The following is a 54,427-nucleotide window of genomic DNA, read 5'->3' on the forward strand; positions in this document are numbered from 1 at the left end:
CAGGAGGTCATGGACACGCTGGGCGCGGAACTGACCAGCGTGACACCCGGCATCGTCGAGATCGAGTTGGACTACAAGACGTCGCTTACCCAGCAGCACGGCTATCTTCATGCCGGCGTCATCTCGACGGCGCTCGATTCGGCCTGCGGTTATGCCGCCTATTCGCTGATGCCTGCCGATGCGGCGGTGCTGACCATCGAATTCAAGGTCAATCTTCTGTCGCCGGGCAAGGGCGAGCGTTTCCTGTTTCGCGGGTCCGTGACCAAGCCCGGCCGCACCATCATCGTCGCCGACGGACAGGCTTATGCGCTCGATGGCGACACCAATCCCAAGCTGGTGGCGACGATGACCGCGACGATCATGGTCGTCGCGGGCCGCGAGGGCATTCGCGGATGATTGGCACACCGATCTCGGAAAAACTGGTCGGCGACCACCGGATCCTTTTCCTGATGGCCGCTCCTGCGGAATATGGCGCGCATCTCAAACGTCTCTTCACGCCGCTGATCGTCGGCGTCGGCCCGGTCGAGGCGGCGGTTGGAACTGCATCGGCACTTGCCCGGCTTGCCGCGAACGGCCGCGCGCCGCATATCGTCGTGTCGCTGGGCTCCGCCGGCTCGCGCACGCTCGATCATGCCGCCGTCTATCAGGCAAGCTCGGTGTCCTACCGCGATATGGACGCCTCAGTGCTGGGTTTCGCCAAGGGCATAACACCCTATCTCGACCTCCCGGCCGAAATCGCGTTGCCATTGGCGGTTCCCGGAATTGCATCCGCGCGCCTGTCGACCGGCGCGAAATTCGTCTCGGGCACGGCTTATGACGCGATCGACGCCGACATGGTCGATATGGAAACTTTCGCGATCCTGCGCGCCTGTCAAAGCTTCGATGTGCCGCTCGTTGCCTTGCGCGGCATTTCGGACGGACGAAGCGAACTCACCGGCTTGTCCGACTGGACCGATTACCTCGATATCGTCGACGAGCGGCTTGCCGAGGCCATCGAAAAACTGGAAGCGGCAATCATAGGCGGTCTTCTGACGCCCTAGCCATACTGGCGCGCACCCGCCAGAACAGGAACGGTATCAGGATCATCTCGGCCGCGAAGGGCATGCCGACCAGCGGGTCGGCCAGAACGCTGAGGTCGGGCGCGGACAGCCGCGACAATCCGCCGATCACCATGAACGCAAGCGCCGCCAGAACCGCCTGTCGCAGGCGATCGAGCCAGGCCGTCGATGCGATGAACAGCAGCCCGATCGCGAACCACAGGCCGCCGAGATATCGGACGTGGCTGTCATGCACCGCGAAGCTGGCAGGGTCGGTGATCTGGACGAAATCGCGCGGCCCTTCGAGGCCGAGGGTGGCGATGCCGCCGAAGCCGACATTGGCTCCCGTCGTCAGCGCTACGAGGCCGGTGAGGCCAAGAAGAGCCCTGACGACGGGCTGACGCGACGATCCTTGCATGGCCACCTCCACCTTGCGGGAATAAGGTGCGCGAGAAGCGGTAAAGTGGCAAGACACCCCATTGCGCCGCGTCGGCCTTTTCTTTAAACGCTCGTCATGACAAGCGAAGCCCATCCCGACACCGTCCTCATCATCGATTTCGGCTCCCAAGTCACGCAGCTCATCGCGCGCCGCGTGCGCGAGGCTGGCGTCTATTCCGAGATCGTTCCCTTCCAGCTTGCCGAAGAGGCGTTCGGCCGCATCGCGCCGAAAGCCGTGATCCTGTCCGGCAGCCCGGCCTCCACAACCGAGATGGGCAGCCCGCGCGCGCCGCAGATCGTGTTCGAGGCGGGCATTCCCGTGCTCGGCATCTGCTATGGCGAACAAACCATGTGCGACCAGCTCGGCGGCAAGGTCGAGGCGGGGCATCACCGCGAATTCGGCCGCGCCTTCCTCGATATCGAGGATGATTGCGCGCTGTTCGACGGCGTCTGGGCCAAGGGCACGCGTCATCAGGTCTGGATGAGCCATGGCGACCGCGTCACCGCCATCCCCGAGGGTTTCCGCGTCGTCGGCACCTCGACCGGCGCACCCTTCGCGGCAATCGCCGACGACAAGCGCCGCTTTTATGCCGTGCAGTTCCACCCCGAAGTCGTCCACACGCCGGACGGCGCGAAGCTTCTGACGAACTTCGTCCACAAGATCGCGGGCCTTGCCGGTGACTGGACGATGGCCGCCTATCGCGAGCAGGCCGTGCAGGCGATCCGCGATCAGGTCGGCGACGGCAAGGTCATCTGCGCGCTGTCGGGAGGCGTCGATTCTTCCGTGGCCGCGCTTCTGATCCACGAGGCGGTCGGCGATCAGTTGACCTGCATCCTCGTCGACCACGGCCTGATGCGCAAGAACGAGGCGGCCGACGTCGTCGCCATGTTCCGCGAGCATTACAATTTGCCGCTGATTCTCGTAAACGCGCAGGACCGCTTCATCGGCGCGCTGGAAGGCGAGAGCGATCCCGAAAAGAAGCGCAAGACGATCGGCCGCCTGTTCATCGAGGTCTTCGAGGAAGAGGCCAAGAAACTGGGCGGTGCGGATTTCCTTGCACAAGGCACGCTTTACCCTGACGTGATCGAAAGCGTCTCCTTCACTGGCGGCCCTTCCGTCACCATCAAGTCGCACCACAATGTCGGCGGCCTGCCCGAACGCATGAACATGAAGCTGGTCGAGCCGCTGCGCGAACTGTTCAAGGATGAAGTGCGCGTGCTCGGCAAGGAACTCGGCCTGCCGGAGCATTTCATCGGCCGCCATCCGTTCCCCGGTCCCGGCCTCGCGATCCGCTGCCCCGGCGGCATAACGCGCGAAAAGCTGGAAATCCTGCGCGAGGCCGACGCGATCTATCTGGACGAAATCCGCAAGGCCGGCCTCTACGACGCGATCTGGCAAGCCTTCGCCGTCCTCCTGCCGGTCCAGACTGTCGGCGTCATGGGCGACGGCCGCACCTACGAATTCGTCTGCGCCCTGCGCGCCGTGACCTCCGTCGACGGCATGACGGCTGATTTCTACCACTACGACATGGAATTCCTCGGCCGCGCGGCAACCCGCATCATCAACGAGGTCAAAGGCGTCAACCGCGTCGTCTACGACGTGACGAGCAAACCGCCGGGAACGATCGAGTGGGAATGATTCAGGCCGTTAATTAGGCGCTGTGTTTTTGTGGCCGGTGCCGACGAGACCGGCCTATTTCAGATACTTTTCCCTGGCCGTCTTTGGCAATTTCTCCGTCGCCATCCGAAGGCTGACACGGGGCAGTCGGTCGGCGTGCGCGTCGAGGAACGTGATCAATCCATCCGGGTTCGCTTTGCCTGCCGTGCGAAGCCATGATCCGATGGCCTTTCGCACATAGTTATGAGGCTCATCAACGAGCAGTGTGCAGATGCGGGATGTATCGGCCGTATCTCCCTGTCGAATGAAGTACCAGGTGGAAACGATTGCGGTCCTGCGCTGCCAGGGATCATCCGAGACAGCAAGTTCATAAAGAACGTCCCTTTGCTTGTCGGCCAGCCATCCGTCGACGACATGAGGCGCTGCCCGGTCGACGAGATCCCAGTTGTTGATGCGATCGTGCCTGCGAAGATAGAGGTCGAACAAGGCTTTTCGGGTGGCCTTGTCGGTTTTCCCGGAGCGGGCCTGAAGGTCCATCATGGCGACTGCTCCATGCGCACCTCATAATGGGGATGGTCGAGAAGGCGTTCGATCTCGGGCAAGGGCATGGCGGCGAATGTCTTCGCTACCGGAAATATTTTGCCGATGCCGACACCCATGAAGGCCGAGTTTTCGGGACCATCGGCAAAGAAGCTTGATACATCGGCGATCCGTCCGGGATCGCTGATGTCACGAAGAGCTTCGAGGAAGGCCTCGGCGCAAAGAAGATTGGACACGCTCAACGCTCCATGAGGTCGGTTGCCGGGCCACTATATAGTCGAGCGATCATTGATCGCTCGTCAGACGGACATCGCGCAAAAGACGGATGGCAAAGTCCTTGCGGAAATTGCGGATCGACCCGAACGAGGGTCCGGCAACGTGCAGCGCGAAGACGACAGGAGCGTCGTCTTTGCGGCTCAGATATCCCGCATACCAGCCCGAGAAGGACCCGCCCGTGTTTTCGGGATCATCTGGCCCGGAACCGCTCTTGCCATGAAGGATCGTGTCGTCGACCGCGCCGCTGTCGCTGGCGGCAGCCAGTGCCGCAAGAGATGAGGTTGCAACGTCCAGTCGCCCGGAGATCAGGGAATCGAGGAAATCGACCTGCTCCTTGACCGAAATCTGCAACTCGCCCGTCAGCCAGAAATCGTCCGACCCGTCGGACGCTTCGCCGTTGCCATAACGCCATTCGGCAAGACGCTCGCGATAGACGGGGCCGCCGATTTCCAGGGCCAGATCCTGAAAATACCATACCGACGAGCGGGCAAAGGCGGTGCCCAAATCCTGGCTTTCCCGCCATTCTTCCGGCCAGTAGCTGGCAGCAGGGCGTTGCATGGCATCCCATTCCCGCCAGGCGCCGAGAGAAGACGCGACGCCCGTTTCCAGTGCGAGAACCAGATTTGGGATTTTGAAGGTCGAGAACGGGACGTGTCGGGTCTTAAGATCGCTGCCTTCCAGAACGTATTCGGTGCCGGTCGACAAATCCCGCGCAAGAAATGAAACGGACAAATCGGCAGTTTCCGCCTGATAGCGGTCGATTGCGATGTCCCGTGTTTCAGCGCTCACTGGCAGCGTTGTCGCCGTTAAAGACAAAGCGGCAACCAGCGGCAGAAATGTCAAACCGGAGCATACAGAAAAATTTGACGACATAAGGCACTCTAATCGTTGAAGAAACGCGTGCGTAACGAGGTCTTTAGCGCAATCCGCAACGCTGAATCAAATGATCGCTTTTCAGTCCAGCGTGAATCGTGTTCAGTTTCTCGATGGACATGATGCGCTTCGATCTCAACCTCTTGAAGACACTGGCGATTGTGGGCGAGGAGCGGAGTGTCCAGCGCGCTGCCATGCGTCTGCGGATTACGCCGTCAGCCGTCAGTCATGCTCTGGGGCGGCTTCGACATGCTCTCCAGGATCCCTTGTTCATCCGGACGAAGGGTGAACTCGTTCCCACCCCGCGCTGTCGAGCGACGCTGATCCGGCTGCGCCCGCTTCTTGTCGATATTGATCATGCGCTGGGGGCAGGTCTGGAGGCCGATCGAATCGCGTTCGATCCGGCGTCGACGCGCCGCGACGTGACGCTCGTTCTTCCCGGCGCGCTCGAGCTTTCGCTTCTTCCACCCCTCATGGGCCGTCTCGCCGAGAAGGCACCCCTCTGGACGCTGTCGGTGCGTGGCCTCCAGCGGCGCAGCTACGAGGCCGATCTTCTTTCCGGCGAAGCTGATGTGGTCTTGTCGGTCGGCGGTCACACGCCCTCGAAGGAAGGGCTCCTCATTGCGACGCTCTGGGAGGACGAACTCGTCGTGTTGCAAGGCCCGGACGGGCCTTTGCCGACGAACCGGAGCGTTACGCTGGACGACCTCGTCGATATACAGCAGGTCTATTCGGTTCCCTGGCCACGGACGCAGAACTACCTAGATATCAAACTGTCGCGGGCGGGACGCCAGCGGGCGATCGCAGTCGAATTGCCCGGATACTCCGCTCTGGGCGACATTCTGCAAACGACCGGTTTCGTGGCGGCCATGCCGGATCGAACGGCGCTCGCCCTTCTGAGGCGCTTTGAGAGCCTGAGCCTCATTCGCATTTCACCGACGACAAGGATGCCGCTATCGATTGAAATGTCGACCCGGTTTCACGCTTCTCCCGAAGGACGCTGGCTGCGTCAGCAAATCGATGAGGTTGCGGCGGACGTGCCGAGCCTGTCCGAATCTCCCGACGGCACGGCTTCCACATAAGTCGGCTGGTGGAGCTCAAGCGGCAGATGCCGGCGTACAGGTGCGTTCCGGTTCACCGATCGCGGCGAAGAGTTCTGCATCTTCGCCGATCCCGGCATTGGGCGTGGTGAGCAGCGTATCGCCGTAAAAGACGGAATTGGCTCCGGCTACGAGACACAGGATCTGCGCCTCGCGGTTAAGCGCGGAGCGGCCGGCGGACAGGCGCACCGTCGAAGCCGGCATGACCAGACGTGCCGTCGCCACCATGCGCACCAGGTCCAGCGGATCGATGCGCGGTCGCTTCGCCAGCGGCGTGCCTTCGACGGGAACGAGAGCATTGACCGGCACGCTTTCGGGGTGCGGGTCCATCCCCGCGAGGACGTGCAGCATCGATGCCCGGTCGCGGATCGTCTCGCCCATGCCGATGATGCCGCCGCAGCAAAGGTCAATGCCGAAGGCGCGCACGGTGGCGAGCGTGTCCAGCCGGTCCTCGTAGGTGCGGGTCGTAATGATCCGCCCGTAGAATTCCGGGCTGGTATCGAGGTTGTGATTGTAGGCCGTAAGCCCGGCGGCCGCAAGGCGTTCGGCTTGATGGGCTTTCAGCATGCCGAGCGTGACGCAAGCTTCCATGCCCAGCGAGCGAACGCCCTCGACCATCTCGATCACCGCATCGAACTCGTGGCCGTCGCGGACCTGCCGCCACGCCGCTCCCATGCAGAAGCGTTCCGCGCCTGCCGCTTTGGCGATTGCCGCCATGGCGATCACCTTTGCAGGTTCCATCAGCCGGTCGCGGGTCAGGTCGACCTCGCGGTGATGGGCCGATTGCGGACAGTAGGCGCAGTTCTCCGGGCATCCACCGGTCTTGATGGACAAGAGGCTGGCCTTCTGCACCTTGTTCGGATCGTGATGCTGGCGATGAACCGCATTGGCGCGCCCGACCAGTTCCAGAAAAGGCAGATCGTGGACGGCAACGATCTGGTCGATCGTCCAGTCGTGCCGGATCGTTCCATCCGCCGCAATCATTCGCCCTTACCCCGAAGGCGGGCAAAAGATGCCGGCAGCACCATGCCGACCGCCGCTACCACACCGATCTTGACCAGATCGCCCAGCAGGAAGGGCAGGACGCCGACAGCAAGAAGCTGGCCGGCCGGAACATAGGCCGCCAGCCACGCCATGCCGATCGCATATATCGGCACCATTCCGGCGAGCATCGCGCCGACGCGGCCGAACGTGCCTCTGCCTGCCGCCAGCGTGCCGACCATCCATGAGGCGATGAGATAGCCGAGCAGATAGCCGCCGGTCGGGCCGACCATATAGACCAGGCCGATGCCGCGTTCCGGGGAGCCGGAGAAGACGGGAAGGCCCACGGCACCTGCCGCGAGATAGGCAAGAAAGATCGAGACGGCAATGCGCGGACCGAACGCCACGGCGAAGGTCATGACTGCCATCGTGTGCAGCGTCATCGGAACCGGCCAGAACGGAATCTGGACCTTGGCGGCAAGGGTCATCAGTGCCGTGCCGGCGACGACGATCAGTACCGTCTGCGCCGTGGGCACAAATCGGTTTTCAGCGGGCCTCGTATCGATATGGCTCATGACGTTTTTCCTTCAGCAAAAATTATAGATAATTAAAAGAATCTATCGCTAAATGAGTTCACAAAAATATCATCATGGCAAGCGCCAGGCGGACAAAGCTGCTTCTGGTCGAAGGTTGAGACGAATTCAGTCCGCCTATTTCGGCTTTTTTTTAACCGATGGTCTGGACGTGCCGCGCCAGCACGGAGGCCGCCATTTCAGCCTGTCCAGCCCTCAGGGCGTCGAGGATTGCACGATGATCCCGGTCCGTCGGGGCTTCCCATTCGGCCCGCCAGCCGGAGAACAGGAACCGGGCGCTGGCCGTGTGAAGGTCGTCGATGGCGTTGAGCAGCCGCGGCATCCCACACGGCGTCAGGATGATCCGGTGGAAGGTGCGATTGGCGTCTTCCCACGCCTGAACGTCGCCCGCGCGATCTCCCGCCCGGTTCGCTTCCTCGGCCTGATCGAGAATGGCTTTGGTCAGATGCGGCACGGCATTGCGCAGCGCCAGCGCTTCGAGCGCGGCGCGCATCTCCGCCACTTCCCGAACCTCTTCGAGACTGAAGCCTGCGACACGCACGCCCCGACGCGGCTCGCTGACGACCAACCCCTGAGCCTCCAGCCGGCGAAACGCTTCGCGCACCGGGACATGGCTTGCGCCGAACTCTTCGGCGATGTGGTCCTGCCGCAGCTTCGCGCCCGCCTCGATCTCGCCGGCGATGATGCGGTGGGCGAGTGTCTTGCTGATTTGCGAGGCTATGGTGTCTGATTTGGCTGTCGTCATGATTTATAGATAATTCATGACGCGCATGAACGTCGAGCCTGATCGTCGAGATCGGCATGGAAATCTTGCTTGGCTTGGGCGAGAAAGCATCCTGTTTTGCGCGCTGACGTGAATAAGGTAGAGGCAGGCATGAGCGTTACGATCTATGGCATCCGCAACTGCGACACGATGAAGAAGGCGTTTGCCTGGCTTGACGCCAATGGCGTTGCCTACAGCTTTCATGATTATCGGGTAGGGGGCATCGACGCGGATACGGTGTGGCGGTGGTGCAAGGTGGCGGGCTGGGAAAAAGTGCTCAACAAGTCGAGCCGGACGTTCCGCGCCTTGCCCGATTCCAAGCGGGACGGCCTTGACGAAACCAGCGCCATCGATCTGATGATCGGCGAGCCCACGATGATCAAACGGCCGGTGCTCGATACCGGCTCCGGTTTCGAAATCGGGTTCAAGCCCGAGCGCTATGCGACGCTTTTTGCCCGTTGAGCCGTCCGGACATTTGCTTCTGCAGGCCGCGATGCTCCATGGTGGCCCATTGCGCGAACCGTGCTCGCCGCTAATCTCGCCGCGATGCACGCGATAAATCCGAATCCCCTTCGTTTGGCACTCGCCGGAATGCTTGCCATGGCCACCGCAATGGGGGTCGGGCGCTTCGTCTACACGCCCATCCTGCCCGGGATGATGGCATCGCTCGATCAGTCGACATCGCAGGTGGGCTTCATCGCCGCCGCCAATTATGCGGGCTATCTGATCGGCGCGATCGTGGCCGGCGGCGGCTGGGCGCACGGGTCGGAACGGCGGATCGCGCTCGCCAGCCTGGCTGTCAGCGCGGCACTGTGCCTGGCCATGGCGGCGACGGACGAGCTTGTCGCCTTCCTGGCGATCCGCTTTGCGGCCGGCGTCGCGAGCGCGTTCGTCATGGTGTTCCTGTCCGGCATCGTCTTTGCCGGATTGGCCCGTGCCGGGCGATCGGGCCTGCAATGGCTGCATTTCGGCGGCGTCGGGCTCGGCATCGCGCTGTCGTCGCTCGTCGTTGCGGGGGCCGGATGGAGCGGCTTCGGGTGGCGCGGCGAATGGATCGGCGCCGGATTTTTGTCCTTTGCCGCCATCGCCATCGTCGTCTGGCTTCTCGGCGATGCGGGCAGCCGCGTTGCCGATGCGCAAAAGGAGCCGCCGCTCGTCTTTTCGCCGGCCTTGCGCAGCATCGTGTGGGCGTATGGTGTGTTCGGTTTCGGCTATATCGTCACGGCGACGTTTCTCATCGCCATCGTCCGGTCGAGCGCGCCGGACCCGGCACTCGAAACAGGCGTCTGGCTGGTAACCGGGCTTGCCGGCTTCCCGTCCGTTCTGTTGTGGGGATGGCTGGCGTCGAAATGGGGACTGCGACCGGCCTTTGCGGCAGGCTGCCTCATCGAGGCTCTCGGCGTTGCCGCAAGCGTTGCCCTCGGCGGTGCGGCCGGGCCGTTGCTCGGCGGTCTTCTTCTGGGCGGCACGTTCATCGCGATCACGGCGCTGGGGCTTCAGTCGGGCCGGATGCTGGCCGGGCCGTCTCCGCGCAAGGCGCTTGCGGCGATGACGGCTGCGTTCGGAACGGGGCAGATCGTCGGACCCGTGGTGGCCGGTTTCGTTGCCGACTCGACCGGCGGTTTCTTCTGGCCGTCGATGCTCGCCGCGCTCGCTCTGGCCGTTTCGGCGTGGCTGGCGATGTCGTCGCGAGCGGCCGGATCGAACGCTGGCGCGTGATTTTGCCGCTCGGCACTTCCATGCCGGCAAATTTCGGCTAAAACCCCCTCCAAAGGGCGCGAAATGCGCCCGTCTCAGGATATGGTTGGACTTTCATGTCGGACGAGAGTTTTTTTCGCGAGATCAATCAGGAGCTTCGGCAGGACCGCGCCCGTCATATATGGGATCGGTATGGCCTGACGGCGATCGGCATCGGTCTGGCAATCGTCCTGGCGGCCGGAATCTATGTCGCATGGGACTGGTGGACCACGCGTCAGGCGAATGAATCGGGAGACCGCTTCTCGCAGGCGCTGACGCTGGCCAATGAAGGCAACAGCGAGGAGGCGCTCGCCCGCCTGTCCGAACTCGAAGCTGACGGCCACGGCGCTTATCCGGTGCTGGCACGCCTGCGTGCAGCGACCGTTCAGGCCAATGCCGGCGATTTCGCCGAAGCCGTCGCGTCCTTCGATGCGGTCGCCGCCGATACGTCCATTCCCCAGTCCATCCGCGACGCGGCACGCCTGCGCTCCGGCTACCTTCTGGTCGATCATGGCTCCTATGAGGATGTCGCCGGCCGCGTCGAGGCCCTGACCTCGGACGAAAACGCGCTGCGACATTCGGCGCGCGAGGCGCTGGCGCTCGCCGCGTGGAAAGACGGTCAGTCGACCGAAGCACTGCGACTGTTCGACCTGATGATCGACGACGAGCGCATCTCCGGCAATATGCGCCAGCGCGCGCAGATGATGGCGGAGTTGATCCGGGGCACGCAGGAGCCCTCGTGAGTTTCAAGCTCGCCATCATCGGACGACCGAATGTCGGCAAGTCGACGCTGTTCAACCGGCTAGCCGGCCGCAAGCTCGCGCTCGTGGACGATACGCCCGGCGTCACGCGCGACCGCCGCGTCCATGCAGCCCGGCTCTACGATCTTGAATTTGACGTCATCGACACCGCCGGGCTGGAGACCGCCGAGGCGGCGAGCCTTGCCGGGCGCATGCGCCAGCAGACCGAGATCGCGATCGAGGAAGCCGACGTCGTCTGCTTCGTGGTCGATTCGAAGACCGGCCTGATGCCGGATGACCGCTCCTTCGCCGATATCGTACGCCGGTTCGGCAAGCCGGTAGTGCTGGCGGCCAACAAGTCCGAGGCGCGCGGTGCGCAAAGCGGTTTCCTCGAAGCGTGGGAACTGGGGCTGGGCGAGCCGGTGCCGATTTCGGCCGAGCACGGTCAGGGCATGGTCGATCTGCGCGATGCGATCGTCGCGGCGATCGGCGAGGAACGCGCATTCGCCGACGAGGATGACGACGATGCGCTGATCGCCGACGAACCGCTGGTCGGCGAGGACGTTGCCGATTCCGACGACGAGGCCATCCCGGCCTACGATTCGACCAAGCCGCTGCGCATTGCCGTCGTCGGTCGTCCGAACGCCGGCAAGTCGACGCTCATCAATGCGCTGGTCGGTGAGGAACGTCTGCTGACCGGCCCGGAAGCGGGCATCACGCGCGATTCCATTTCCGTCGACTGGGATTGGAACGGCCGCAAGATCAAGCTGTTCGACACGGCGGGCCTGCGCCGCAAGGCGCGCGTTCAGGAGAAGCTGGAAAAGCTATCCGTCGCCGACGGCCTGCGTGCGATCCGCTTCGCCGAAATCGTTGTGATCGTGTTCGATGCGACCATTCCGTTCGAAAAGCAGGATCTGACGATCGCGGACCTGATCATCCGTGAGGGCAGGGCGCCCGTCCTTGCGTTCAACAAATGGGATCTGATCGAGAACCGTCAGGAACTGCTGACCGAACTGCGCGAAAAGACGACGCGCCTTTTGCCGCAGGTGCGCGGGCTTCAGGCCGTGACGATCTCGGGCGAAACCGGGCGCGGCCTCGACAAGCTGATGGGAGCGGTCGAGCGCACGCACCGCGTCTGGAACACGCGCATTTCGACCGGCCGTCTCAATCGCTGGCTCGAAGGCGTGACGGCGCATCATCCGCCGCCCGCTGTCGCCGGCCGCCGCCTGAAGATCAAATATATCACGCAGATCAAGACGCGCCCGCCCGGCTTCGTGCTCTCCTGCACGCGTCCCGACGCGGTGCCACAAAGCTATATTCGCTATCTCACCAACGAATTGCGTACGGCCTTCGACATGCCGGGCGTGCCGATCCGCATGCTGGTGCGCGCGTCGGACAATCCGTTCGCCGGGCGCGCGAAGAAGCGAAATTGAAGCAGGCAGGGGATCCGTCACCTCTTTCTGGAATTTGAAACCACGCGCTCCGCAAAACCGGCGAGGCATGGATTCCTGTGACGAGCACAGGAATGACGGCTACATAAATGTAGCTGCAAAATCACGAACGTCGAATAAAGAGCGACAACCTTTAATGCCGTCATTCCTGTGCTCGTCACAGGAATCGAGGCCTCTCTTTTTCATGTCGAGCAACGGTTTTGCCTGCCCTCGTGCCTGTCACAGCGTCGCACTTTTCGCTTTCATTCCCATACGACACATTCATGCCGCACTCCTTCGCGAAACGCCGCCCGATGAATTCGCGGCGGGCGCTTCCGCCTGATTGCATCGGACGTGATCTCACCTGCCGCTACGGCATTAACCCCGCATAAAGGTTAATCGATCATTTTTGTCCGGTCTTTGCAGCTAATGTATATGGAGCAGGACCTGTGCGGGTAACGCGTTTGTCACGGCGTTTGAGAACGATTCTGGAAAATAGATCGCTCGTGGCGCCCGCCTTGCTCGGCCTGGGCGTTTGGGTTGCGTTTCCCACGCCTGCCGCATTCCAGGACATGACCAGCTTCGTTTCGGGCCTTGAAACGGGATCGGGCCGTTGGGGTGCCGTCATCGAGCAGGCGCAGGCCGGCTCCGTCCATCAGGCCGAACTGCCCTTCGTCGATGCCACGATCACCGGCTCGATCGCGGGCGCCGGTTTCAAGTCGCCGGGAATCGGAACGGTTGCGCTGCGCTCGCAGGACGGCCAGAAAAACCCGACGTCCGACGAAGACCGGGTCGATCGGTCGGGCAAGCAGGGGCGCGTCATGAACGTCGCTCCCGTCACGCCGCCGAAATTCTTCAATGCCGGCTCGATCCTCGAACGCACGAGCCTTTTGCAGGATGCCGAGCCCGATCAGGCGATGTCGTTCGTCCGCCCCGAGATCGACGGCAAGGAACTCGACATCGCGCTGGCCTTTCACCCGACCCACCGTGCTATTCCCGAAGACCAGATGCCGGCGATGCTGGCGGCGCTGGTGACCAGCGAAAAGGCCGATATCCTTGCGACCGCCTATGCGCCGCCCGAGCCGAATTACGCGACCTCGTCGCCCTTCGCCAGCCTCCTGAAGGAGGAGGACGCCTCGAATGGACGGTTCGTTCCGCCGATCGCGCCGGGCGATCATGCCTGGATGAACAATCCGCTTCCCGCCGGCGTCTTTTCGGCCAGGGAGCAGAAATGCCTTGCCGAAGGCATCTACTTCGAAGCGCGCGGCGAGGAGGTGAAGGGGCAGGCGGCCGTCGCGCAGGTCATTCTCAATCGCGTACGCGCGCCCGCTTATCCCGATACGATCTGCGGCGTCGTCTATCAGAACCGCAGTTGGCGCAATCGCTGCCAGTTTTCCTTTGCCTGCGACGGCACCACGCCGCGCGTGCGCAGCGCCGCTCACTACCGGCTCGCCGAGGACGTGGCGATGGCCGTGACCGCCGGCAAGGTTTTCCTGCCCGAGGTCGCATCGTCGACCCATTATCATGCCACTTACGTCAATCCGCGCTGGGCGCGCGCCATGGACAGGGTCAAGAAGATCGGTCTGCACATTTTCTACCGCACCAAGGGTGGCGGCTGGAGTTGATCGGCCCGTCTTTGCGCTCTTTGCCCGTGTGATTCTGACCGATGCAGCCTGCGCGCATTGTCGCAGCCTGCTAATCCCATGATTTCAATGCTGAAATTGCCCCCATTTCAATCGTCCCGCTCGGCTTGACTGGCGCGGGTGCCCTGAATATGTTGCGCGCGACTTCGAAGCGGTAGCCAATTGGCGTCTGATGGGTCAGGAGGTTGCGATGGCCGAAGACAAAAGGCCTGACGAAACCGGCCGGACCGGTCAGGAGCAAGTTGGCAGTGATGCCGACTTCGAGCGTCGCCGTCGCGAACTCGACGCCCGTTTGTCCGCATTGCGGCCGGCCGGCAAAGTCGAGGCGGATGGTCCGAGATCCGGTGGAATGACCGGAATGGGCAAGGCTCTGCGTCTGTCGAGCGAATTCATCGCCGGCGTCGTGGTCGGCGCCGTAATCGGATGGTTCGTCGATCAGGTAGCGGGAACGAGCCCATGGGGGTTGATCGTGTTCTTGCTCCTCGGTTTTGCTGCCGGAGTGCTGAATGTCATGCGTTCGGCCGGCGTCGTGGCCGAACACCCAGTGCGGACGCCGGACGGCGACCGGGACTGATACGGAACTTGGAATTTGACACGGCGCGCTTGGCGCCGGCTTTGTTATCGAGGGGCGCCTGATGGCCGACGATCCGATCTCCCAATTTCAGATCTCCAGACTGATTCCGATCGAAATCGGGGGACTCGACTTCTCTTTCACCAATTCGTCCCTGTTCATGGTGGCGTCGGTGGCGACGGCGGGTGCCTTTCTTTATCTGACGACGTCGAGCCGCGGCCTCGTGCCGGGCCGCGCGCAGTCGGTATCGGAACTGTCCTACGAATTCATCGCGAACATGTTGCGCGATGCGACCGGCCAGCACGGGATGAAGTTCTTTCCGCTCGTCTTCTCGCTGTTCATGTTCATCCTCACGGCGAACATGTACGGCATGTTCCCTTACTTCTTCACGGTGACGAGCCACATCATCGTCACCTTCGCCCTGGCGATGCTCGTCATGACGACGTTGGTCGTCTACGGCTTTCGAACGCACGGGTTCCGCTTTCTCAAACTGTTCGTTCCGCACGGAATTCCCGGCGTCCTCGTGCCGCTGGTCGTCGCGATCGAGTTGATCTCGTTCCTCTCGCGTCCGATCAGCCTCTCGGTTCGTCTCTTCGCGGCGATGCTCGCCGGCCACATCACGGTCAAGGTGTTCGCCGGCTTCATCGCGACGCTGGGTTCGCTCGGCGCGGTCGGCATCGTGGCGGCCATCCTGCCGCTCTTCCTGACGGTCGCGATCACCGCGCTCGAATTCCTCATCTCGTTCATCCAGGCCTATGTCTTCGCGATCCTGACCTGCATGTATCTGAACGACGCGCTTCATCCGGAGCACTGAGTTCGGTCCAGTTTCACCGGCGATCCCGCCATCCTCGAACACCAACATTCGAACAGTCCCACGAAGGAGTTTTGAAATGGAAGTAGAAGCAGCACGCGCGCTCGGCGCAGGCATCGCCTGCCTCGGCATGGCCGGTACCGCCCTCGGTCTCGGCAACATCTTCGGCAGCTACCTCTCGGGCGCCCTGCGCAACCCGTCGGCAGCCGACGGCCAGTTCGGCCGCCTGATCTTCGGCTTCGCCGTTACGGAAGCTCTGGGCATCTTCTCGCTACTCATCGCTCTGCTCCTCCTCTTCACGTAAGATGAGGCTCGGCCGGCGGGCGCGCTTGCGCCCGTGCGGCCGAATTCTTTTCAGTGCTGAGACCCACCGGTCGCAACGCGCGGCCGGCAACATGAGCAGGGGATGCACATGTTCGTAACGCCTGGATACGCGCAGGACGCCGTTCCCGCCGAAGGCGAATTGCAGACCGAGGTCGTCGAGGTCCACGAGGATAGCGGATTCCCGCCTTTCGAGACGGAATTCTACCCCTCGCAGCTTCTGTGGCTGGCGATTAGCTTTGGCCTTTTCTACCTCTTCCTCCAGAAGGTCGTGCTGCCGAGAATCGGAAACATTCTCGAAGTGCGCCGCGACCGCATCGCCCACGATCTCGATCAGGCGGCGCGCAACAAGGAAGAAGCCGACGCTGCGATCGCGGCCTACGAGCAGGAACTGGCCGATGCACGCGCCAAGGCGCACGCCATCGCGCAGGACGCTCAGGACTCGGCCAAGGCCGATGCCGAAGCCCAGCGCAAGACGGTTGAAGCCGAGCTTGACCGCAAGCTTGTCGATGCCGAGCGTCGCATCGCTGCCGTTCGCGAGACGGCGATGAAGGATGTCGGCACGATCGCCGAGGAAACCGCCGGTGCCATCGTCGAGGCGCTGATCGGTCAGAAGCCGGACGACAAGGCCGTTTCGGCTGCCGTCGGCCAGGTTCGATAGGAGAGACGGATGGATTCGACTTTTTGGGCCACCGTCGGTCTCGTCGTCTTTCTGGCGCTGATCGTCTACGTACGCGTTCCCGGCATGATCGGGCGCAATCTCGATCAGCGTGCCGAGCGCATTCGCAATGAGCTGGAAGAAGCCCGCAAGCTGCGCGAGGAAGCGCAGCAATTGCTGGCCGAGTATCAGCGTAAGCGCAAGGAAGCCGAGCAGGAAGCCGGTGAGATCGTCGAGGCTGCCAAGCGTGAAGCAGGCCACCTCGTCGAGGAAGCCAAGCAGCGGTCGCAGGAATACGTCGCCCGCCGCACGGCGCTCGCCGAGCAGAAGATCGCGCAGGCCGAACGCGACGCCGTCAATGCCGTTCGCTCGAACGCCGTCGACATCGCCGTTGCGGCCGCCACCAAGCTCCTCGAGGAGCGGGCCGATGCCGGCGTGAAGACGCAGCTTTTCAAGTCGTCGCTCGACGATGTAAAGACGCGGATGAACTGATCCGTTCGTCGGTTGAAAGTTGGAAAAACCCCGCTTTGGCGGGGTTTTTTTGTTGGTCAACTGGAGCCTCGCGGTTCGCTTCGCTCACATCTCACGGTAGGGGCGTTGAATGCTCGATCCACGATGCAAAGCCCGGCCACGGTTGCGACTCGGTAAGGTCGAGGCATGGATTCCTGTGACGAGCACAGGAATGACGGCATCCATGATTGTGCATGCTTCCAAACCACCGCGATTGGCAGCAACCTCTTTGCCATCGTCATTCCTGTGCTCGTCACAGGAATCCATGCCTCATCGTCGCCGCTACACGACAATCGCTAAACTTGTGGCGGCACCTACTCCGCCGCGTCCAGCCGGAAGGGTGCGAAGGACAGGCGGTGCAGCCGGGTCAGCGGCCCATGCGCCTCGATCGCCGTGCGATGACGCGCGGTGGCGTAGCCCATATGCAGGTCGAAACCATAGCTGACGTGAATTGACGCAGTACGCGTCATCATTCGGTCGCGCGTCACCTTGGCGATGATCGAGGCAGCCGCGATCGACTGCGAGCGCTGGTCGCCCTTGACCACCGCCTTGCCGTCGCAGGTCAGGCCCGGTGGAATGTCTCGGCCGTCTGCCAGAACCAGCTTCGGCTCGATGCAGAGAAGCTTCACGGCGCGGCACATGGCTTCGAGGCTCGCCTTGCGGATGTCGCTGCGGTCGATCGAATGCGCGCAAGCGGAGGCAATGGAAACCGCCGATGCCTTGTCCAGGATTTCATCGAAGACGGCTTCGCGCTCGGCGTGACTCATACGCTTTGAATCGTCGAGCCCCTTGGGAATTCGCTTGGGGTCCAAAATGACGGCGGCGGCGACGACGGGACCGGCAAGCGGGCCGCGCCCCGCTTCGTCCGTTCCACAGACCGGCCACACACCTTCGCGCATGGCCGCGCGTTCCATCCGGAAATCCGGGCGCACGGGCAGGTCGAAAAGAAGCGGAGAATCGGAGCGTTGGCGAGCCATGTTGCGGCAATGCTCGCATCGCGTCCGATTCTCCGCAAGCCCTTCCCGTCCTTGGGGCGGGATGGAAAGGGCATCCGTCTGGCATGGATTGGGGACAGCCGGACGGGAAAGAAACCTCAAAGCAGGCTGAGCTGCTCGCCCCTGCGGGCCGGTGGCGTGAACAGGTCGGCGCGCAACTTCATACGCTGCGTGTTGAGGCCGAGCCGCTTGGCCGCGAGTTCGAAGCGCCGCCCGATCTGCCACGCATATGGGCCGGAACCTCTCATGCGCTTGCCCCATTCGGCGTCGTAATCCTTGCCGTCGCGCATCGAACGCACGAGCGACATGACGTGCCTGTAGCGATCTGGATAATGCTGCAGGAGCCAGTCCTTGAAGATCGAGCTGACCTCGAGCGGCAGGCGCAGGATGACGTAACCCGCTTCGCTCGCACCGGCAGCCGTCGCCGAATCGAGGATGCGCTCGATCTCCGAATCGTTGATGCCCGGAATGACCGGTCCGATCATCACCGAGGTTGGAATGCCGGCTTCGCTCAGCGCCCGGATCGTCTCCAACCGGCGCGGCGGCGTCGCCGCACGCGGCTCCATGGCCCGCGCGAGCTTGCGGTCGAGCGTGGTGACAGACAGCGCGACCTTCGCCAGTCCCTTTTCGGCCATACGCGACAGGATATCGATATCGCGCATGACGAGCGCGGACTTCGTCACGATGCCGACCGGATGATCGTATGCCTCCAGCACCTCGAGAATCTCGCGCATGATGCGCCATTGCTTCTCGATCGGCTGATAGGGGTCGGTATTGGTTCCGATCGCAATCGTCTTCGGCTGGTAGCCTTCCTTGGCCAGTTCCTTTTCGAGCAGGCGAGGGGCGTCGGGCTTGGCGAACAGCTTCGATTCGAAATCGAGCCCGGCCGACAGGCCCATATAGCTGTGCGTCGGACGCGCGAAGCAATAGACGCAGCCATGCTCGCAACCACGATAAGGGTTGATGGAGCGGTCGAAGGAAATGTCGGGCGATTCGTTGCGCGTAATGATCGTGCGCGGCTTTTCGATCTGCACGTCCGTCTTGAACGGCGGCAGTTCTTCGAAACTACTCCAGCCATCGTCGAAAACATCGCGCTGATGCTTTTCGTAGCGACCGCTTGGATTGACCCCCGCGCCCCGGCCACGCCGCCTGTCCGGCACGACCCGAAGGCCGCTTTCCTCGACCATGGCATTGGCCATATGCGCATCTCCGCTCATGAAAGCGGCAACGTCGGCCTGTCTGATCTGTTCCATCTCGCGCTCCCGCCTTGGCAATTGCCGGTCGGCTTGTCGATTCGTTGATGAAACTATTCCTATCCAATCAAAAAGAACAAAACAAGAACTTTCTGCCGGATTTCCCAAACTGGCGCAGTCCATGAGTTTGCGCTAATTCAAGGGATGATTTCCGTTCTGATCGAAACCAAGGATCACGAGGCCGAACTGGCCCGGACGCTGGCGTCGCTGGTGCAGGGCGCTGTGGAGGGCGTCGTGCGCGAAGTCGTCGTGTGCGATCGCGGCTCGACGGACGGAACGGCGCTGGTGGCCGAGCATGCCGGATGCGTCTTCGTTGCCGGCACCTCGGCGCAGGATCAGGCCGAGACGGCGCGCGGCGATTGGTTGCTTTTTCTTCAGCCCGGCGCGCGCCTCGCATCGGGCTGGGTTGAGTCGGTGCGTGAGCATATCGCGGTGTCTAAAGTGCCGGCCCGCTTTTCCCGCTCGTCCCAGACGGCCTTGCCCGTCTGGTCGCGTCTTTTAACGAGGCGAAACGCATTTGCCGAAGGGCTGCTGATACCGAAACCGGCATTTGGAAGGCCCCGCAAGCCGCTGCGCCTGCGCGCTGAAATCCACGCAGCCGACTGAACTCAGACGACCGTGCCAGCGCCGCGTTTCAAATGTTCGTCCAGTCGCGGCATGATCTCCACGAAATTGCAGGGAGCGTGCCGGTAATCGAACTGGTCTTTCAGGATGCCGTCCCAGGCGTCCCGGCAGGCTCCGGGCGAGCCGGGCAGCACGAAGACGAAGGTCTGGTTCAACAGGCCCGCCGTCGCGCGGCTTTGAATGGTCGAGGTGCCGATCTTGTCGGCCGAAATCTTATGAAACAACGCCGAAAACCCATCCATCCGCTTCTCGAAGATCGGTTCGAGCGCTTCGGGCGTCACGTCGCGGCCGGTGAAACCGGTGCCGCCCGTGGTGATGATGGCATCGATCGCCGCGTCGTTACTCCAGGAGATCACCTTGGCACGGATGGCTGCCACGTCGTCCTTGACGATATCGCGCGCGCCCAGCGTGTGTCCCGCCGCCGCGATCCGCTCGGAGAGTGTCTTGCCTGATGTATCCGTTTCGATGTCGCGCGTGTCGGACACGGTCAGGACGGCGAAGGTTACGGGAATGAAAGGGCGTTCGCTCATCGCTCGATCCGTCTGTTGAATTCGCCTGAGGCGTAACTGCTTGTGGCTTCCACGAACCAGGAAGGCCGCTCGGCGCGCAAATGTTCCGCTGCGCGGCGGGCTGCTGTCATGTCTGGAAACAGCCCGAAGCAGGTCGCGCCCGAGCCTGACATGCGGGCAAGGTTCGCACCCAACGCGTCGAGCGCTGTCAGCACGTCGGCAATCATCGGCGCATAGCCGACGGCCGGAGCTTGCAGATCGTTGCGGCACTGTTCCAGCCACGCCGTCACCTGTGCCATGCTTGCCGCGTCGGTCAAAGGGGGCAGGGGTGCGTTGTCGGGTGAAGACAGCCGGCGGAAGATTTCGGGTGTCGGCACCTCGACGCCCGGATTGGCAATGACGAGGGACAGAGCCGGAAACGGTTCGACAAGAGCGATCTCGTCGCCGATGCCGCGCGCGATCAGCGGCTCGGCGACAAGGCACATCGGAACGTCCGCGCCGAGCGTCGATCCCATGGATGGCAGATGTATCTTTGAACCAAGTAGCTCCGCCATCCCTGCAAGGCAGGCGGCAGCGTCGCTCGAACCGCCGCCGATGCCCGATGCGGGCGGCAGGTTTTTGGTCAGGACGATCGATACAGGTCCGGGATCGCCGAGGCGCGCCCGGAAAAGATCGCGCGCGCGCAACACGAGATTGTCGCCTCCGGTCGGGATTGCATCGGCGAACGGCCCGTCGATCGCGAACGAATCGAATCCGGCCTGTTCGACGGCGAGCCCGTCGCCCAGTTCTGTGAACACGACGAGCGAATGGAGGTCGTGATATCCGCCGGTGCGTCGCCCGGTGACATGCAGCGCCAGATTGATCTTGGCGGGCGCACGCACGCTCACGCGCTGCCGGTCGATCACATCGATTTCAGTCCTTGGCAACCCGGTACTCGCCTGTCGCGGGGTCCTTGACGAGCGTGCCGATCGCGCCTGTTCGCGCTTCCGTTTCCGCGCGGCGGGTGCGCGCGGTCAGCTTCTCGGCCTCGCGGATGAGCGCGCGGTAACCGATGAGGGCCGCAGCGCCGACCGCCGCGAAGAAAATCAGTTGAGGCATTGCGCCTGGTCCCTTGGCTCGATCGTCCATGTTGACATCGAAAAAGACATAGTAGGCTTTTTCGTGATGACGTTCAAAGTCCGTATCGGTTCCAAAGTGCGCGCTCGCTTGCGATGTCGACCAATCCTTCGACTGCCGAATGCGCGATCTGCTGCGAAAGACCTCCAACGCCGAGCTTGCGGCCGAACAATCCGCGCGGCATCGCGATCAGTTGCAACCGCGTCTTGTCGCCGTAGCGCTCCTTCAATATCTGCCGCATGTCGCCGAGCTGGTCGACAAGCCCCAGTTCGAGCCCCTTCTTGCCGCTCCAGAACTGGCCGGTAAAAAGATCGGGATCATCGGACAATTTCGCGCCGCGTCGTTCGCGCACCAGGTCGATGAAGGTCTGGTGAACTTCCAGTTGCAGCGCCTTCAGGCGCTCAACGTCTTCTTTCTTCTCCGGCTGGAAGGGGTCGAGCACCGACTTGTTCTGCCCGGCGGTGTGGACACGCCGTTCGACGCCGATCTTCTTGATCAGGTCCTGAAAACCGAACGAGGCCGAGACGACGCCGATCGAGCCGACGATCGAGGACGGATCGGCGATGATCTCGTCGCCTGCACAGGCGATCATGTAGCCGCCGGAGGCCGCGACGTCCTCGACGAAGACGAGCACGCTCTTGTTCTTCTCATGCGCCAGATCGCGGATGCGCTTGAAGATCAGCCGCGACTGGACAGGCGAGCCGCCCGGCGAATTGATGGAGATCGCGACGGCAGGGGCATCTTGAACGGCGAACGCCTTTTCGATCAGGGCCGCCGTCGTGGCGAGCGACAGATTCTGCCGCATCGGGCTCGAACCGGAGAGGATCGTTCCGTGAAGCCGGATGACCGGAATGGTGACGACTGATGAACGCAGGGATTTGGGAAGAAGCTTGTTGACGAGGCGTCGCACGATGGTCTGAATCTCCTATTTGTTCAAACCATGTAGGAAAGCCGGCCGATTCCGCAATGCGGCCTGCTCAGTCGCCGAACAGCGTGGCACGTCCGTTGATGATCGCGTCGGCCGTCTCGGTGAAGCCGTTTCCGGCCGCGTGGTGAAGATGAAGCGGTGCCAGGATCGAGAGCGCGCCGCGCCGGCCGCGCCATGCGCGAAGCACGATCCGGATCGCCGCCTTGCCGGGGCGCGGATGGATCGCGATCAGTTCCGCCGAACCGAAGCGGCCGTCGATCGCGGCGAGAATTTCGGCGAGCGAGGCGGGCCGCGCGATGATCGCAAGCCCACCGCCGGGACGGACGATGGCTGCGGCAGTGCGCACCCAGTCCGCGAACATCGTGCTGTTCATCACATGCGCGGCCACGCGCAGCGTGTCGGGAGAGGCGCGGTCGCGAGCTTCGTTGAAGGGCGGATTCATGATCGCGAAGCCGCATGAATTGTCGCCGAGCCCCGCCTCGTGCCGCGCGTTGCCGCGCAAGGTCACATCGGCGACCAGCAAATCCGCGCGTGTCGAAAGCATCGCGTTTTCGGGAAGGGCTAGGGTGCGCCGGGCAAAACCTGCCATTTCGGGCTCGCGTTCGACGAGCCGCACTGAGGCCCCGTCGCAGCGTGCGAGAACCGCAAGCCCCGCGCCGCCGGCGCCGGCGCCCAGATCGGCGACGCGTCCTGCAAAGCCGGAGGGGACCGAAGCTGCCAGGATCATTGCGTCGAGGCCGGCGCGGTGTCCCCGGCCGGAAGGCTGGACGAGGTGGAACCGGCCGCGATGAAACGCATCGATCGTGTGGTCTCCAGAATCTTCGAGCCCGCTCATTCCTTGAGTTCGTCGACGATCCCTGCGTCCGTCAAAACACGGCGGGCCTGCGCGTAGTCGTCTTCGGCGGTCATGACCCGCTGTGGCAGGATGCCGAGCGAGCCTTCCAGCACGCTCATGTTCTGGTCCGCGACGAAGAAATCGATGTCGGCGTCGCGCAATAGCGACTGGACGAAGGAGATCAGCACGGCGTCGTTCGTTCGCATCAGTTCACGCATATGGGCCTTTCGATTTTTTACCCTATGTAGCTGTCGCGGGGCACAGCGAAAAGCCTGCTGGAAAGCGCGATCTTGCGCCAATTCGCCTCTTGCCCGGAATCGCCCCCCGCCATAATGTCCGCGCCGATGCGGCAAGGCCGCCATGGAGATCCTTTTGAGCGTCGTAGTTAAAATCGACAGCCCGCGCGAGAATACGGCATCGATCGATGCGCTGCTCGACATCACGCGTGCCGACATGGCCAAGGTCAACGACCTGATCCTGTCGAAGGCGGGCTCCCATGTCGAGATGATTCCCCAGATCGCCAATCACCTGATCTCGTCGGGCGGCAAGCGCCTGCGCCCGATGATGACGCTCGCGGCCGCACAGATGTTCGGCTATTCGGGCGACGGACATGTCAAGCTCGCCATGGCTGTCGAGTTCATGCACACGGCGACGCTGCTTCACGACGATGTGGTCGATGAGAGCGCGCTGCGCCGCGGTAAAAGCACCGCGCGCATGATCTGGGGCAATCAGGCGAGCGTTCTCGTCGGCGATTATTTGCTCGGTCAGGCTTTCCGGGTGATGGTCGATGTCGGCTCGCTGGAAGCTCTCGACGTGCTGTCCTCGGCCGCCTCGGTCATCGCCGAGGGCGAGGTGATGCAGCTTGGCGTCGCCAAGAATCTGGAAACCACCGAAGACGATTATCTCGCGGTCATCAAGGCCAAGACCGCCGCGCTTTTTTCGGCCGCCGCCGAGGTCGGGCCGATCATCGCGGATGTTTCTAAGGCCGATCGCGCCGCCCTGCGGTCCTACGGCACCAATCTCGGCCTCGCCTTCCAGCTCGTCGACGATGCGCTCGATTATGGCGGCAATGCCAAGGATCTCGGCAAGAATGTCGGCGACGATTTCCGCGAAGGCAAGGTGACGCTGCCGGTCATCTTGAGCTTCCGGCGCGGGACGGACGACGAACGCGCATTTTGGAAGCGCGCCATCGAGGAAGCCCAGAGCGACGACACGGCGCTGGAAAAGGCACGCGGACTGATGGTCAAGCATGGTGCGATCGGCGATACGATCGCGCGCGCCCGCCATTTCGGCGATATCGCCCGCGATGCACTCGCGCCCTTGCCCGAAAGCACCCAGAAACGCGCGCTCATCGATGTGATCGATTTTTGCATCAGCCGCGTTTCCTGACCCCGTGTTGAGCGGAACGTGAAGACCGGCCTGCCTGTGCGCGATTGAAGCGCGTCCCCAAAAAGGCCATGCTTGCATGAACGCCTGAGCGCGAGTCCTAAGCTGAATCCACGCCGCCGGAATTGATGGCACTGGATTTTCGCCAAGGTGAACGCTCTGTCAGTATGACGGGCCGGGGCGGCGATTCGAGGAGTCGCGGTCAAGGCCTTGATGCCAATCGATCAGGAAGGGAAGCGATGCCGCGTTCCACCGACAAAATTCTCGCCGCCGTCGCTCTCGCGCTCGGCCTGGCGGTATCCGGTTCGGCTTCGGCGCAGACGGCCGGGCAATCCGGTTCGCAGCCGACGGAACGAATCAGCGTCAATTCCTTTTCCGGCGCGTATCTGGCCGCGCGCGCCGCAGAGGTCGACAACGACGTCGATCGGGCCGTTGCCTATTATCAACGCGCGCTCGCCTTCAATCCGACTGATGAAGCGATTCAGCAGAGCCTGATGGTTCTCCTGATCTCGCGCGGCGATTTCGACGAGGCGCTGCCATTCGCCGACGATCTGCGCGATGTGGCCGATATCGAGCGCTTTTCGAGGCTTGCCCTGGCCGTCGATGCGATCCGTTCCGACAATTCCGACGAGGCGCTCGAACTGCTCACCTTCGATGGGCAGTCCGATCTCGACCGTCTGATCACCTCCATCATCAGCGCCTGGGTGGAGGCGGGGCAGGGCGATGCCGAGGCCGCACTCGCCCGGCTCGACGCCATCGAGGGGCCGCCATGGTACGGACTATTCACGAACTACCATCGCGGTCTGATCGCAGCATCGGCAGGTCTGGACGATCAGGCGGAGCAGTTCTTCTCCAGCGCCACGGCCAATCTGGAAGCGGGCGGCGGTGCGCCGGAAGTGTTCCTGCGCGCCCACGAAGCCTATGCGCGCTTCCGCGCGGTGAACGGCGATACGGATACCGCGCTCGACATTCTGGCCAAGGCCGACGAACTCGCCTCTGACCGGGTCACCGTCACGGCGTTGCGTGAGCAGATCGAGGCGGGTGAGGAAATCGAGCCGCCGGCCGCCGATACGAGTGCCGGCGCGTCGGAAATCCTGCTTAACCTGTCGACCGCGCTCAATCGCGGCGGTGGAGAGGCGTTCGTAAAGCTCTACCTGCATTACGCGCTGGCGCTCGAACCGAATAGCGACGCGGTTTTGCTGCAACTCGGCGGCATCGCCGAAATGCAGCGCAATGCGGAGGAAGCGATCGCCATCTATGGCCGCATCCCCGAGGCTTCGCCGCTTCGCCGCGTTTCCGAACTTCAGGTGGGTCTCAACCTGGCCGATCTCGACCGGCATGACGAGGCCGTCGAGCATCTCGAACCGTTGCTCGAAGCCGCGCCGGACGATCGTCGCGCCTATCTCGCGCTTGGCGGGGTCTATGCCTCGCAGCAGAAATTCGCCGAAGCCGCCGAGGTTTACGAACGCGCGCTCGCCCGGATCGCGACGCCCGAACCTGCCGACTGGAACCTCTTTTACCAGCGCGGCATCGCTTACGAGCGCACGAAGCAGTGGGACAGGGCCGAGCCGGACTTCCACACGGCGTTGGAGCTCTTTCCCGACCATCCGCAGGTTCTGAACTATCTGGGCTATTCCTGGGTCGACATGGGGATCAATCTGGAAGAGGGGCTGGGCCTTATCGAGCGGGCCGTCGAACTGCGGCCGAGCGATGGCTACATCGTGGATTCGCTCGGCTGGGCCTTTTATCGCCTCGAACGATATGACGAAGCCGTCACCGAACTGGAGCGCGCGGTCAATCTGATGCCGGCCGATCCGGTCCTCAACGATCATCTTGGCGACGCCTATTGGCAGGTCGGAAGACGCCTTGAGGCCAGTTTCCAGTGGAGCCACGCCCGCGACCTCGAACCCGAGCCCGAACTGCTCGAAGACATCGAACGCAAATTGCGCGAGGGTCTCGTCGAGGCAAGCGTCGAACCCGAAATCGCCGCGCAGGACGTCGCCAGCCTCAACTCGGCGACGACGGAGCCGGTGCCCTCCGAAACTGAACCCACACAATCCGAGCGGGTCGCCACGGTTTCGACGCCGGAACCGGAGCCGACGGAGGCCACCCATGCGGTCGCGCCCGGCCAGTCGCTATGGGAAATCGCGCGGGATCGCCTCGGCGACGGCAACCGTTTCCGTGAAATCCTCGACCTCAATCCCGATCTGCGCGGCAATCCTAATCTGCTGCGTCCGGGCCAGACGCTGGTCCTGCCACAGAACTAAAGCGCGATCAGCGCCGCCAGGGCAACTCCGCCGGACATTCCACCCAGCGGCCCTGTTCGGTGGTGCTGCATTGCAATTGAAGCTGCGACAGGCGCCGCTCCGACGGGTTGAGCTTCCGGCAGATGCAGCGTGCTTCGCGCGTGTCGAGCCGCACCGTGTCGCACGCCGGTGTGACGCACAAGAGACCCGTCACTTCGTCGTGCGTCTGGCCTTCGCCGGGCCTGAACTGCGCCTGGGCGCTTGCAACCATACCTGCCGTCAAAAGCAGGACGGCCAGCGAGATGCGCGTGACTTTACGTTTCATGCCCGGTCTCCTCACGACGGAAAGCTGCTGATCCTTGAAACGGATGCCGGCGACACCCGTTCCGTTTCCTCGCGCGGTGCTGTAGGACTGCCGGAAACGATACCAGAGACGAGTTCAATGACTGCCGCCCACATGCACCCATCGCGCTCCTTTCAGGGGCTGATTCTCGCGCTTCACAATTACTGGGCCGACTATGGCTGCGTGGTTCTCCAGCCCTACGACATGGAAGTCGGTGCGGGTACGTTTCATCCTGCGACGACCCTGCGCTCGCTGGGGCCGAAGCCCTGGAACGCGGCCTATGTGCAGCCCTCGCGCCGCCCCAAGGATGGCCGTTACGGCGAGAATCCGAACCGGCTCCAGCATTACTACCAGTATCAGGTGATCCTGAAGCCGAACCCGCCCAATCTTCAGGAGCTTTACCTCGGCTCGCTGGCTGCCATCGGCCTCGACATGTCGGTCCACGACGTGCGCTTCGTCGAGGACGATTGGGAAAGCCCGACGCTGGGCGCATGGGGCCTCGGCTGGGAGTGCTGGTGCGACGGTATGGAAGTCTCGCAGTTCACCTATTTCCAGCAGGTCTGCGGCATCGAATGCGCGCCGGTCGCGGGCGAACTGACCTACGGGCTGGAGCGCCTCGCTATGTATGTTCAGGGCGTCGACAACGTCTATGACCTGAATTTCAACGGCCGCGAGGGCGACGAGAAGGTCACCTATGGCGACGTCTTCCTGCAGGCCGAGCAGGAATATTCGCGGTACAATTTCGAATTCGCCAATACGGCGGTGCTGTTCCGCCATTTCGAAGAGGCCGAGGCCGAGTGCAAGGCGCTGCTCGCCGCCGGCGAAGCTGCTCCGGGCGCCAATGCGGCCCTGCATAAATGCGTCTTCCCGGCCTATGATCAGGCGATCAAGGCGAGCCACGTCTTCAACCTTCTCGACGCGCGGGGCGTCATTTCGGTCACCGAGCGCCAGAGCTACATCCTGCGCGTGCGCAATCTCGCCAAGGGGTGCGGAGAAGCGTTCCTGAGGACGGACGCGGGCGGCGCGACGATGAAAGCGGCCTGATCCTGTGCATTTCGCAGCCGGTCGGCACGACTGGCGTCGTAACGTGCGGGGAAACGGGCTTTTCACGAAATATCGGTCGCGTTAGCCTGCAACCATCTTAAGGGGGACCCCACATCATGGATTTCGGCATCGGCACCATCCTTCTCGTCCTCGCGGTGCTTGTCGCGGGCTACGCGATCGTCATCTACAATGCGCTCGTGCGCTTGCGGCAGATGGTGCGCGAGGCGTGGTCGGGCATCGACGTGCAGTTGAAGCGCCGCGCCGACCTGATCCCCAACCTGATCGAGACGGTCAAGGGCTACGCCGCTCATGAACGCGGCACGCTGGACGAGGTGACGGAACTTCGCGCCCGCGCGCAAGGCTTGCCGTCGGGCGATGTCGCGGGCCGCGCGCAGGTGGAGGGCATGCTGTCGCAGGCGCTCGGCCGGCTTTTCGCCGTCGCCGAGGCCTATCCGGATCTGAAGGCGAACCAGAACTTCGCGCAATTGCAGACGACGCTCGAAACGCTGGAAAGCGAAATCCAGATGTCGCGCCGCTATTACAACGGCTCGGCGCGCGACCTGAACATCAAGGTCGAGAGCTTCCCGTCCAATCTGGTCGCCGGTGCATTCGGATTCTCGAAGGCCGATTATTTCGAGATCGACGATCCTGCGGACCGCACTGTCCCGCAAGTCTCCTTCACCTGAGCGGCGCTTCTATCGTGACCTTGCTCGCCCGTTTCGCCATCGTCCTGATTCTCGCAGTCTTTCCGGTCGTTGCCAACGCGGCCGAGGAAATCCCCTCTTTCCGTTCCACGATCGATGTGGGTGCGGACGGAAAACTCCTCGTCAGCGAGGAAATCGCGGTCAATGTCGAGGGGAGGGACATTTCCCGCGGCATCTTCCGCGATATTCCCTTGCGCTATGAGGATTCGTCCGGGCGCCTGCGTGAAGTCGGCCTCGAAATTCTCGCCGTCACGCGCGACGGCAGTCCAGAGCCCTACGTGACCGAACGAGCTTCAGGCATGCTGCGCGTCAGGATCGGCGATGCCGACAGGCTGCTTGCGCACGGTCTCCACACCTATGAGATCGTCTACGAGACGACGCGCCAGATCCGCTTCTTCGACGACCATGACGAGCTTTACTGGAATGTCACCGGCAATGGCTGGGACTTTCCGATCCGCGAGGCGACGGCCGACATTCATCTGCCGCAGAGTGCGCGGGCTCGCGACGTAACCTTCTTCACCGGCCCGTACGGATCGACCGAGCAGGCGGCCAGCGCCGAGCTTCTCGGCGGCGGCAACCGCATCGAGGTGAGGGCGACGCGCTCCCTCGGCCCGCGCGAGGGGCTGACGGCCGTCGTCGCGATTCCCAAGGGCGTCATCGCGCCGCCAGGACCGGAGGAAGAACGGGCGCTCTGGTGGGCGGATTACGGCGCATTGATCATCGGCGGCATCGGACTTGCCGTCGTGTTCGCTTATTATCTGTGGGCATGGAGCCGGGTCGGGCGTGATCCGCCCGCTGGCGTCATGGTGCCGCGCTGGACACCGCCGGACGGCATTTCGCCCGCGCTCGTCAATTACATCGACAAGCGGGGCTTTAGCGGGCAAGGCTGGGATGCGTTCTCGGCGGCCGTGATAGATCTGGCGGTCAAGGGCCATGTCGAGCTCGAAAATCTCAAGGGCGACCTGACGATCCACCGCAAGGGCTCCGGCTTGCCCGCCGGCCTGCCTGTCGGCGAAGCCGCCATCCTGAAGGAATTGCCGGGCGAGGGCGACACGCTGACGGTTGACAAGGCGAATGGCGAACGCGTCCAGAAAACAGGCAAGGCGTTCCGCACCGCGATCGAGAAGGAGCATCGCGACAGTTTCTATCGCCAGAATGGATCATATCTGTTTGCCGGTGTGATCCTGTCCGTTCTGACGATGCTGGCGATGCTCACGCTGTCCGATGTCAGCATGGGAACAGTCATCGTCCTGCTGGCGACGTCGTTTCCCTCGCTGATCATTGCCTTCGTCGCCGTGCATATTGCACGCAGCCTCAGTCGAGCGCGCACGCTGGGGCAGCGCGTCATGGCCGTCGCCGTCGCCGGCTTCATGGCATTCGTCGTGCAATCGATGTTATCGGGCGTTATCGGTGCCCTTCTTCCCCGCTGGGTCGATCTGCCGACCGTGGCGCCCTTTATCGTCTATATCGGTATTTTGACGGTCAACATCACCTTCTTCTTCCTCATGGGCGCTCCGACGCCGCTCGGCCGCAAGAAAATGGATGAGATCGCGGGTCTGCGTCATTATCTGACGGTCGCCGAAAAGGACCGCCTGAATATGCAGGGCGCGCCTAAAATGTCGCCGCAGCATTTCGAGACGCTTTTGCCTTACGCCGTCGCACTCGGCGTGGAAAAGCCCTGGTCGCGTGCCTTCGACGCCTGGCTTGCGGCTGCCACGGCTGCCGGTGTCGCTGCCGGCTATGTCGGCCCGATCTGGTATCGCGGCGGGTCCTTCGACGCCGGTTCCATCGGCACCGATCTCGGCAGCATGGCGACGTCCATGGCGAACAGCTTCACCGCGTCCTTGCCCACGCCGAAATCGTCTTCGTCCGGCTTTTCCGGTGGCGGTGGCTTTTCGGGCGGCGGTGGCGGCGGCGGAGGTGGCGGCGGCTGGTAAAATGACCGCCGACGCATGACAAATTCCCCGCGTCTTGGTAGAGCCGCCCTTTCGACGCCCTCATCAGCAATGTGACATCCCCAATGCCCGACCTTCTTCTTGAACTTCGCTCCGAGGAAATCCCCGCCCGCATGCAGCGCAAGGCGGCCGGCGATTTGAAGAAGATGGTCACGGACGGTCTTGTCGAGGCTGGCCTGACCTATGAGGCGGCGAATGAATATTGGACGCCACGCCGGCTGACGCTCGACATTCGCGGCCTTAACGCACGCTCGAAGGATGTGCGCGAGGAGATCAAGGGTCCGTCCGTGTCCGCGCCCGAACAGGCAATCCAGGGCTTCCTGCGCAAGGCCGGCCTGTCGGATGTATCGCAGGCGCATACACATACCGACCCGAAGAAGGGCGAGTTCTACGTCGCGCATCTCGTCAAGGCCGGACGCGCCACAGAAGAGATCATCGCCGAACTCGTGCCGTCCGTCGTTCGTGCGTTCCCGTGGCCGAAATCGATGCGCTGGGGCAAGGCATCGGCGAAGCCCGGTTCCATGCGCTGGGTGCGCCCGCTCCAGTCCATCCTCTGCACCTTCGGCCCCGAAACGGAGGAGCCGGTCGTGGTCGATTTCGACATCGATGGCATCCGCTCCGGCAACGTCACCTACGGTCATCGTTTCCACGCGCCGGGCGCGATCACCGTACGCCGCTTCGATGATTACGTTGCCAAGCTGGAGGCCGCCAAGGTCGTGCTCGATGCCGAACGGCGAAAGCGCATCATTCTGGATGACGCGAAGAACCTCGCTTTCGCGTCCGGTCTCGATCTGGTTGAGGACGAAGGGCTTCTGGAAGAAGTCTCCGGCCTCGTCGAATGGCCGGTCGTCCTGATGGGCGAGTTCGAGGAAGACTACCTTTCGATCCCGCCCGAAGTGATCCGCCTGACGATCCGCGCCAACCAGAAATGCTTCGTCGCACGCCCGCAGGGCAGGGACGACACGCTCGCCAACCGCTTCCTGCTCACCGCCAATATCGAAGCGACCGATGGCGGCAAGGAAATCGTCCATGGCAATGGCAAGGTCGTGCGTGCCCGCCTGTCGGACGCGGTTCATTTCTGGAAGACCGACCAGTCCGACCTGCCGGACCTGAAGGATTTCGCGTCGTCCGCCGAAAAGTTCGGCCTCGATCTAAAGAAACCGCTCGACCAGCGCATGGCGCGGCTCGATCATCTGAACGTCACCTTCCACGCGAAGCTCGGCTCGCAGGGCGCGCGAGTGGCGCGCATCGTCGCACTGGCGCGCGAACTGGCACCCACCGTCGGTGCCGATCCAGATGCCGCCGCCCGCGCGGCGGTTCTCTGCAAGGCGGATTTGCAAACAGAGATCGTCGGCGAGTTCCCCGAGCTTCAGGGCGCGATGGGCCGCAAATACGCGTTGCTGCAAGGTGAGAACGAAGCCGTCGCCGCCGCCATCGAGGATCATTACAAGCCGCAAGGCCCGTCCGACACCGTGCCGACCGATCCGGTCGCAGTTGCCGTTGCGCTCGCCGACAAGCTCGACACGCTCGTCGGTTTTTGGGCGATCGACGAAAAGCCGACCGGCTCCAAGGACCCCTACGCGCTCCGCCGCGCCGCGCTCGGCGTCATCCGCATCGTGGTGGAAAACGGCGTCCACTTGCCGCTCACCCGCGCTTTCATGGCCGGCGTCGAGATCGATCGTGCCGCTGCGGCAGACCTGCTCTCGTTCTTCCATGATCGGCTGAAGGTCTACATGCGCGACAAGGGCGCGCGGCATGACCTGATCGATGCGGTTATCTCCGACGAAGCCGATGATTTGCTTCTAGTCACCATGCGCGTCGCCGCGCTCGGAATGTTCCTCGATTCCGACGACGGCAAGAACCTGCTCGCCGGCACCAAGCGCGCGGCCAACATCCTCGCCGCCGAGGAAAAGAAGGGCACGGTCATTGCCGCTTCAGTCGATGCCGCGCTCTTCCGCCAGCCGGAGGAAAATGCGCTGTTCGACGCGGTGAATCAGGCTGAGAAGAACGCCGCCCAAGCGATTCAGCAACAAGACTTTTCCGCCGCCATGCTGGCGCTGTCGGTGCTGCGTGCGCCGGTGGATGCGTTCTTCGAGGCGGTGCTGGTCAATGACGAGGATCGGGCCGTGCGCGCCAACCGTCTGGCGCTGCTGGCCCGCATCCGCTTTGCCACCGGGGCGGTCGCCGATTTCTCCAGAATCGCCGGCTGAACGCAACGAAATCAAAAGCTTCGGCCCATAACCGGAATCAGGACGCAAACAGCTTGGCGAAGATCGTACGCGGCAGCGAGGGAGTGGGGCAGGCGATCGAATTGCTGGCGGCCGGCAAACTCGTCGCGATTCCGACCGAAACCGTCTATGGGCTGGCCGCCGATGCCACCAATGGCGAGGCCGTCGCATCGATCTACGAGGCCAAGGGCCGCCCGCGCTTCAACCCGCTCATCGTCCATGTCGCCGATATGAAGATGGCGTCCGACATCGCGATCTTCGACAGCCTGTCGCGCAAGCTCGCCGCCGCCTTCTGGCCCGGCCCGCTCACCATCGTCCTGCCGCTGAGGCTCGGTCATCCGATTCATGCGCTCGTCTCGGCCGGCCTCGACACGGTCGGCCTGCGCATGCCCGACGGGCTCGCCCATGAGGTCATCGCGCGGCTCGACCGGCCCCTGGCGGCACCGAGCGCGAACGCGTCGGGCCGTATTAGCCCGACGACTGCGCAGGCTGTCGAGGCGGATCTCGGCGAGCGCATCCCGCTGGTCCTCGATGGCGGCGCAACGCCCGTCGGCGTCGAATCGACCATCGTTAAGGTGGAGAGCGGAACGGTGCGGCTCCTACGCCCCGGCGGCGTGGCGGCGGAAGACATCGAAGCCGTGATCGACATGCCTCTGGCGCGCGGGGCGACCGGCAAGGTGGAGGCGCCCGGCATGCTCGCATCCCATTACGCGCCGACGGCGAATGTCCGGCTGAACGTTTCGGCCCTGATGCCTGGGGAGGCGTTGCTGGCCTTCGGGTCATTCGCGGTTGCCGGCAGTCCGCTCGCCACGCGCAACCTCTCGTCCTCCGGCGATCTGCGCGAAGCGGCCGCCAATCTCTTTGCGTATCTTGCCGAACTCGACGCCTCGGGCGCCAAGTCGATCGCGGTGATGCCGGTGCCCGATCACGGACTGGGCGAAGCGATCAACGACAGGTTGAGCCGTGCGGCCGCGCCCCGTGACAAGCCAACTGCCCCGGAATAGGTTTTGCGAATGCCCGATACTGCCATTGATCCCGAAATCGCCGCTCGCTTCATCGCCATCGTCGGTGAAGGGCACGCAGTCACCGACCCGCACGACCTCGAACCCTATCTGGTAGAACCGCGCGGCCGCTATGCCGGGGTTTCGCGGCTGGTGCTACGGCCGGCGAATGTGGACGAGGTCTCGCAAATACTGAAACTCGCGAGCGAAACCGGAACGGCCATCGTGCCTCAAGGTGGCAATACCGGCCTCGTCGGCGCGCAGATGCCCGACAATTCGGGAACACAGGTGATCCTGTCGCTCAGCCGCCTTAACCGCATCCGCGAGATCGATTTGTCGTCGAACACCATGACGGTGGAGGCCGGCGTTGTCTTGGAAACCATCCAGACCGCGGCCGACGATAATGATCGCCTGTTTCCGTTGTCGCTCGGCTCGCAAGGCTCATGCCAGATCGGCGGCAATCTCTCGTCCAATGCGGGCGGCACCGGCGTTCTTGCCTATGGCAACGCGCGCGAGCTTTGCCTCGGCGTGGAGGTCGTGCTGCCGACCGGCGAGGTGCTGGACGATCTGCGCAAGCTCAAGAAGGACAACACCGGCTACGATCTGAAAAACCTGTTCGTCGGCGCCGAAGGCACGCTCGGGATCATCACCGCCGCCATTATCAAGCTGGTCCCGAAGCCGAAAGGCCGCGAGGTCGCGTGGATCGGACTGCCCGATCCGAAAGCGGCGCTCGATCTGTTCACGATCGCCTCCAGCGCTGCAGGTGCGAGCCTGACCGCGTTCGAGCTTATGCAGAAGCGATCGCTTGACTTCACTTTGAAACACATCCCCGACACGGTCAGCCCACTTCAAGGCGAGCACGATTGGTACGTCCTGATGGAAATTTCGTCGGGCCGTTCGGCGGAGGATGCTCGCGGCCTGATCGAGGAGATCGTCGGCGCAGGGCTCGAAGAAGAACTGGTCGAGGACGCGGCGCTGGCGATGAACCTCGCGCAGGCGGGCGACTTCTGGCGTCTGCGCGAATCGATGTCGGAATCGCAGCGCCCCGAGGGCGGATCGATCAAGCACGACGTTTCCGTGCCGATCGCGCTTGTCCCCGAATTCATCGAAAAGGCCGCCGCGGTCATTCTTACCGTCGTGCCCGGCGCACGCATGGTCTGCTTTGGCCACATGGGCGACGGCAATCTGCATCTCAACGTCTCGCAACCCGAAGGCGCGGACAAGGAGGAGTTCCTGTCCCATGACCGTGCCATGCACGACGCCGTCCATGCCATCGTGCGTGCGATGAACGGATCGATCTCCGCCGAGCACGGCATCGGCATCATGAAGCGCGACGAATTGCTGGCAACCGCGCCGCCCCTCGCGATTGACCTGATGCGCCGGATCAAGGCGTCGTTCGATCCCGCCGGCATCATGAATCCGGGAAAAATGATCTGAGCATAAACGGCTCGTCAACACAGCTTTCCCAATCCTTTCATGAGGTTGGAAAGCGATAACCATCTCGCGCATCCAGACAAATTTAACCGAATATCTAAGGCCCACGGTAAGGGACCGCGCCTAGTCTCGCTCATGAAGAGAGGCGGACGAACCGCCCGGAGGGATCGGGGATCAACCTCGGCTCTCAGGAAGAGACAGGAAGGCGCGAACATGAATACCGGGCTAAAACCCGCCTGGGCGGGCCGCGACATGCGGCTCGATCCCTTCAGGCTGCCGCAGACGACCACCTACGCGACGCATGACGAGTTCGGCGACGTCTCGTTCGAGATCGAGCGCCGCCGCGTGACCATCCACCGCCTGCTCGAAAAGAGCCGCCTGCCGGTGACGGTGGTCCTGCCGGCCAACGCCTTCAAGGGCGTCGCCGCGCGGGCGATCGAGGATGGCCACGGTGAAGTGACCGTCACGCTCGAACTGATGCACAACGATCCCATGCTGTCGGTGCCCCTCCTCGTCGCTCACGATCTCGAGGACGTCGCCGCCGATTGGCGCGCCTGGGCCGAAGCGTACCAGCTTCCCATGCTTCTTTTCGAATCGGACGGCGTCGCGCGCTCGCTCGAAGAATCGCTTGGCGGCGTGAAGACGGCGCCCGCGATGGAACGCCGCAAGCGCCGCCTGGCGGCTCAGCGCCGTCCGCGATTCCTTGCCCGCCGCAAGTTCGGCAATCTGGGCATGCGGCTTGTGATCGGCGGCGACGAGATCATCGCCCGTCGTTGAGTTTCGATCATGATGCCGAAAAGTAAGAGCCGATTTTCGGACGACATCATGGTCTGACGTTAAAGCGCGGCGGCGGCCGCGCTTCCAAGCACCAGTCCGCCGAAGATCAGCCAGCCGACGGTCGAGTTCGACTTGAAAAGCTTCAGGCACTGATCCCCGTCATTGATGTCCAGCACAGTGATCTGCCGCGCCATGTGCGCGGCAGCGAGCGCAAGGCCGAGATAGGCCGGCCACACCACGTCAGCCGCCGCGAACGCAGTGGCGAAAAGCATGAGCGAACCGGTATAAAGCGCGACGAGCCACGGCTTCGTATTGTCACCGAAAAGCCGTGCGGTCGAACGCACGCCCACCAGCGCATCGTCTTCCCGGTCCTGATGCGCATAGATCGTATCGTAGCCGACCACCCACAGGATCGACCCGAGATAGAGCAGAGCCGGCGCAAGCGAGATCGATCCGAAATAAGCCGCCCAGCCCATCCATGCGCCCCAGGAAAAGGCAAAGCCCAAAAAGAGTTGCGGCCAGTCCGTGTAGCGTTTCATGAACGGGTATATCGCGACCGTCAACAGCGAGGCCACGCCCATTCCAATGGCGAACCAGTTGAACTGAAGCAGCACGATGAGCCCGGCAAGGCACTGTCCGAACAGAAACACCCAGGCCTGCCTGCGCGTGACCTGACCCGACGGCAGCGGGCGCGAACGCGTCCGCGCGACCATCTGGTCGATGTTTTCATCGACGATGTCGTTATAGGTGCAGCCCGCGCCGCGCATCGCGACCGCGCCGATCAGAAACAGCGCCAGATGCCAGAACGAGGGCAATTGCGCCGCGATCGGCTGGTCTGCATCGAAGAACGCGGCCCCCGCAAGCGCTGCCGACCACCAGCACGGCCATAAAAGCAGCCACCAGCCGATCGGCCGGTCCCAGCGCGCAAGTTGCGCATAGGGCCAGAGCGATGCGGGCAGGGCGCGATAGACCCAGTGCCCGGACGGCGCATCGGCGACGCGCCCGCGCGTCTCGCGTGATTGGATCGTTTCCATGTATTTCGATTGGCAGGCATCGGCAGATGCGTCAAGCGCCGTGGCTTGACCCTGCCTGCCTGACCGCCTAATCGCGGCCATCGGCAAAGCGAGGACGGTTTTCATGAACGTACTTCTGATCGGTTCGGGCGGGCGCGAGCATGCGCTGGCATGGAAGCTTGGCGCTTCGCCGATGCTGACGAAGCTCTTCGCCGCGCCGGGCAATCCCGGCATCGCAGATCATGGCGAATGCGTCGTCCTCGATATCGAAGATCACGAGGCGGTCGCCGCCTTTTGCAAGCTGATGGCGATCGGCCTCGTCGTCATCGGGCCGGAAGCGCCGCTCGTCGCAGGGCTGGCGGATGTGCTTCGCGCACACGGCATTCGCGTCTTCGGCCCGTCTGCCGCCGCCGCCCGACTGGAAGGCTCCAAAGGCTTCACCAAAGACCTGTGCGCCAAATATGACATCCCCACCGCCGCCTATGAGCGCTTCAACAACGCGCCCAAGGCAAAGGCATATGTGCGTGCGCAAGGCGCGCCGATCGTCATCAAGGCGGACGGGCTTGCCGCCGGCAAGGGCGTCACGGTCGCGATGACGCTCGACGAGGCGTTCGCGGCCATCGACGACTGTTTCGAGGGCGGGTTCGGCGAGGCCGGCGCCGAGGTGGTCGTCGAAGAGTTCATGCAGGGCGAGGAGGCGTCTTTCTTCTGCCTGTGCGATGGCAAGACCGCACTGCCTTTCGGCACGGCGCAGGATCACAAGCGCGTCGGCGACGGCGATACCGGCCCGAACACCGGCGGCATGGGCGCCTATTCGCCCGCATCCGTCCTGACGTCGGAACTGGTCGATCAGGTGATGAAAACGATCATCGAGCCGACCATGAAGGGCATGGCTGAGATGGGTGCACCGTTTTCGGGCGTGCTCTATGCCGGGCTGATGCTGACGCCGGACGGCCCCAAACTCATCGAATACAACACCCGCTTCGGCGATCCCGAATGTCAGGTCCTGATGATGCGTCTCAAGGAAGATCTGCTGATCCTCCTGAACGCGGCGGCCGACGGGCAGTTGGCGCATATGTCGGCGCGCTGGCGCGACCAGGTCGCGCTCACCGTCGTCATGGCGGCGCAGGGCTATCCGGCGACGCCGGAAAAGGGCAGCGTCATCCGAGGTCTCGACCGCGTGGGCGATGATGTGGAAGTGTTCCACGCCGGCACCGCACGCAAGGATGGCGAAATCGTCGCCAATGGCGGCCGCGTCCTGAACGTCACCGCAATGGCCCTGACCGTCAGCGCCGCGCGTGAAAAGGCTTACGCCGCCATCGAACGGATCGACTGGCCCGAAGGCTTCTGCCGCCGCGACATCGGCTGGCGCGAGGTCGAACGCGAAAAGCGGTGATTTATTTCGCTCGTGCGGACATTTCTCGGTTGAGGCATGGATTCCTGTGACCAGCACAGGAATGACGACTTCAAGTGTGATTCCGCAAACTCAAACCGTTCGTAGCTGGCCAGAGCCTCAATGCCGTCATTCCTGTGCTCGTCACAGGAATCCATGCCTCGAAATCTCCACCGCAAGTCCGCTTCAAACCTCGAACGGATCGTCCGCAGGCTTCTGCGGGTAGGTCCCCGCACCGCGCCGCCGCTCGAACTGCTTCAGCGCGCAGGCCGGCGAGCACAGGATTCCCTCGTCGCAGTAATAGGCGGCGCCTTGCTCGATCCGCCCGTAATAATACGAGAACGCCTCGTCGCCGAAGCGGCGTCGGCACACGACGCAGTGATTGGTTTCGGGGCGAGCGAGCATTTCCGGTCTCCATATTCCCCGCCTAGTTAAGTCCGTTTGACGTAAACGTCAAAAAAAACTAGCTGTTGTGCCGACGCCTTTTCGAGCCGGAGGAAGCTTCATGTATCGCGCGCCCGTCGATGACATCGCATTCACCCTGAAGCATGTGGCGGGACTGAGCCCGGCCCTTGAATCGGGCCGGTTCGGCGATCTTTCGGAAGATCTGGTCGACGCGATTCTGGGTGAGGCGGGGCGCTTCGCCGGCGAGGAACTCAGCCCCCTCTACAAGATTGGAGACGAGGTCGGCGCGGTCCACGCAGATGCCGCCGTCACCACGCCGCCCGGTTGGAAAGAGGCTTACCGCCACTGGATCGACGGAGGCTGGAACGGGCTTTCCGGCCCCGAGGAATTCGGCGGCCAAGGCCTGCCGGTCATGCTCGCCATGGCGGCGATGGAGATGTGGAATTCGGCCTCCATAGCCTTCGCGCTCTGCCCGACATTGACGCAGGGCGCTGCCGAAGCGATCGAGGCGCACGGCTCGGACCAGCTCAAGGCGACCTATCTGGAGAAGCTCGTTTCCGGCGAATGGACCGGAACGATGAACCTGACCGAACCGCAGGCCGGCTCCGATCTCGCCGCCCTGCGCACCCGTGCGACGCGCGCCGATGACGGCACCTATCGCATCTTCGGCCAAAAGATATTCATCACCTATGGCGAGCACGATTATACGGATAACATCGTCCATCTGGTCCTTGCGCGCCTTCCCGATGCCCCTGCCGGCACACGGGGAATCTCGCTCTTTCTCGTGCCGAAATTCCTTGTCGACGAGGAGGGGGTTCTCGGCCGCCGCAACGATGCATTCTGCGCCTCGATCGAGGAAAAGCTCGGCATCCACGCTTCACCCACCTGCACCATGATCTTCGGCGATGGCTTCGTGGACGGCGAGGAAAAGGGCGCGGTCGGCTATCTCGTCGGTGAGGAAAATCGCGGCCTTGCCTGCATGTTCACCATGATGAACAACGCGCGCCTGTCCGTCGGCATCGAGGGTGTCGCGGTCGCCGAAGCCGCGTTCCAGAAGGCGCATGCCTATGCGCTGGACCGTCGTCAGGGCAAGGCGAAGGACCATGAAAGCGAGGGCATGGCGCCGATCGTCCATCATCCCGACGTGCAGCGCAATCTCCTGACCATGAAGGCGCTGACGCAGGTTGCGCGCGCGATCTGCTATTCCTGCGCCCACGCGATCGACATGAGCCGGCGGATCGAAGGCGACGACGCCCGCTTCTGGGCCGATCGCGCGGGCCTCTTGACCCCCGTCGCAAAGGCGTTCTCGACCGATATCGGCGTCGAGATGGCGTCCATCGGCCTCCAGATCCACGGCGGCATGGGCTTCATCGAGGAGACCGGCGCGGCCGCACTCTACCGTGACGCCCGCATCGCGCCGATCTATGAAGGCACGAACGGTATCCAGGCGATCGACCTCGTCATGCGCAAGCTGCCGCTCGATGGCGGCAGCGCGGTCATGCGCTACATCGACGAACTTCACACCGACATCGAAGCGGTGCGCACCTCGAACGGCGACGGCTTCGGTGCGACGGCGGAAAAATGCGATGCCGCGCTCAACGATCTGTCCGAAGCGACCGCATGGTTGCAGGAAGCTCTTGGCTCTGGCCGCACGGAAGACGCGCTCGCAGGCGCAACGCCCTATTTGCGGCTGTTCGCTCTGGCTGCGGGCGGTGCCTATCTGGCGCGCGGGGCCGTCGGGGACGAAAGCGGCAAGCGCGTTCCGCTGTGCCGGTTCTACGCCGAAAATCTGATCGAAGAGACGGCCGCCTTGCGCCGCCGCGTGATGGAAGGCTCAACAAGCCTGCGCGAAGCCGCCGCTGCGCTCGTGGGGTGAGGAACGAGCATGATGCCGAAAAGTGGAAGCCGGTTTTCGGACAACATAATGCTCGAATCAGAGGAAAAAGCATGAACGAACATATCCAGATCGAACGCCGCGGCGCTGTCCAGTCGATCCGCATGAACCGGCCGGACAAGAAGAACGCCATCACCCGCGCGATGTATGCCGAAATGGCGAAGGCGTTGACGGATGGCGATGCCGATCCCGAAATCCGCTGCCATGTCATTCTCGGCGTGCCGGGGGCGTTCTCGTCGGGCAACGATCTCGCCGACTTCATGGCTGTCGCGACCGGCGGCGAGGGCGGCCGCGAGGTCTACGATTTCCTGCTCGCGCTGGCCAACGCGCAAAAGCCAATCGTTTCAGGCGTCGACGGCATCGCAGTCGGCATCGGCACGACGATCAATTTGCATTGCGACCTGACCTTCGCCACGCCGCGCACCGAATTCCGCACGCCCTTCGTCGATCTCGGACTGGTGCCCGAAGCCGGTTCCAGCCTTTTGGCCCCTGCGGTCATCGGCCGCCAGCGGGCATTCGCGCTTCTCGGGCTGGGCGAAGGGTTCTCCGCCGAGCGCGCCAGGGAGGCGGGCCTGATCTACGCCGTCGTCGCCGACGCCGACCTCGACGACGCCGTTTTCACAGCAGCGGAGCGCATCGCCGCCAAGCCGCCCGAAGCCCTGAAGATCGCCCGCAATTTCCTCCTCGGCGACCGCACGGCGCTCATCGAGCGGATCGAGGCCGAAGGCGTCGCATTCCGCGAGCGCCTCAAATCCGACGAAGCCCGCAACGCCTTCGTCGCGTTCATGAACCGGAAGAAATAGACGCGTCGTCCTTCATTTGCAGCGCCGCCCACCCGGCTGGAAAGAAGCTCGCATGACGGTTGAGGCATGGATTCCTGTGACGAGCACAGGAATGAAGGCATTGAAGGCTATGCAAGGCGTTAGACCTGCAAGACTGGCGGAAAACATCCCCGCCATCGTCATTCCTGTGCCCGTCACAGGAATCCATGCCTCAACGGTCACACACCGCCGCGCTCTTCACCCTCACTCGTGCTGTCACGGATAAAGCCGCGTCTTCGCCCATCCATCCGCATCCCGCCTGAACTGCACCCGGTCGTGCAGACGGAACGGACGGTCGTGCCAAAACTCGATCTCGACCGGCTTGATGCGAAAGCCCGACCAGTGGGCGGGGCGCGGAATTTCGCCGATCGCGTATCTAGCCGTGTATTCGGCAACGGCTTTTTCGAGCGCGAAACGTCCTTCGAGCGGCCGCGACTGCGCCGAGGCCCATGCACCGACACGGCTGCCGCGCGGGCGGCTTGCGTAATAGGCGTCCGCTTCGGCGTCGCTCACGGTTTCGACCGGCCCGCGCACGCGCACCTGCCGGCGCAGGCTCTTCCAGTGAAAGCACATGGCCGCCTTCATCGAGCCGAGGATTTCGCGCCCCTTGGCGCTATCGTAATTCGTGTAGAAGACGAAGCCCCGTTCCTCGAAACCCTTGAGCAGAACCATGCGCACATTGGGCAGGCCGTCTGCATCGACGGTCGCAAGCGCGACGGCGTTCGGGTCGTTGATTTCGGCTTCGCCCGCGTCTTTCAGCCACTGCGAAAAAAGCGCATAAGGTTCGCTTTCCTCGGTAAAATCAGTGTTTGTTAACCCCGACTGCGACATTGTAGGCCTCCGCGCATGATTGAGGCTGGAGATGACGCATTGTTGCATCCGTTGCAAGCGATGGCGATGACGCTGCGCCGTTTGGCGCCAGCGCTCGGCTGCGCGCTGGTCGTGACCGCCTGCGGCTCGCGCGGCGTCACGCTCGACGACATTGCCAAGGATACGTCCATCATTACCGGCTCGGTCTCGTCCTCGGCCAAGCCGAAAGACACGACCGAAATTTCCGACGCCGCGACCATCCGCAACGTCGTCTCCGCGCTCGATCTCGATGCCGGCGCGCCGACGCTCCTTGCCTGGGCCAATGCCGAGACCGGTTCGCGCGGTGCGTTGAGCGGGATCAGCGAGCACAGCGAAAGCGGCACGCTGTGCCGCCGTTTCGAGGCCACACGCGAAAGTTTCGATGGCGTCGCGATCTATCAGGGCGAATCGTGCCTTGCGTCCGGCGGAATATGGGCGATGACCGCTTTCGACCGGCTCTGATGCCATTGAACACTGGAATATCATGGCCTTCGAGAGCATATAAAAGCCGACAAAACCTCACTCTCGGGCAAGGCAAACACGATGCGCGATCCCTATTCGGTGCTGGGCGTTGCCAGGAACGCCTCGGCCAAGGACATCAAGTCGGCATTCCGCAAGCTGGCGAAGAAATATCATCCGGACCAGAACACGGATGACCCCAAAGCTGCCGAACGGTTCGGCGAAGCCAACCAGGCCTACGAGATCGTCGGCGACGAGGAAAAGCGCGCCCGGTTCGATCGCGGCGAGATCGACGCGACCGGAAAGCCGCGCTTCACGGGTTTCGAGGGCGCGGCTGGGGGCGGCGATCCGTTCGGCGGCTTCAGCCGTGCCGGCGGCGGGCCGGGCAACGCGAATTTCGAGTTCCGCACGGCGCGTGGCGGCGATGGGGACGACATATTCAGCCACATATTCGGGCAGGCGTTTCGCCAGCAAGGTGCGGGAGCCGGGCCGCAGGCAAGCGCCGGCCCGCGCCGCCAGCCGCGCGGCGCGGACCTTTCGGCCACGCTCGACGTGACGATCGAAGAAGTGGCGACCGCCGCCAAGGTTACCGCTGCCTTTTCCGATGGTCGCAGGATCGCGGTCAAGCTGCCTGCCTTCCTGGAAGACGGCCAGACGATCCGCCTCAAGGGGCAGGGCGAGCAGGTCACGCTCGGCGAGCCGGGCGACGCGCTGGTGAAAATCCACTTCAGGCCGCATCCGCTCTATCGTCTGGACGGGCGAGATCTTCATGTCGATCTGCCGGTCGCATTGGAAGATGCCGTGCTGGGGGAAAAGCTGGCTGTCGAAACGCCGACGGGCCGGCTGGCCGTATCCATCCCCGCGTGGTCGAGCTCCGACAAGCGCCTGCGCCTCAAGGGCAAGGGCTTGCCGTTGAAGTCGGGCGGCCATGGCGACCTCTATGTCCATGTCGCCGTCATGCTGCCCATGGACCGGGACGAGGACCTCGAAGCGCTGATGCGCGCCCGCCGTGCGTCATGATCGTTCCCGTTGCGGCTTGATGCCGTACACCCTCTATGCGATAGGCTCGGGCTCAGAGCATGGTGCAGCCAAGTGGAATCACTTGGCGTCGCAGACATGCGGCTAAATAATTAGTTAGACCATGATGTCGTCCGAAAACCGGTTCCCACTTTTCGGCATCATGGTCTAAGTGACTTGCGTCGAGGAAATGACATGGCAGGTGGAAACGGATTGATGGCTGGCAAGCGCGGCCTCATCATGGGCGTCGCTAACAACCGTTCGATCGCGTGGGGCATTGCCAAGGCATGCGCCGAGCAAGGTGCCGAACTGGCCTTCACCTGGCAGGGCGACGCCTTGAAGAAGCGCGTCGAGCCGCTCGCAGCCGAACTTGGCGCCGTCATGGCCGGCCATTGCGACGTGACCGACATGGCCTCGATCGATACGGTTTTCGCCGAACTCGAAAAGAAATGGGGCAAGCTCGACTTCCTCGTCCACGCGATCGGCTTTTCCGACAAGGACGAACTCGTCGGCCGTTATGTCGACACCTCGCACGCCAATTTCCTGCGCACCATGGACGTGTCCGTCTATTCATTCACTGCAGTCGCACAGCGTGCCGAGAAACTGATGGCCGACGGCGGATCGATGCTGACCATGACCTATTACGGCGCCGAAAAGGTCATGCCGAACTACAATGTCATGGGCGTCGCCAAGGCCGCGCTCGAAGCGTCCGTGCAGTATCTGGCCGTCGATCTCGGTCCAAAAAACATCCGCGTCAACGCGATTTCGGCAGGCCCCATCAAGACGCTTGCCGCCTCCGGCATCGGCGATTTCCGCTACATTTTGAAGTGGAACGAATACAACGCACCGCTGCGCCGCACCGTGACGATCGACGAGGTCGGCCAGACCGGCGTCTACCTTCTGTCGGACATGTCGCGCGGCATGACCGGCGAAGTGCTGCATGTCGATTCGGGCTATCACGTCGTCGGCATGAAGGCCGTAGACGCGCCGGACATCGCGACCGTCAAGGACTGACCTTTCGCGGGGATTTGACCGGGCTCGCCTTGCCGCACGGGATGCGGCCGGGCTAAACCGCTCGTCATGGCAACGATCAGCTACTTCATCCGGCACGGGCAGACCGACTGGAACGCGACCTTTCGCCTGCAAGGTCAGGCGGATACCGACCTGAACGCGCTGGGGCGCGCGCAGGCCGACCGCAACGGAGCGAGACTCGCCGAAATCGAACCTGATGTCGCGTCGTTCCACTTCGTCGCCAGCCCGCTGAAACGCACATGCGAAACGATGGAGCGGGTTCGTCTCGGCGCCGGTCTCGCCCGCCGGGGATACGTTACCGATCCGCGCCTCATGGAACTCAATTTCGGCGACTGGCAGGGCTATACGATGGCCGAGGTCGAGGCACACATGCCAGGCGCCGCGGCGTCGCGAAATGCCGACAAATGGCATTTCCTGCCGCCCGGCGAGGCCGCCGAAAGCTATGAGGGCCTGACGGCCCGCTTTCGTCCGTTCTTCGAGGAAATCGACCGGCCGACCGTGTGCGTCGCCCATGGCGGCATCATCCGCGCGCTGTTCCACCTCGTCGGCGGCATGGCTGCAGACAAGGCGGCCGTTCTCGATGTGCCTCAGGACAGGATATTGCGCTGGGACGGGGAAAGGCTGGAGTGGCTGTAGCCGGTCAAGGCTTTGTAGGCGAACCGAAGAGGCATGGATTCCTGTGACGAGCATAGGAATGACGGCATCAAGGGTGTTGCCAACCGCCAAAATTGGGGATTTGCAGCGACCTGAAATGCACTTGTCATTCCTGTGCTCGTCACAGGAATCCACGCCTCGCCATCTCCACCGGATCGCCCGGCAAACTGCCTCAGTTCCCCAGATCCACATCAGTGATCTGGTTCTCGCCATCGATTTCTTCATAGGCGAGAAACACATCCATCCCTTCCGAAAGCGACTCGACGTCGAATTCGCCCGGCAGTTTGTAGCTGTTGCCGTTCTCCAGCGTGATTGTCATCGTCTCACGGTCGATCTGTGCGATCGGGCCTTCGTCGTTTGCGGCGAGGGCTGCGCCGGCGAAAAGGACCGCTGAGGCGGTGAGCGTTGTGAGCAGGCGCATGGGATCGAACCTCCGGACTGGCTTTGCGCCGTCCGTCATTATGGTTGGCGGCGCGCACGACAGCGCCTTTGAACCGAAACAATGTGTCAAAACTCCGCGCGGTTTGACCGGCCGTCAAAAGGCCAATAGAAGCAGCGCCAAAGGGCAGGAAACGGGCAATGTCGCACAACACGTTCGGGCATCTTTTTCGCGTGACAACCTGGGGCGAAAGCCATGGTGCGGCAATCGGCTGCGTCGTCGACGGGTGTCCGCCCGGCATCCGTTTCAGACTCGCCGACATTCAGGCGGACCTTGATCGCCGCCGGCCCGGCAAGTCGCGTTTCGTCACTCAGCGGCAGGAGCCGGATCAGGTCCGGATTCTTTCCGGCATCCTTGAAGACGGCGACGAACTCGTCACGACCGGCACGCCGGTTTCCATGCTGATCGAGAATGTGGACCAGCGATCGAAGGACTATGGTGAGATCGCCCGGCAATATCGTCCCGGCCATGCCGACTACACCTATGACGTGAAATATGGCCTGCGCGACTATCGCGGCGGGGGGCGTTCCTCGGCGCGCGAGACGGCGGCGCGTGTGGCGGCCGGTGCGCTCGCCCGCAAGGTCGTTCCCGGCCTCGTCGTGCGCGGCGCGCTTGTCTCCATCGGCGTCAAGGATATCGACCGCGCGAACTGGGATTGGGACTTCATCGATTCGCCAGAAAACCCGTTCTTCACGCCTGATCCGGCCTCGGTGCCCGTCTTCGAAACCTATCTCGACGGCATCCGCAAGGCGGGCTCCTCGGTCGGCGCGATCGTCGAGATCGTTGCCGACGGCGTTCCGGCCGGCCTCGGCGCGCCGATCTACGCCAAGCTCGATCAGGAGATCGCATCCGGCCTGATGTCGATCAATGCGGTCAAGGGCGTGGAGATCGGCAACGGCTTCGAGGCGGCCCGCATCACCGGCGAGGAAAACGCCGACGAGATGCGCATGGGCAATGACGGCCCGCGCTTCCTGTCCAACAAGGCAGGCGGCATCCTTGGCGGCATCTCCACCGGCCAGCCCGTCATCGCGCGTTTCGCCGTCAAGCCGACCTCGTCGATCCTTGCGACGCGCCAGTCGCTCGACGTCGACGGCAACGAGGTCGACGTGCGCACCAAAGGTCGCCACGATCCGTGTGTCGGCATCCGCGCCGTGCCGATCGGCGAGGCCATGGTCGCCTGCGCGATCGCCGACCACTATCTGAGACATCGAGGACAAACGGGGAAGTGAAGGGAACAGGGAAAAAAGGGAGTAGGGAACAGGGAAGTAATGAATACAGCACCTGCCCGACCTCCCATCTTTCCCTCTTCCCTTTTTCCCCTATTCCCTTACTGCCTTACTCCCCAATGCTTGCGAACGAAGTGACCCCCATGCCCTACGACCAGAAGAAAATCGTCGAAGCCATCCGCGCTTTCGAAAACGGCGAGATCGTCGTCGTCATGGACGATGACGGGCGCGAGAACGAGGGTGATCTGATCGTCGCGGCGGTGCATTGTACGCCCGAAAAGATGGCCTTCATCGTGCGCCATACGTCCGGCATCGTCTGCACGCCGATGACGCGCGAAGACGCCAAGCGGCTCAACCTCAACCCCATGGTCGCCGACAATGACGCGCCGCATTCCACGGCCTTCACGATCTCGGTGGATTTCAAGCACGGCACGACGACCGGCATTTCGGCCGACGACCGCACCTTGACGGTTCGCAATTTGGCCAACGGCAATGTCGGCGCGTCCGACTTCGTCCGTCCCGGTCACATCTTCCCGCTGGTGGCGCGGGAGGGCGGCGTCTTGATGCGCTCCGGCCATACCGAAGCGGCCGTCGATCTGTGCAAGCTCGCCGGCCTGCCGGCGGTCGGCGTCATCTGCGAACTCGTCAATGACGACGGCTCGGTCATGCGCGGTCCGCAGGTGCAGGACTTCGCGAAAAAGAATGGCCTCAGGGAAGTCTCCGTTGCCGATCTCATCGCCTATCGCCAGCGCCAGGAAACGCTCATCGAGCGGGTCAGCGATTTCGAGATCGAAACGCCTTCCGGCAAGGCGCGGGCGCTGACCTATCGCCTGCCTTGGGACACGATGCACCACCTCGCCATCGTCTATGGCGACATTCGCGACGGTCGCGACGTGCCGGTACGCCTGCATATTGAGGACGTGGTGACGGACGTGTTCGGCCCACGCACCGTCCTAGAGCGCGCCATGACGCGCTTCGGGGAGGATCGCGGCGTTCTCGTCTATCTGCGTGAAGGCTCCGTCGGCGTCGGGCACACGGGTCGCAATCGTGCGCAGGGCGGCGACGCCGAGGCGCATGAGGAGGCGCTGCGCCGTGAGGACGAATGGCGCGAGATCGGCCTGGGCGCGCAGATCCTGCGCGATCTCGGCATCTCCTCGATCAGGCTCCTGTCGTCGCGCACGCGCCACTATGTCGGGCTCGAAGGCTTCGGCATCGAGATCGCCTCGACCGAGATCGTTGAATCCTGATCGCTGTTGATCGTCATCATCGAATCGGATCGGGGCGTGGTCACGCGCCCTGATTGCCCCTATATCGGGGCATGGTCACACGTCTTTATACGCACCCCATCTATCTCGAACATCTGATGCCCGCCGGTCACCCGGAAAGGCCGGATCGCCTTCGCGCGCTCGAACGCGCGCTTGAGGACGAAACCTTCGATCGGCTGGATCGCCAGCTTGCGCCCATGGGTGACCCGGAAACGGTGCTTTACGCACATCCGCAGCATTATCTCGACAACATCCGCTCCCTGATCCCGAGCGAAGGGCTGGCGCGGATCGACGGCGATACGACGGTCAGCCCGAAGAGCCTCGATGCCGCACTCACCGCTGTCGGGGCCGCCAACGCCGCCGTCGACGACGTGTTCGCAGGCAGGGCCGACAATGTCTTCGTCGCCTCGCGTCCGCCCGGCCACCACGCCGAGAAAGTCACGGCGATGGGGTTCTGCCTGTTCAACAACGCCGCGATCGCCGCACGCCACGCCCAGAAGGCGCATGGCGTCGAACGCGTCGCCATCGTGGATTGGGACGTTCATCACGGCAACGGCACGCAGGACATCTTCTACGACGATCCGTCTGTTCTCTACTGCTCCACCCACCAGATGCCGCTCTATCCGGGCACCGGCGCCAAGTCGGAGACAGGCGCCGGCAACATCGTCAACGCGCCGCTCGATCCGGGCACCGGCAGCGAGACGTTTCGGGACGCGTTCACCTCGCGCGTGCTGCCCTCCATCGATTCGTTCCAGCCCGACCTGATCATCATCTCCGCCGGCTTCGATGCCCACCGGCTCGACCCGCTCGCCGAAATCAATCTCGTAGAAGACGATTTCGACTGGGCGACCGCCGAATTGATGGACCGTGCCGGCCGCTTTTCGAACAATCGCCTCGTTTCGCTGCTCGAAGGCGGCTACGACCTCGAAGGGTTGGCCTTTTCCGCCGCCGCCCACATTGCCCGCCTGATGAAGGGATGACCATGACCGAAACGACCGAAACCCCGAACGCGGACATCAAGGCGATGAGCTTCGAGCAGGCGCTGGAAGCTCTGGAGCGTATCGTGGACGATCTGGAACGCGGCGACGTGCCACTCGACCAGTCCATCCGCATCTACGAGCGCGGCGAGGCGCTGAAGGCGCATTGCGATTATCTCTTGAAGGCCGCCGAAGACAAGGTTGAAAAGATTCGCCTTTCCCGCGACGGCAGACCGTCCGGGATCGAGCCGCTCGACGGGGAGTAACTTGCGCAAGGTCAGGTGCTGCATTATCTTAGCCAGACTTGGCTAAGGAGGCCGTGATGACCACCGTCAACATGCTTCAGGCAAAAACGACATTGTCGCGTCTCGTCGACGCCATCGAAAGCGGCGCCGAGAGCGAGATCGTCATCGCGCGCAACGGCAAGCCCGCTGCCAAGCTCGTGCCTCTGGACGCACCGGGTAAGAAGAGTATCCGCTTCGGCCTTGCCGAGGGCAAATATCCTCCGATGGACTTCGAGGCATTCCAGGCAATGGATGCCGAGATCGAAGCGATGTTTCTGGCCGAAGACCCGCCACGCAAGTGAGACTATTGCTCGACACGCATGTTGCGATCTGGTCGGTAAATCTGCCTAAGCGCATCCCGCAACATATCCGCGATACCATCTCGGAAAACGCGGGCGAGGTTGCCGTTTCTGTAGCCAGTGTTTGGGAAATCGCGATCAAGCACCAGCTCGGCCGAATTGATGCACCGCCGTTTTCAGGCCATCAGGCCATAATCGAGTTCGAGGCGGCAGGTTTTCAGTTGCTCCCCGTCGAGGCTCGACACGCCGCCTTCGTCGAGCGCCTGCCTCTTATCCATTCCGATCCGTTCGACCGCCTGATGCTGGCGCAATCGATTGTCGAGGGCATGCAGTTCGTCACGTATGATCGGCATCTTTCGCGCTATGATACGGCGGTCCTGACCTGGCCATAAGCTTCCCTGTCGAGCTGGCGCAAAAGCGCGCACTCTCCTGCGGAAAGGTCGAACGCATTTACTTTCGCAGGCCAAGTCACTATCTCCCACGCTAACGTGCGACGAGAAATCATGGCCCTATTCAAATCCCCGCCCGACACGCCGCTTCTGGATCAGGTCAAGGTTCCGGCCGACCTGCGCCGTCTGAAGGAAGGCGAACTTCCCCAGCTTGCCGACGAGTTGCGCCAGGAGATGATCGACGCCGTCTCGCAGACCGGCGGCCATCTCGGCGCGGGTCTCGGGGTGGTCGAACTGACCGTCGCGCTGCACTACGTTTTCGACACACCCGCCGACCGCATCATCTGGGATGTCGGCCATCAGGCCTATCCCCACAAGATTCTCACCGGCCGGCGCGAGCGCATCCGCACGCTGCGGCAGGAAAACGGCCTGTCCGGTTTCACCAAGCGTTCGGAAAGCGAATACGACCCCTTCGGCGCGGCGCATTCCTCGACCTCGATCTCGGCCGGTCTCGGCATGGCCGTGGCGCGCGATCTTTCTGGCGGCGCGAACAACGTTATTGCCGTCATCGGTGACGGCGCGATGTCGGCCGGCATGGCCTATGAGGCGATGAACAATGCCGGCGCGCTCGACGCGCGGCTGATCGTGATCCTCAATGACAACGACATGTCGATCGCTCCGCCCTCCGGAGCGATGAGCCACTATCTGGCGCGCCTCGCATCGGGCTCGACCTATGCCGGCATCCGCGATTTCGGCAAGAAGCTTACCTCCTATCTCGGCAAGCGCGCCGACAAGGCGATCACCCGCGCGGTGGAACATGCGCGCGGCTATGTCACCGGCGGCACGCTGTTCGAGGAACTCGGCTTTTTCCATATCGGTCCCATCGATGGGCACAATCTGGAACATCTCGTCCCGGTCCTGAAGAATGTGCGCGAGAACGGGCAGGGGCCTGTCCTGATCCATGTCGTGACCAAAAAGGGCAAGGGCTACGCACCTGCCGAGGAAGCGGCCGACAAATATCACGGCGTATCGAAATTCGACGTCATCTCCGGCGCACAGACGAAAGCCCCCGCGAATGCGCCGTCCTACACGAAGGTCTTCGCGGACGCGCTCGTTCAGGAAGCGCAGGAGGACGAGAAGATCGTCGCGGTGACCGCCGCCATGCCCTCCGGCACCGGTCTCGATACCTTCGGCAAGGCATTTCCCGAGCGTACCTTCGATGTCGGAATCGCCGAGCAGCATGGCGTTACTTTTGCCGCCGGTTTGGCCACCGAGGGCTACAAACCCTTCGCCACCATCTATTCGACCTTCCTTCAGCGCGCCTACGATCAGGTTGTCCATGACGTGGCGATCCAGAAGCTGCCGGTGCGCTTTCCGATCGACCGTGCCGGTTTCGTCGGTGCCGACGGCGCGACGCATTGCGGCGCTTTCGACGTAACTTACCTTGCGTCGCTGCCCGGTTTCGTCGTCATGGCGGCCGCCGACGAGGCGGAACTGAAGCACATGGTCCGCACCGCAGCCGCCTATGATGACGGTCCAATCTCGTTCCGCTACCCGCGCGGCAACGGCGTCGGCGTCGAGATGCCTGCGCGTGGCGAGATACTGGAAATCGGCAAGGGCCGCATTGTCAAGCAAGGCACCAAGGTCGCGCTTCTCTCCTTCGGCACACGATTGGCCGATTGCCTGCTCGCAGCCGAGGAACTCGAGGCGGCCGGCCTGTCCACCACGGTCGCCGACGCACGTTTCGCCAAGCCGCTTGACGAGAATCTGGTCCGTCGTCTGGCGCGGGAGCACGAGGTGCTGCTCACCGTCGAGGAAGGCGCGATCGGCGGCTTTGCAAGCCACGTCCTGCATTTCCTTGCCCATGACGGGCTGCTCGAAACCGGCATCAAGGTCCGCCCGTTGATCCTGCCGGACGAATTTACCGACCATGCCAAGCCCGAAAAGATGTATGCGGACGCCGGCCTCGATTCGGCCGGCATCGTTCGCACCGTCTTTTCCGCACTGGGCCGCGACCACGCCGCTGCGACGGCGTGATCTTCAGCCGAGGGAAGCGGCCAGAAAACTCGCAAGAGCCGCAAGGCCAAGCACCGTGCGAACTGCGTGCAGCCGGTTCCATTGCCGCAACGAGGTAGTGGCATCGTCCGGCATTTCATCGAGGCGCTTGTTCAACGGCATCATCACGAAAAGCGTATACGGCCAGTTCGTGATCATCAGCAGCGCGCCGGCGAGCCACAACCAGTCGCCGGACATCCACCAGGCCGCCGCGCCACAGACGAACCGGCGATCGCAAGGCTGGCCTGCATGGCAAAGCCTCGCTTGTAGGCAGGCTTCCATTGCGCGAGCGCTGCCGTAGAAGGAAGCGTCATGCGCGCCGGATGCTCGGTGAAATTGATGTAGAAGGCGGCGCCGGAAAACAGCGCCGCGACCGCGATGGCGATTTGGCCAACGAACATCTACCTAACCCTTCTGCCGAATGAATCGTCAGCGCTGCCGCCCTTGCGTCCTGCCGATCCTTGCCTCAAAGAGCCTGAATGACCATCGGTTCCCGAAATTCATCTCGCCTCGACGAGCTTCTTGTGGTGCGCGGCCTGTTTGCCTCGCGTTCGCGGGCACGCGACGCCGTCCTGCGCGGCACGGTCGAGGTTGACGGTGTCAAGGCAACGAAGCCGGGCGCGACCTTTGCGATCGATGCCGCCCTTTCGGTGGACGATCCGGCGCAAAATTACGTCTCGCGCGCGGCGCTCAAGCTGATCCACGCACTCGATGTGTTCAGCCTCGATCCAAATGGCGCGCTGGCGCTCGATATCGGCGCCTCGACCGGCGGCTTCACGCAGGTTCTGCTCGAACGCGGCGCATCGCACGTCTTCGCCGTCGATGTCGGTCACGGCCAATTTGACGCCGGGCTCGCCGCCGATCCGCGTGTATCCTCCATCGAGGGGCTGAACGCGCGTGACCTGTCTCTGGCCGATCTGGACGGTCAGACACCCGATTTTCTCGTCACCGACGTGTCCTTCATTTCGCTGAAACTCGCGCTGCCGCCCGCTCTCGACCTTGCGGCTCCCGGTGCGCGGGGCGTCTTTCTGGTCAAGCCGCAATTCGAAGCGGGACGCGACGCGATCGGCAAGGGCGGCCTGTTGCGCAATCCGGCCGATGCCGACCGCGTCGCAGATGAGTTGCGCGAGTGGCTGGACGACGTTCCGAGCTGGCGCGTGACGGGTGTGGTCCCGTCCCCCATCGAAGGCGGCGACGGGAACCGCGAATTTCTCATGGCCGGAGTGAAAGATCGATGAGCGCTGTTTTGACCATCGATCATCTGGGCGCGCAGGGCGACGGCGTCGCGGCGACGTCTGCCGGTCAGGTGTTCGTGCCGTTCACGCTTGCCGGCGAGCGGGTGACGGTCGCCGTCACCAAAGGGCGGGGCGATCTGCTCGCCATTATCGATGCCGCACGCGAGCGCGTAGATCCCGCCTGTCGTCATTTCGGCACCTGCGGCGGCTGCGCGCTCCAGCACATGGAGATGTCGGCCTATCTGGGCTGGAAGCGCGACAAGGTCGCCGCCGCATTGACGGGCAGGGGCATCGATGCACCCGTCGCCGATATCGTCGCCTGCGCGCCGCATTCGCGCCGCCGCGTCGTCTTTGCCGCCCGCCGCACCGAAAAGGCGATGCTGCTCGGCTACAATCAGGCACTGTCGCATCAGATCATCGATATCGCGGAATGCCCGATTTCGGTTCCCGTCATCGTCGAGGCGCTGCCGCAACTGCGCCAATTGGCGGGCATCCTGTGCAACACCGGCGACGCGTTCAAGATGTCGGTGACGGCGACGACGAGCGGCCTCGATATCGAGTTCCGCGACGCAGGCAAGCTGACCGACACCGCGCGCCACGCAGCATCCCGTTTCGCGCTCGATGCCGGCTTCGCGCGCGTCAGTGCGGATGGCGAAATCGTTATCGAACCCGTCAAACCGATGCTGCCTGCCGGCGATGTGCC

Annotated in this window: 62 protein-coding genes (2 of these 62 running past the window's edge); 40 read left to right on the forward strand and 22 right to left on the reverse strand. The window is 63.1% G+C overall.

Going from position 1 to position 54,427, the window contains the following annotated elements:
* On the forward strand, positions 1–396 hold the 3' portion of the coding sequence (locus tag GTW25_RS13520) for a PaaI family thioesterase (protein WP_252912664.1). It extends 63 nt beyond the left edge of the window; only the last 396 of its 459 coding nucleotides appear in the window; the start codon falls outside the window, past its left edge; the stop codon is at positions 394–396.
* Positions 393–1,040 carry a 5'-methylthioadenosine/S-adenosylhomocysteine nucleosidase gene (locus tag GTW25_RS13525; RefSeq protein WP_252912665.1) on the forward strand — a complete coding sequence of 216 codons (648 nt, stop codon included), beginning with the start codon at positions 393–395 and terminating at the stop codon, positions 1,038–1,040. The genes GTW25_RS13520 and GTW25_RS13525 overlap by 4 nt, the downstream gene beginning before the upstream one ends.
* On the opposite strand, the gene GTW25_RS13530 is transcribed toward GTW25_RS13525, so the two are convergent.
* Positions 1,015–1,455, reverse strand: coding sequence for a DUF4345 domain-containing protein (locus GTW25_RS13530; RefSeq protein ID WP_252912666.1), 441 nt, complete (start codon positions 1,453–1,455; stop codon positions 1,015–1,017). The two genes, GTW25_RS13525 and GTW25_RS13530, sit on opposite strands and share 26 nt — an antisense overlap.
* A gap of 96 nt (positions 1,456–1,551) precedes the next feature.
* On the opposite strand from GTW25_RS13530, the gene guaA reads away from it, so the two are divergent.
* Positions 1,552–3,114 (forward strand): glutamine-hydrolyzing GMP synthase, encoded by a 1,563-nt coding sequence (guaA, locus tag GTW25_RS13535; RefSeq protein ID WP_252912667.1) that lies wholly within the window; start codon positions 1,552–1,554, stop codon positions 3,112–3,114.
* Positions 3,115–3,168: 54 nt separating this feature from the next.
* Here guaA and GTW25_RS13540 read toward each other — a convergent pair whose 3' ends face one another.
* The 3 genes from GTW25_RS13540 to GTW25_RS13550 are packed head-to-tail and all read right to left on the reverse strand — an operon-like array spanning position 3,169 to position 4,698.
* Complete coding sequence (locus GTW25_RS13540) at positions 3,169–3,633, reverse strand: DNA alkylation repair protein (RefSeq protein ID WP_252912668.1); 465 nt, start codon at positions 3,631–3,633, stop codon at positions 3,169–3,171.
* A complete protein-coding gene (locus GTW25_RS13545; protein ID WP_252912669.1) occupies positions 3,630–3,869 on the reverse strand; it encodes a DNA alkylation repair protein in 240 nt (79 codons plus the stop codon). The genes GTW25_RS13540 and GTW25_RS13545 overlap by 4 nt, the downstream gene beginning before the upstream one ends.
* Before the next feature lie 49 nt (positions 3,870–3,918).
* Positions 3,919–4,698 (reverse strand): penicillin-binding transpeptidase domain-containing protein, encoded by a 780-nt coding sequence (locus tag GTW25_RS13550; protein WP_252912670.1) that lies wholly within the window; start codon positions 4,696–4,698, stop codon positions 3,919–3,921.
* Positions 4,699–4,901: 203 nt separating this feature from the next.
* On the opposite strand from GTW25_RS13550, the gene GTW25_RS13555 reads away from it, so the two are divergent.
* On the forward strand, positions 4,902–5,864 hold the full coding sequence (locus GTW25_RS13555) for a LysR family transcriptional regulator (protein WP_252912671.1): 963 nt from the start codon (positions 4,902–4,904) through the stop codon (positions 5,862–5,864).
* Between the two features lie 15 nt (positions 5,865–5,879).
* Here the strand turns inward: GTW25_RS13555 and bioB are convergent, their stop codons facing one another.
* The 3 genes from bioB to GTW25_RS13570 all read right to left on the reverse strand — a co-directional run bounded on the left by bioB (position 5,880) and on the right by GTW25_RS13570 (position 8,201).
* Positions 5,880–6,866, reverse strand: a complete 987-nt coding sequence (gene bioB / locus GTW25_RS13560; protein ID WP_252912672.1) for a biotin synthase BioB — start codon at positions 6,864–6,866, stop codon at positions 5,880–5,882.
* On the reverse strand, positions 6,863–7,438 hold the full coding sequence (locus tag GTW25_RS13565) for a biotin transporter BioY (RefSeq protein WP_252912673.1): 576 nt from the start codon (positions 7,436–7,438) through the stop codon (positions 6,863–6,865). The genes bioB and GTW25_RS13565 overlap by 4 nt, the downstream gene beginning before the upstream one ends.
* Positions 7,439–7,589: 151 nt before the next feature.
* Entirely contained in the window at positions 7,590–8,201 is a 612-nt protein-coding gene (locus tag GTW25_RS13570) for a GntR family transcriptional regulator (protein ID WP_252912674.1), read from the reverse strand.
* Positions 8,202–8,330: 129 nt separating this feature from the next.
* On the opposite strand from GTW25_RS13570, the gene GTW25_RS13575 reads away from it, so the two are divergent.
* The 10 genes from GTW25_RS13575 (at position 8,331) to GTW25_RS13620 (ending at position 16,622) form a co-directional block, all read left to right on the forward strand.
* Complete coding sequence (locus GTW25_RS13575; RefSeq protein ID WP_252912675.1) at positions 8,331–8,681, forward strand: arsenate reductase; 351 nt, start codon at positions 8,331–8,333, stop codon at positions 8,679–8,681.
* A 129-nt stretch (positions 8,682–8,810) separates the two neighbouring features.
* Positions 8,811–9,938, forward strand: a complete 1,128-nt coding sequence (locus tag GTW25_RS13580) for a YbfB/YjiJ family MFS transporter (protein ID WP_252912676.1) — start codon at positions 8,811–8,813, stop codon at positions 9,936–9,938.
* Positions 9,939–10,033: 95 nt separating this feature from the next.
* Positions 10,034–10,699 carry a tetratricopeptide repeat protein gene (locus GTW25_RS13585; protein ID WP_252912677.1) on the forward strand — a complete coding sequence of 222 codons (666 nt, stop codon included), beginning with the start codon at positions 10,034–10,036 and terminating at the stop codon, positions 10,697–10,699.
* Entirely contained in the window at positions 10,696–12,129 is a 1,434-nt protein-coding gene (gene der, locus GTW25_RS13590) for a ribosome biogenesis GTPase Der (RefSeq protein ID WP_252912678.1), read from the forward strand. The genes GTW25_RS13585 and der overlap by 4 nt, the downstream gene beginning before the upstream one ends.
* A 569-nt stretch (positions 12,130–12,698) precedes the next feature.
* The gene (locus GTW25_RS13595) at positions 12,699–13,751 is read left to right on the forward strand and encodes a cell wall hydrolase (protein WP_252912679.1); all 1,053 of its coding nucleotides are present in this window, start codon (positions 12,699–12,701) and stop codon (positions 13,749–13,751) included.
* 208 nt (positions 13,752–13,959) lie between these two features.
* Positions 13,960–14,343: an AtpZ/AtpI family protein gene (locus tag GTW25_RS13600; protein ID WP_252912680.1), complete on the forward strand. Its 384-nt coding sequence runs from the start codon at positions 13,960–13,962 to the stop codon at positions 14,341–14,343.
* Between the two features lie 61 nt (positions 14,344–14,404).
* A complete protein-coding gene (locus GTW25_RS13605) occupies positions 14,405–15,154 on the forward strand; it encodes a F0F1 ATP synthase subunit A (protein WP_252912681.1) in 750 nt (249 codons plus the stop codon).
* Positions 15,155–15,230: 76 nt separating this feature from the next.
* Positions 15,231–15,455, forward strand: a complete 225-nt coding sequence (locus GTW25_RS13610) for a F0F1 ATP synthase subunit C (RefSeq protein ID WP_024586321.1) — start codon at positions 15,231–15,233, stop codon at positions 15,453–15,455.
* 108 nt (positions 15,456–15,563) lie between these two features.
* The gene (locus tag GTW25_RS13615) at positions 15,564–16,133 is read left to right on the forward strand and encodes a F0F1 ATP synthase subunit B (protein WP_252912682.1); all 570 of its coding nucleotides are present in this window, start codon (positions 15,564–15,566) and stop codon (positions 16,131–16,133) included.
* 9 nt (positions 16,134–16,142) lie between these two features.
* Positions 16,143–16,622, forward strand: coding sequence for a F0F1 ATP synthase subunit B (locus GTW25_RS13620; protein WP_252912683.1), 480 nt, complete (start codon positions 16,143–16,145; stop codon positions 16,620–16,622).
* 332 nt (positions 16,623–16,954) lie between these two features.
* On the opposite strand, the gene rnhB is transcribed toward GTW25_RS13620, so the two are convergent.
* Together rnhB and GTW25_RS13630 are read right to left on the reverse strand one after the other, a co-directional pair.
* Positions 16,955–17,617: a ribonuclease HII gene (gene rnhB / locus GTW25_RS13625; protein WP_252912684.1), complete on the reverse strand. Its 663-nt coding sequence runs from the start codon at positions 17,615–17,617 to the stop codon at positions 16,955–16,957.
* Between the two features lie 116 nt (positions 17,618–17,733).
* On the reverse strand, positions 17,734–18,888 hold the full coding sequence (locus GTW25_RS13630) for a PA0069 family radical SAM protein (protein WP_252912685.1): 1,155 nt from the start codon (positions 18,886–18,888) through the stop codon (positions 17,734–17,736).
* A gap of 144 nt (positions 18,889–19,032) precedes the next feature.
* Here GTW25_RS13630 and GTW25_RS13635 point away from each other — a divergent pair, with 144 nt between their 5' ends.
* Positions 19,033–19,494 carry a glycosyltransferase family protein gene (locus tag GTW25_RS13635; protein WP_252912686.1) on the forward strand — a complete coding sequence of 154 codons (462 nt, stop codon included), beginning with the start codon at positions 19,033–19,035 and terminating at the stop codon, positions 19,492–19,494.
* Positions 19,495–19,496: 2 nt separating this feature from the next.
* On the opposite strand, the gene moaB is transcribed toward GTW25_RS13635, so the two are convergent.
* From moaB to GTW25_RS13665, 6 genes are all read right to left on the reverse strand, one after another.
* Complete coding sequence (gene moaB / locus GTW25_RS13640; protein ID WP_252912687.1) at positions 19,497–20,042, reverse strand: molybdenum cofactor biosynthesis protein B; 546 nt, start codon at positions 20,040–20,042, stop codon at positions 19,497–19,499.
* On the reverse strand, positions 20,039–20,947 hold the full coding sequence (locus tag GTW25_RS13645; RefSeq protein ID WP_252912688.1) for a 4-(cytidine 5'-diphospho)-2-C-methyl-D-erythritol kinase: 909 nt from the start codon (positions 20,945–20,947) through the stop codon (positions 20,039–20,041). Before GTW25_RS13645 ends, moaB begins: the two co-directional genes overlap by 4 nt.
* Positions 20,934–21,119 carry an NfeD family protein gene (locus tag GTW25_RS13650; RefSeq protein WP_252912689.1) on the reverse strand — a complete coding sequence of 62 codons (186 nt, stop codon included), beginning with the start codon at positions 21,117–21,119 and terminating at the stop codon, positions 20,934–20,936. The genes GTW25_RS13645 and GTW25_RS13650 overlap by 14 nt, the downstream gene beginning before the upstream one ends.
* A gap of 73 nt (positions 21,120–21,192) precedes the next feature.
* Complete coding sequence (locus GTW25_RS13655; RefSeq protein WP_252912690.1) at positions 21,193–22,047, reverse strand: S49 family peptidase; 855 nt, start codon at positions 22,045–22,047, stop codon at positions 21,193–21,195.
* A gap of 67 nt (positions 22,048–22,114) precedes the next feature.
* Positions 22,115–22,900, reverse strand: a complete 786-nt coding sequence (locus GTW25_RS13660) for a tRNA1(Val) (adenine(37)-N6)-methyltransferase (protein WP_252912691.1) — start codon at positions 22,898–22,900, stop codon at positions 22,115–22,117.
* Positions 22,897–23,118, reverse strand: a complete 222-nt coding sequence (locus GTW25_RS13665; protein ID WP_252912692.1) for a putative signal transducing protein — start codon at positions 23,116–23,118, stop codon at positions 22,897–22,899. The genes GTW25_RS13660 and GTW25_RS13665 overlap by 4 nt, the downstream gene beginning before the upstream one ends.
* Before the next feature lie 142 nt (positions 23,119–23,260).
* On the opposite strand from GTW25_RS13665, the gene GTW25_RS13670 reads away from it, so the two are divergent.
* Positions 23,261–24,289 (forward strand): polyprenyl synthetase family protein, encoded by a 1,029-nt coding sequence (locus GTW25_RS13670; RefSeq protein ID WP_372493170.1) that lies wholly within the window; start codon positions 23,261–23,263, stop codon positions 24,287–24,289.
* A gap of 236 nt (positions 24,290–24,525) precedes the next feature.
* Complete coding sequence (locus GTW25_RS13675; RefSeq protein WP_252912694.1) at positions 24,526–26,553, forward strand: tetratricopeptide repeat protein; 2,028 nt, start codon at positions 24,526–24,528, stop codon at positions 26,551–26,553.
* Positions 26,554–26,560: 7 nt separating this feature from the next.
* Here GTW25_RS13675 and GTW25_RS13680 read toward each other — a convergent pair whose 3' ends face one another.
* Entirely contained in the window at positions 26,561–26,857 is a 297-nt protein-coding gene (locus GTW25_RS13680; protein ID WP_252912695.1) for a hypothetical protein, read from the reverse strand.
* 117 nt (positions 26,858–26,974) lie between these two features.
* Between GTW25_RS13680 and GTW25_RS13685 the strand changes: the two genes are divergently transcribed.
* From GTW25_RS13685 to GTW25_RS13715, 7 genes are all read left to right on the forward strand, one after another.
* Complete coding sequence (locus tag GTW25_RS13685) at positions 26,975–27,919, forward strand: glycine--tRNA ligase subunit alpha (protein WP_252912696.1); 945 nt, start codon at positions 26,975–26,977, stop codon at positions 27,917–27,919.
* Positions 27,920–28,035: 116 nt separating this feature from the next.
* Positions 28,036–28,605, forward strand: coding sequence for a LemA family protein (locus GTW25_RS13690; RefSeq protein ID WP_252912697.1), 570 nt, complete (start codon positions 28,036–28,038; stop codon positions 28,603–28,605).
* 11 nt (positions 28,606–28,616) lie between these two features.
* Positions 28,617–30,560, forward strand: coding sequence for a DUF2207 domain-containing protein (locus GTW25_RS13695; protein WP_372493177.1), 1,944 nt, complete (start codon positions 28,617–28,619; stop codon positions 30,558–30,560).
* 83 nt (positions 30,561–30,643) lie between these two features.
* Positions 30,644–32,788: a glycine--tRNA ligase subunit beta gene (gene glyS, locus GTW25_RS13700; RefSeq protein ID WP_252912699.1), complete on the forward strand. Its 2,145-nt coding sequence runs from the start codon at positions 30,644–30,646 to the stop codon at positions 32,786–32,788.
* A 53-nt stretch (positions 32,789–32,841) separates the two neighbouring features.
* Positions 32,842–33,810 carry an L-threonylcarbamoyladenylate synthase gene (locus GTW25_RS13705; RefSeq protein ID WP_252912700.1) on the forward strand — a complete coding sequence of 323 codons (969 nt, stop codon included), beginning with the start codon at positions 32,842–32,844 and terminating at the stop codon, positions 33,808–33,810.
* A gap of 9 nt (positions 33,811–33,819) precedes the next feature.
* On the forward strand, positions 33,820–35,244 hold the full coding sequence (locus GTW25_RS13710) for an FAD-binding oxidoreductase (protein ID WP_252912701.1): 1,425 nt from the start codon (positions 33,820–33,822) through the stop codon (positions 35,242–35,244).
* Between the two features lie 210 nt (positions 35,245–35,454).
* Entirely contained in the window at positions 35,455–36,018 is a 564-nt protein-coding gene (locus tag GTW25_RS13715) for a DUF6101 family protein (protein WP_252912702.1), read from the forward strand.
* Positions 36,019–36,077: 59 nt separating this feature from the next.
* Here GTW25_RS13715 and ubiA read toward each other — a convergent pair whose 3' ends face one another.
* On the reverse strand, positions 36,078–37,052 hold the full coding sequence (ubiA, locus tag GTW25_RS13720) for a 4-hydroxybenzoate octaprenyltransferase (protein ID WP_252912703.1): 975 nt from the start codon (positions 37,050–37,052) through the stop codon (positions 36,078–36,080).
* Between the two features lie 103 nt (positions 37,053–37,155).
* Here ubiA and purD point away from each other — a divergent pair, with 103 nt between their 5' ends.
* Positions 37,156–38,427, forward strand: coding sequence for a phosphoribosylamine--glycine ligase (purD, locus tag GTW25_RS13725; RefSeq protein WP_252912704.1), 1,272 nt, complete (start codon positions 37,156–37,158; stop codon positions 38,425–38,427).
* A gap of 183 nt (positions 38,428–38,610) precedes the next feature.
* Here the strand turns inward: purD and GTW25_RS13730 are convergent, their stop codons facing one another.
* A complete protein-coding gene (locus GTW25_RS13730) occupies positions 38,611–38,829 on the reverse strand; it encodes a hypothetical protein (protein WP_252912705.1) in 219 nt (72 codons plus the stop codon).
* Between the two features lie 100 nt (positions 38,830–38,929).
* Between GTW25_RS13730 and GTW25_RS13735 the strand changes: the two genes are divergently transcribed.
* Both GTW25_RS13735 and GTW25_RS13740 read left to right on the forward strand, forming a co-directional pair.
* Positions 38,930–40,705 carry an acyl-CoA dehydrogenase gene (locus tag GTW25_RS13735; RefSeq protein ID WP_252912706.1) on the forward strand — a complete coding sequence of 592 codons (1,776 nt, stop codon included), beginning with the start codon at positions 38,930–38,932 and terminating at the stop codon, positions 40,703–40,705.
* 71 nt (positions 40,706–40,776) lie between these two features.
* On the forward strand, positions 40,777–41,526 hold the full coding sequence (locus GTW25_RS13740; protein WP_252912707.1) for a crotonase/enoyl-CoA hydratase family protein: 750 nt from the start codon (positions 40,777–40,779) through the stop codon (positions 41,524–41,526).
* 234 nt (positions 41,527–41,760) lie between these two features.
* Here GTW25_RS13740 and pdxH read toward each other — a convergent pair whose 3' ends face one another.
* Positions 41,761–42,375 (reverse strand): pyridoxamine 5'-phosphate oxidase, encoded by a 615-nt coding sequence (gene pdxH / locus GTW25_RS13745; RefSeq protein WP_252912708.1) that lies wholly within the window; start codon positions 42,373–42,375, stop codon positions 41,761–41,763.
* A 39-nt stretch (positions 42,376–42,414) separates the two neighbouring features.
* Here pdxH and GTW25_RS13750 point away from each other — a divergent pair, with 39 nt between their 5' ends.
* From GTW25_RS13750 to GTW25_RS13765, 4 genes are all read left to right on the forward strand, one after another.
* Entirely contained in the window at positions 42,415–42,855 is a 441-nt protein-coding gene (locus tag GTW25_RS13750) for an RT0821/Lpp0805 family surface protein (RefSeq protein ID WP_252912709.1), read from the forward strand.
* Between the two features lie 81 nt (positions 42,856–42,936).
* On the forward strand, positions 42,937–43,872 hold the full coding sequence (locus tag GTW25_RS13755; RefSeq protein ID WP_252912710.1) for a DnaJ C-terminal domain-containing protein: 936 nt from the start codon (positions 42,937–42,939) through the stop codon (positions 43,870–43,872).
* Positions 43,873–44,064: 192 nt separating this feature from the next.
* Positions 44,065–44,883, forward strand: coding sequence for an enoyl-ACP reductase FabI (gene fabI / locus GTW25_RS13760; RefSeq protein ID WP_252912711.1), 819 nt, complete (start codon positions 44,065–44,067; stop codon positions 44,881–44,883).
* A 66-nt stretch (positions 44,884–44,949) separates the two neighbouring features.
* Positions 44,950–45,537 (forward strand): histidine phosphatase family protein, encoded by a 588-nt coding sequence (locus GTW25_RS13765; RefSeq protein WP_252912712.1) that lies wholly within the window; start codon positions 44,950–44,952, stop codon positions 45,535–45,537.
* A gap of 190 nt (positions 45,538–45,727) precedes the next feature.
* Here GTW25_RS13765 and GTW25_RS13770 read toward each other — a convergent pair whose 3' ends face one another.
* On the reverse strand, positions 45,728–45,976 hold the full coding sequence (locus tag GTW25_RS13770; RefSeq protein ID WP_252912713.1) for a DUF1344 domain-containing protein: 249 nt from the start codon (positions 45,974–45,976) through the stop codon (positions 45,728–45,730).
* A gap of 158 nt (positions 45,977–46,134) precedes the next feature.
* Here GTW25_RS13770 and aroC point away from each other — a divergent pair, with 158 nt between their 5' ends.
* The 7 genes from aroC (at position 46,135) to dxs (ending at position 52,471) form a co-directional block, all read left to right on the forward strand.
* Positions 46,135–47,223 (forward strand): chorismate synthase, encoded by a 1,089-nt coding sequence (gene aroC, locus GTW25_RS13775; protein WP_252912714.1) that lies wholly within the window; start codon positions 46,135–46,137, stop codon positions 47,221–47,223.
* A gap of 140 nt (positions 47,224–47,363) precedes the next feature.
* Positions 47,364–48,467 carry a 3,4-dihydroxy-2-butanone-4-phosphate synthase gene (ribB, locus tag GTW25_RS13780; protein ID WP_252912715.1) on the forward strand — a complete coding sequence of 368 codons (1,104 nt, stop codon included), beginning with the start codon at positions 47,364–47,366 and terminating at the stop codon, positions 48,465–48,467.
* A 71-nt stretch (positions 48,468–48,538) separates the two neighbouring features.
* Complete coding sequence (locus GTW25_RS13785; protein ID WP_252912716.1) at positions 48,539–49,465, forward strand: histone deacetylase family protein; 927 nt, start codon at positions 48,539–48,541, stop codon at positions 49,463–49,465.
* A gap of 2 nt (positions 49,466–49,467) precedes the next feature.
* Complete coding sequence (locus tag GTW25_RS13790; protein WP_252912717.1) at positions 49,468–49,728, forward strand: exodeoxyribonuclease VII small subunit; 261 nt, start codon at positions 49,468–49,470, stop codon at positions 49,726–49,728.
* A 56-nt stretch (positions 49,729–49,784) separates the two neighbouring features.
* Complete coding sequence (locus GTW25_RS13795; RefSeq protein ID WP_252912718.1) at positions 49,785–50,048, forward strand: type II toxin-antitoxin system Phd/YefM family antitoxin; 264 nt, start codon at positions 49,785–49,787, stop codon at positions 50,046–50,048.
* A 5-nt stretch (positions 50,049–50,053) separates the two neighbouring features.
* Positions 50,054–50,437: a type II toxin-antitoxin system VapC family toxin gene (locus tag GTW25_RS13800; protein ID WP_252912719.1), complete on the forward strand. Its 384-nt coding sequence runs from the start codon at positions 50,054–50,056 to the stop codon at positions 50,435–50,437.
* Between the two features lie 111 nt (positions 50,438–50,548).
* Entirely contained in the window at positions 50,549–52,471 is a 1,923-nt protein-coding gene (gene dxs, locus GTW25_RS13805) for a 1-deoxy-D-xylulose-5-phosphate synthase (protein WP_252912720.1), read from the forward strand.
* A gap of 3 nt (positions 52,472–52,474) precedes the next feature.
* Here dxs and GTW25_RS20705 read toward each other — a convergent pair whose 3' ends face one another.
* Both GTW25_RS20705 and GTW25_RS20710 read right to left on the reverse strand, forming a co-directional pair.
* On the reverse strand, positions 52,475–52,648 hold the full coding sequence (locus GTW25_RS20705) for an anthrone oxygenase family protein (RefSeq protein WP_372493172.1): 174 nt from the start codon (positions 52,646–52,648) through the stop codon (positions 52,475–52,477).
* Positions 52,648–52,890 (reverse strand): hypothetical protein, encoded by a 243-nt coding sequence (locus GTW25_RS20710; RefSeq protein WP_372493173.1) that lies wholly within the window; start codon positions 52,888–52,890, stop codon positions 52,648–52,650. The genes GTW25_RS20705 and GTW25_RS20710 overlap by 1 nt, the downstream gene beginning before the upstream one ends.
* A 78-nt stretch (positions 52,891–52,968) precedes the next feature.
* On the opposite strand from GTW25_RS20710, the gene GTW25_RS13815 reads away from it, so the two are divergent.
* Positions 52,969–53,727, forward strand: coding sequence for a TlyA family RNA methyltransferase (locus GTW25_RS13815; protein WP_252912721.1), 759 nt, complete (start codon positions 52,969–52,971; stop codon positions 53,725–53,727).
* Positions 53,724–54,427, forward strand: partial view of a class I SAM-dependent RNA methyltransferase gene (locus GTW25_RS13820; RefSeq protein WP_252912722.1) — the 5' portion only. 541 nt of this gene lie beyond the right edge of the window; only the first 704 of its 1,245 coding nucleotides appear in the window; its start codon is at positions 53,724–53,726; its stop codon lies off the right edge, out of view. The genes GTW25_RS13815 and GTW25_RS13820 overlap by 4 nt, the downstream gene beginning before the upstream one ends.

This window comes from Aliihoeflea aestuarii, from assembly GCF_024105665.1.
In the GTDB taxonomy this organism is placed as follows: domain Bacteria; phylum Pseudomonadota; class Alphaproteobacteria; order Rhizobiales; family Rhizobiaceae; genus Aliihoeflea; species Aliihoeflea aestuarii.

Bases quoted from the DNA above. Each gene is read 5' to 3' on its own strand.
- ubiA (WP_252912703.1), bottom strand. From the start codon at position 37,052: ATGGAAACGATCCAATCACGCGAGACGCGCGGGCGCGTCGCCGATGCG.
- rnhB (WP_252912684.1), bottom strand. From the start codon at position 17,617: ATGGCTCGCCAACGCTCCGATTCTCCGCTTCTTTTCGACCTGCCCGTG.
- GTW25_RS13755 (WP_252912710.1), top strand. From the start codon at position 42,937: ATGCGCGATCCCTATTCGGTGCTGGGCGTTGCCAGGAACGCCTCGGCC.
- GTW25_RS20705 (WP_372493172.1), bottom strand. From the start codon at position 52,648: ATGATCACGAACTGGCCGTATACGCTTTTCGTGATGATGCCGTTGAAC.
- fabI (WP_252912711.1), top strand. From the start codon at position 44,065: ATGGCAGGTGGAAACGGATTGATGGCTGGCAAGCGCGGCCTCATCATG.
- GTW25_RS13765 (WP_252912712.1), top strand. From the start codon at position 44,950: ATGGCAACGATCAGCTACTTCATCCGGCACGGGCAGACCGACTGGAAC.
- GTW25_RS13660 (WP_252912691.1), bottom strand. From the start codon at position 22,900: ATGAGCGGGCTCGAAGATTCTGGAGACCACACGATCGATGCGTTTCAT.
- GTW25_RS13635 (WP_252912686.1), top strand. From the start codon at position 19,033: ATGATTTCCGTTCTGATCGAAACCAAGGATCACGAGGCCGAACTGGCC.
- GTW25_RS13785 (WP_252912716.1), top strand. From the start codon at position 48,539: ATGGTCACACGTCTTTATACGCACCCCATCTATCTCGAACATCTGATG.
- GTW25_RS13570 (WP_252912674.1), bottom strand. From the start codon at position 8,201: ATGACGACAGCCAAATCAGACACCATAGCCTCGCAAATCAGCAAGACA.
- moaB (WP_252912687.1), bottom strand. From the start codon at position 20,042: ATGAGCGAACGCCCTTTCATTCCCGTAACCTTCGCCGTCCTGACCGTG.
- GTW25_RS13530 (WP_252912666.1), bottom strand. From the start codon at position 1,455: ATGCAAGGATCGTCGCGTCAGCCCGTCGTCAGGGCTCTTCTTGGCCTC.
- GTW25_RS13585 (WP_252912677.1), top strand. From the start codon at position 10,034: ATGTCGGACGAGAGTTTTTTTCGCGAGATCAATCAGGAGCTTCGGCAG.
- GTW25_RS13555 (WP_252912671.1), top strand. From the start codon at position 4,902: ATGATGCGCTTCGATCTCAACCTCTTGAAGACACTGGCGATTGTGGGC.
- ribB (WP_252912715.1), top strand. From the start codon at position 47,364: ATGCCCTACGACCAGAAGAAAATCGTCGAAGCCATCCGCGCTTTCGAA.
- GTW25_RS13790 (WP_252912717.1), top strand. From the start codon at position 49,468: ATGACCGAAACGACCGAAACCCCGAACGCGGACATCAAGGCGATGAGC.
- GTW25_RS20710 (WP_372493173.1), bottom strand. From the start codon at position 52,890: ATGTTCGTTGGCCAAATCGCCATCGCGGTCGCGGCGCTGTTTTCCGGC.
- GTW25_RS13525 (WP_252912665.1), top strand. From the start codon at position 393: ATGATTGGCACACCGATCTCGGAAAAACTGGTCGGCGACCACCGGATC.
- GTW25_RS13680 (WP_252912695.1), bottom strand. From the start codon at position 26,857: ATGAAACGTAAAGTCACGCGCATCTCGCTGGCCGTCCTGCTTTTGACG.
- GTW25_RS13620 (WP_252912683.1), top strand. From the start codon at position 16,143: ATGGATTCGACTTTTTGGGCCACCGTCGGTCTCGTCGTCTTTCTGGCG.
- GTW25_RS13575 (WP_252912675.1), top strand. From the start codon at position 8,331: ATGAGCGTTACGATCTATGGCATCCGCAACTGCGACACGATGAAGAAG.
- GTW25_RS13730 (WP_252912705.1), bottom strand. From the start codon at position 38,829: ATGCTCGCTCGCCCCGAAACCAATCACTGCGTCGTGTGCCGACGCCGC.
- GTW25_RS13690 (WP_252912697.1), top strand. From the start codon at position 28,036: ATGGATTTCGGCATCGGCACCATCCTTCTCGTCCTCGCGGTGCTTGTC.
- GTW25_RS13605 (WP_252912681.1), top strand. From the start codon at position 14,405: ATGGCCGACGATCCGATCTCCCAATTTCAGATCTCCAGACTGATTCCG.
- GTW25_RS13600 (WP_252912680.1), top strand. From the start codon at position 13,960: ATGGCCGAAGACAAAAGGCCTGACGAAACCGGCCGGACCGGTCAGGAG.
- GTW25_RS13685 (WP_252912696.1), top strand. From the start codon at position 26,975: ATGACTGCCGCCCACATGCACCCATCGCGCTCCTTTCAGGGGCTGATT.
- GTW25_RS13595 (WP_252912679.1), top strand. From the start codon at position 12,699: ATGACCAGCTTCGTTTCGGGCCTTGAAACGGGATCGGGCCGTTGGGGT.
- GTW25_RS13715 (WP_252912702.1), top strand. From the start codon at position 35,455: ATGAATACCGGGCTAAAACCCGCCTGGGCGGGCCGCGACATGCGGCTC.
- GTW25_RS13815 (WP_252912721.1), top strand. From the start codon at position 52,969: ATGACCATCGGTTCCCGAAATTCATCTCGCCTCGACGAGCTTCTTGTG.
- aroC (WP_252912714.1), top strand. From the start codon at position 46,135: ATGTCGCACAACACGTTCGGGCATCTTTTTCGCGTGACAACCTGGGGC.
- guaA (WP_252912667.1), top strand. From the start codon at position 1,552: ATGACAAGCGAAGCCCATCCCGACACCGTCCTCATCATCGATTTCGGC.
- dxs (WP_252912720.1), top strand. From the start codon at position 50,549: ATGGCCCTATTCAAATCCCCGCCCGACACGCCGCTTCTGGATCAGGTC.
- GTW25_RS13665 (WP_252912692.1), bottom strand. From the start codon at position 23,118: ATGCGTGAACTGATGCGAACGAACGACGCCGTGCTGATCTCCTTCGTC.
- GTW25_RS13770 (WP_252912713.1), bottom strand. From the start codon at position 45,976: ATGCGCCTGCTCACAACGCTCACCGCCTCAGCGGTCCTTTTCGCCGGC.
- GTW25_RS13710 (WP_252912701.1), top strand. From the start codon at position 33,820: ATGCCCGATACTGCCATTGATCCCGAAATCGCCGCTCGCTTCATCGCC.
- bioB (WP_252912672.1), bottom strand. From the start codon at position 6,866: ATGATTGCGGCGGATGGAACGATCCGGCACGACTGGACGATCGACCAG.
- GTW25_RS13580 (WP_252912676.1), top strand. From the start codon at position 8,811: ATGCTTGCCATGGCCACCGCAATGGGGGTCGGGCGCTTCGTCTACACG.
- GTW25_RS13740 (WP_252912707.1), top strand. From the start codon at position 40,777: ATGAACGAACATATCCAGATCGAACGCCGCGGCGCTGTCCAGTCGATC.
- GTW25_RS13610 (WP_024586321.1), top strand. From the start codon at position 15,231: ATGGAAGTAGAAGCAGCACGCGCGCTCGGCGCAGGCATCGCCTGCCTC.
- GTW25_RS13735 (WP_252912706.1), top strand. From the start codon at position 38,930: ATGTATCGCGCGCCCGTCGATGACATCGCATTCACCCTGAAGCATGTG.
- purD (WP_252912704.1), top strand. From the start codon at position 37,156: ATGAACGTACTTCTGATCGGTTCGGGCGGGCGCGAGCATGCGCTGGCA.
- GTW25_RS13565 (WP_252912673.1), bottom strand. From the start codon at position 7,438: ATGAGCCATATCGATACGAGGCCCGCTGAAAACCGATTTGTGCCCACG.
- GTW25_RS13615 (WP_252912682.1), top strand. From the start codon at position 15,564: ATGTTCGTAACGCCTGGATACGCGCAGGACGCCGTTCCCGCCGAAGGC.
- GTW25_RS13630 (WP_252912685.1), bottom strand. From the start codon at position 18,888: ATGGAACAGATCAGACAGGCCGACGTTGCCGCTTTCATGAGCGGAGAT.
- GTW25_RS13795 (WP_252912718.1), top strand. From the start codon at position 49,785: ATGACCACCGTCAACATGCTTCAGGCAAAAACGACATTGTCGCGTCTC.
- glyS (WP_252912699.1), top strand. From the start codon at position 30,644: ATGCCCGACCTTCTTCTTGAACTTCGCTCCGAGGAAATCCCCGCCCGC.
- GTW25_RS13675 (WP_252912694.1), top strand. From the start codon at position 24,526: ATGCCGCGTTCCACCGACAAAATTCTCGCCGCCGTCGCTCTCGCGCTC.
- GTW25_RS13650 (WP_252912689.1), bottom strand. From the start codon at position 21,119: ATGCCTCAACTGATTTTCTTCGCGGCGGTCGGCGCTGCGGCCCTCATC.
- pdxH (WP_252912708.1), bottom strand. From the start codon at position 42,375: ATGTCGCAGTCGGGGTTAACAAACACTGATTTTACCGAGGAAAGCGAA.
- GTW25_RS13670 (WP_372493170.1), top strand. From the start codon at position 23,261: ATGGAGATCCTTTTGAGCGTCGTAGTTAAAATCGACAGCCCGCGCGAG.
- GTW25_RS13540 (WP_252912668.1), bottom strand. From the start codon at position 3,633: ATGATGGACCTTCAGGCCCGCTCCGGGAAAACCGACAAGGCCACCCGA.